The organism is Streptomyces sp. NPDC093071, from assembly GCF_044754545.1.
In the GTDB taxonomy this organism is placed as follows: Bacteria; Actinomycetota; Actinomycetes; order Streptomycetales; family Streptomycetaceae; genus Streptomyces.
The window spans coordinates 170,141-213,178 of record NZ_JBIVPH010000005.1; the positions used below are offsets into that span (position 1 = coordinate 170,141).

39 protein-coding genes and 1 riboswitch (1 of these 40 running past the window's edge) are annotated in these 43,038 nt (G+C 70.8%); of the genes, 19 read left to right on the forward strand and 20 right to left on the reverse strand.

Annotation, left to right across the window (positions count from 1 at the left end; all coding sequences use genetic code 11):
* The 4 genes from cydD to hisC form a co-directional block, all read right to left on the reverse strand.
* On the reverse strand, positions 1 to 2,077 hold the 5' portion of the coding sequence (cydD, locus tag ACIQD7_RS21570) for a thiol reductant ABC exporter subunit CydD (protein WP_402443494.1). It extends 1,715 nt beyond the left edge of the window; 2,077 of the gene's 3,792 nt are visible here — the first part of the coding sequence; its start codon is at positions 2,075 to 2,077; its stop codon lies off the left edge, out of view.
* 34 nt (positions 2,078 to 2,111) lie between these two features.
* A complete protein-coding gene (cydB, locus tag ACIQD7_RS21575; protein WP_161372282.1) occupies positions 2,112 to 3,116 on the reverse strand; it encodes a cytochrome d ubiquinol oxidase subunit II in 1,005 nt (334 codons plus the stop codon).
* An 18-nt stretch (positions 3,117 to 3,134) separates the two neighbouring features.
* Entirely contained in the window at positions 3,135 to 4,643 is a 1,509-nt protein-coding gene (locus tag ACIQD7_RS21580) for a cytochrome ubiquinol oxidase subunit I (RefSeq protein ID WP_161372283.1), read from the reverse strand.
* Between the two features lie 235 nt (positions 4,644 to 4,878).
* Positions 4,879 to 5,976 (reverse strand): histidinol-phosphate transaminase, encoded by a 1,098-nt coding sequence (gene hisC, locus ACIQD7_RS21585; RefSeq protein ID WP_402443497.1) that lies wholly within the window; start codon positions 5,974 to 5,976, stop codon positions 4,879 to 4,881.
* A gap of 438 nt (positions 5,977 to 6,414) precedes the next feature.
* On the opposite strand from hisC, the gene ACIQD7_RS21590 reads away from it, so the two are divergent.
* From ACIQD7_RS21590 to ACIQD7_RS21600, 3 genes are all read left to right on the forward strand, one after another.
* A complete protein-coding gene (locus ACIQD7_RS21590; RefSeq protein ID WP_121828919.1) occupies positions 6,415 to 7,521 on the forward strand; it encodes a LacI family DNA-binding transcriptional regulator in 1,107 nt (368 codons plus the stop codon).
* Between the two features lie 335 nt (positions 7,522 to 7,856).
* The gene (locus ACIQD7_RS21595) at positions 7,857 to 9,290 is read left to right on the forward strand and encodes a metallophosphoesterase (protein WP_402443500.1); all 1,434 of its coding nucleotides are present in this window, start codon (positions 7,857 to 7,859) and stop codon (positions 9,288 to 9,290) included.
* A gap of 161 nt (positions 9,291 to 9,451) precedes the next feature.
* Positions 9,452 to 10,096 (forward strand): hypothetical protein, encoded by a 645-nt coding sequence (locus ACIQD7_RS21600; RefSeq protein ID WP_383411202.1) that lies wholly within the window; start codon positions 9,452 to 9,454, stop codon positions 10,094 to 10,096.
* Positions 10,097 to 10,132: 36 nt separating this feature from the next.
* On the opposite strand, the gene ACIQD7_RS21605 is transcribed toward ACIQD7_RS21600, so the two are convergent.
* Positions 10,133 to 10,651 carry a ferredoxin gene (locus ACIQD7_RS21605; protein WP_402443502.1) on the reverse strand — a complete coding sequence of 173 codons (519 nt, stop codon included), beginning with the start codon at positions 10,649 to 10,651 and terminating at the stop codon, positions 10,133 to 10,135.
* Between the two features lie 112 nt (positions 10,652 to 10,763).
* Positions 10,764 to 12,533 carry a phosphomethylpyrimidine synthase ThiC gene (gene thiC / locus ACIQD7_RS21610; RefSeq protein WP_161372673.1) on the reverse strand — a complete coding sequence of 590 codons (1,770 nt, stop codon included), beginning with the start codon at positions 12,531 to 12,533 and terminating at the stop codon, positions 10,764 to 10,766.
* A riboswitch (TPP riboswitch) is annotated at positions 12,527 to 12,673 on the reverse strand. (Overlaps the previous gene by 7 nt.)
* A gap of 71 nt (positions 12,674 to 12,744) precedes the next feature.
* Here thiC and ACIQD7_RS21615 point away from each other — a divergent pair.
* A complete protein-coding gene (locus ACIQD7_RS21615) occupies positions 12,745 to 14,121 on the forward strand; it encodes a YibE/F family protein (RefSeq protein WP_402443504.1) in 1,377 nt (458 codons plus the stop codon).
* A gap of 105 nt (positions 14,122 to 14,226) precedes the next feature.
* Here ACIQD7_RS21615 and ACIQD7_RS21620 read toward each other — a convergent pair whose 3' ends face one another.
* The 4 genes from ACIQD7_RS21620 to ACIQD7_RS21635 all read right to left on the reverse strand — a co-directional run bounded on the left by ACIQD7_RS21620 (position 14,227) and on the right by ACIQD7_RS21635 (position 17,068).
* Complete coding sequence (locus tag ACIQD7_RS21620; protein WP_030206856.1) at positions 14,227 to 14,667, reverse strand: SsgA family sporulation/cell division regulator; 441 nt, start codon at positions 14,665 to 14,667, stop codon at positions 14,227 to 14,229.
* Between the two features lie 138 nt (positions 14,668 to 14,805).
* The gene (locus ACIQD7_RS21625) at positions 14,806 to 15,570 is read right to left on the reverse strand and encodes an IclR family transcriptional regulator (protein WP_161372675.1); all 765 of its coding nucleotides are present in this window, start codon (positions 15,568 to 15,570) and stop codon (positions 14,806 to 14,808) included.
* Between the two features lie 241 nt (positions 15,571 to 15,811).
* Entirely contained in the window at positions 15,812 to 16,030 is a 219-nt protein-coding gene (locus tag ACIQD7_RS21630; protein ID WP_351970601.1) for a DUF5326 family protein, read from the reverse strand.
* Between the two features lie 720 nt (positions 16,031 to 16,750).
* Positions 16,751 to 17,068, reverse strand: a complete 318-nt coding sequence (locus ACIQD7_RS21635; protein ID WP_121830674.1) for a cupin domain-containing protein — start codon at positions 17,066 to 17,068, stop codon at positions 16,751 to 16,753.
* Positions 17,069 to 17,119: 51 nt separating this feature from the next.
* Between ACIQD7_RS21635 and ACIQD7_RS21640 the strand changes: the two genes are divergently transcribed.
* The 4 genes from ACIQD7_RS21640 to ACIQD7_RS21655 all read left to right on the forward strand — a co-directional run bounded on the left by ACIQD7_RS21640 (position 17,120) and on the right by ACIQD7_RS21655 (position 20,346).
* A complete protein-coding gene (locus tag ACIQD7_RS21640) occupies positions 17,120 to 17,497 on the forward strand; it encodes a phage holin family protein (protein WP_121830675.1) in 378 nt (125 codons plus the stop codon).
* A gap of 9 nt (positions 17,498 to 17,506) precedes the next feature.
* A complete protein-coding gene (locus ACIQD7_RS21645) occupies positions 17,507 to 18,679 on the forward strand; it encodes a cystathionine gamma-lyase (RefSeq protein ID WP_402443509.1) in 1,173 nt (390 codons plus the stop codon).
* 235 nt (positions 18,680 to 18,914) lie between these two features.
* Positions 18,915 to 19,811, forward strand: coding sequence for a LysR family transcriptional regulator (locus ACIQD7_RS21650; protein WP_402443511.1), 897 nt, complete (start codon positions 18,915 to 18,917; stop codon positions 19,809 to 19,811).
* Between the two features lie 55 nt (positions 19,812 to 19,866).
* Positions 19,867 to 20,346: an NUDIX domain-containing protein gene (locus ACIQD7_RS21655; protein WP_030206841.1), complete on the forward strand. Its 480-nt coding sequence runs from the start codon at positions 19,867 to 19,869 to the stop codon at positions 20,344 to 20,346.
* 10 nt (positions 20,347 to 20,356) lie between these two features.
* On the opposite strand, the gene ACIQD7_RS21660 is transcribed toward ACIQD7_RS21655, so the two are convergent.
* A complete protein-coding gene (locus ACIQD7_RS21660; protein ID WP_402443793.1) occupies positions 20,357 to 21,937 on the reverse strand; it encodes a globin domain-containing protein in 1,581 nt (526 codons plus the stop codon).
* On the opposite strand from ACIQD7_RS21660, the gene ACIQD7_RS21665 reads away from it, so the two are divergent.
* The 3 genes from ACIQD7_RS21665 (at position 21,908) to ACIQD7_RS21675 (ending at position 23,946) form a co-directional block, all read left to right on the forward strand.
* On the forward strand, positions 21,908 to 22,771 hold the full coding sequence (locus ACIQD7_RS21665) for a GNAT family N-acetyltransferase (protein ID WP_402443513.1): 864 nt from the start codon (positions 21,908 to 21,910) through the stop codon (positions 22,769 to 22,771). The genes ACIQD7_RS21660 and ACIQD7_RS21665 overlap by 30 nt on opposite strands.
* A 226-nt stretch (positions 22,772 to 22,997) precedes the next feature.
* On the forward strand, positions 22,998 to 23,456 hold the full coding sequence (locus tag ACIQD7_RS21670) for a MarR family winged helix-turn-helix transcriptional regulator (protein WP_121830680.1): 459 nt from the start codon (positions 22,998 to 23,000) through the stop codon (positions 23,454 to 23,456).
* Between the two features lie 37 nt (positions 23,457 to 23,493).
* Positions 23,494 to 23,946: a GNAT family N-acetyltransferase gene (locus tag ACIQD7_RS21675; protein ID WP_402443516.1), complete on the forward strand. Its 453-nt coding sequence runs from the start codon at positions 23,494 to 23,496 to the stop codon at positions 23,944 to 23,946.
* Between the two features lie 65 nt (positions 23,947 to 24,011).
* Here ACIQD7_RS21675 and ACIQD7_RS21680 read toward each other — a convergent pair whose 3' ends face one another.
* Positions 24,012 to 25,394, reverse strand: coding sequence for a serine hydrolase domain-containing protein (locus ACIQD7_RS21680; RefSeq protein WP_402443518.1), 1,383 nt, complete (start codon positions 25,392 to 25,394; stop codon positions 24,012 to 24,014).
* 79 nt (positions 25,395 to 25,473) lie between these two features.
* Positions 25,474 to 25,788 carry a hypothetical protein gene (locus ACIQD7_RS21685; protein WP_402443520.1) on the reverse strand — a complete coding sequence of 105 codons (315 nt, stop codon included), beginning with the start codon at positions 25,786 to 25,788 and terminating at the stop codon, positions 25,474 to 25,476.
* Between the two features lie 173 nt (positions 25,789 to 25,961).
* Between ACIQD7_RS21685 and ACIQD7_RS21690 the strand changes: the two genes are divergently transcribed.
* A complete protein-coding gene (locus ACIQD7_RS21690; protein ID WP_402443522.1) occupies positions 25,962 to 26,684 on the forward strand; it encodes a DUF6193 family natural product biosynthesis protein in 723 nt (240 codons plus the stop codon).
* 105 nt (positions 26,685 to 26,789) lie between these two features.
* Here ACIQD7_RS21690 and dnaB read toward each other — a convergent pair whose 3' ends face one another.
* Entirely contained in the window at positions 26,790 to 28,250 is a 1,461-nt protein-coding gene (gene dnaB, locus ACIQD7_RS21695; RefSeq protein ID WP_063885203.1) for a replicative DNA helicase, read from the reverse strand.
* A gap of 439 nt (positions 28,251 to 28,689) precedes the next feature.
* Here dnaB and ACIQD7_RS21700 point away from each other — a divergent pair, with 439 nt between their 5' ends.
* Positions 28,690 to 30,027: an MATE family efflux transporter gene (locus ACIQD7_RS21700; RefSeq protein ID WP_402443524.1), complete on the forward strand. Its 1,338-nt coding sequence runs from the start codon at positions 28,690 to 28,692 to the stop codon at positions 30,025 to 30,027.
* A gap of 142 nt (positions 30,028 to 30,169) precedes the next feature.
* Here the strand turns inward: ACIQD7_RS21700 and rplI are convergent, their stop codons facing one another.
* The 4 genes from rplI to rpsF form a co-directional block, all read right to left on the reverse strand.
* Complete coding sequence (gene rplI / locus ACIQD7_RS21705; protein ID WP_121830685.1) at positions 30,170 to 30,616, reverse strand: 50S ribosomal protein L9; 447 nt, start codon at positions 30,614 to 30,616, stop codon at positions 30,170 to 30,172.
* A gap of 18 nt (positions 30,617 to 30,634) precedes the next feature.
* Complete coding sequence (rpsR, locus tag ACIQD7_RS21710) at positions 30,635 to 30,871, reverse strand: 30S ribosomal protein S18 (RefSeq protein ID WP_005315025.1); 237 nt, start codon at positions 30,869 to 30,871, stop codon at positions 30,635 to 30,637.
* 57 nt (positions 30,872 to 30,928) lie between these two features.
* A complete protein-coding gene (locus ACIQD7_RS21715; protein ID WP_402443526.1) occupies positions 30,929 to 31,516 on the reverse strand; it encodes a single-stranded DNA-binding protein in 588 nt (195 codons plus the stop codon).
* Positions 31,517 to 31,590: 74 nt separating this feature from the next.
* A complete protein-coding gene (gene rpsF / locus ACIQD7_RS21720; protein WP_015034882.1) occupies positions 31,591 to 31,881 on the reverse strand; it encodes a 30S ribosomal protein S6 in 291 nt (96 codons plus the stop codon).
* A gap of 295 nt (positions 31,882 to 32,176) precedes the next feature.
* On the opposite strand from rpsF, the gene ACIQD7_RS21725 reads away from it, so the two are divergent.
* The 3 genes from ACIQD7_RS21725 to ACIQD7_RS21735 all read left to right on the forward strand — a co-directional run bounded on the left by ACIQD7_RS21725 (position 32,177) and on the right by ACIQD7_RS21735 (position 34,942).
* Complete coding sequence (locus tag ACIQD7_RS21725) at positions 32,177 to 32,479, forward strand: hypothetical protein (RefSeq protein WP_121830687.1); 303 nt, start codon at positions 32,177 to 32,179, stop codon at positions 32,477 to 32,479.
* A gap of 210 nt (positions 32,480 to 32,689) precedes the next feature.
* Positions 32,690 to 33,808 (forward strand): peptidoglycan bridge formation glycyltransferase FemA/FemB family protein, encoded by a 1,119-nt coding sequence (locus ACIQD7_RS21730; RefSeq protein WP_351970613.1) that lies wholly within the window; start codon positions 32,690 to 32,692, stop codon positions 33,806 to 33,808.
* 102 nt (positions 33,809 to 33,910) lie between these two features.
* Positions 33,911 to 34,942, forward strand: coding sequence for an alanine racemase (locus ACIQD7_RS21735; RefSeq protein WP_121830689.1), 1,032 nt, complete (start codon positions 33,911 to 33,913; stop codon positions 34,940 to 34,942).
* Between the two features lie 44 nt (positions 34,943 to 34,986).
* Here the strand turns inward: ACIQD7_RS21735 and ACIQD7_RS21740 are convergent, their stop codons facing one another.
* Entirely contained in the window at positions 34,987 to 36,489 is a 1,503-nt protein-coding gene (locus ACIQD7_RS21740; protein ID WP_402443529.1) for a glycosyltransferase family 87 protein, read from the reverse strand.
* Between the two features lie 113 nt (positions 36,490 to 36,602).
* Positions 36,603 to 39,365: a transglycosylase domain-containing protein gene (locus tag ACIQD7_RS21745; RefSeq protein ID WP_402443531.1), complete on the reverse strand. Its 2,763-nt coding sequence runs from the start codon at positions 39,363 to 39,365 to the stop codon at positions 36,603 to 36,605.
* Between the two features lie 367 nt (positions 39,366 to 39,732).
* Here ACIQD7_RS21745 and ACIQD7_RS21750 point away from each other — a divergent pair, with 367 nt between their 5' ends.
* From ACIQD7_RS21750 to ACIQD7_RS21760, 3 genes are all read left to right on the forward strand, one after another.
* Entirely contained in the window at positions 39,733 to 40,413 is a 681-nt protein-coding gene (locus ACIQD7_RS21750; RefSeq protein WP_121830692.1) for a PadR family transcriptional regulator, read from the forward strand.
* Positions 40,414 to 40,462: 49 nt separating this feature from the next.
* On the forward strand, positions 40,463 to 41,545 hold the full coding sequence (locus ACIQD7_RS21755) for an inositol-3-phosphate synthase (protein ID WP_402443533.1): 1,083 nt from the start codon (positions 40,463 to 40,465) through the stop codon (positions 41,543 to 41,545).
* 73 nt (positions 41,546 to 41,618) lie between these two features.
* A complete protein-coding gene (locus ACIQD7_RS21760; RefSeq protein WP_402443535.1) occupies positions 41,619 to 42,878 on the forward strand; it encodes an MFS transporter in 1,260 nt (419 codons plus the stop codon).
* Positions 42,879 to 43,038 lie beyond the last annotated feature (160 nt).

Below are 43,038 nucleotides of genomic sequence, written 5' to 3' on the forward strand. Positions count from 1 at the left end.
CGAGCACCATCCGCCCCTTGAGCTCCCCGGCCATGTCCCGGACCCGCCGGAGCACGCCGCGCGGGGCCGCGAACGCCCCGGAACCCCCGGGGGCCGACGCCTCGCCGTCGGGCGCGGCGGCCACGGTCGCCACTCCGGACCAGACCGCCGCGTCGACGGCACCGGATCCGGCGTCCCGGGAGGCGTCCCGACCGGAGCCCTTGGAGGCGTCCCGACCGGCGTCCCGGGAGGCGCCGACCGGACCCGCCCCGGCGGTTTCCGTACGCCCGGCGGGCACCACCGGCCCGGCGACACCCGCGCCACCGACCGAAACGGGCGCCCGATCCGTACCGACGCCACCGACCGAAACCGGCGCCCCATCCGTACCGGCGCCGTCGACCGAAACCGACGCCCCACCCACACCGGCGCCACCGGCCGGGCCCGCCCCGCCGCCCGCTCCGGTATCCGTTCCCAGGCTCACCACCCGGTCCGCCACCGCGAGCAGCGCCGGGCGGTGGACCACGAGCAGGACCGTCCGGCCGGCCGCGAGGCGCCGGACCGCGTCGACCACGCCCGCCTCCGTCTCGCCGTCGAGCGCGGCCGTGGGCTCGTCGAGCAGCAGCAGGGGCCGGTCGGCCAGGAACGCGCGGGCGAGCGCGAGCCGTTGCCGCTGCCCCGCCGAGAGCCCGGCGCCGTCCTCGCCGAGCGGGGTGTCGAGCCCGCCGGGCAGCTCCGCGACGAACCCGTCGGCGCCCGCGTCCCGCAGGGCCTCCCGTACCGCCTCGTCGGAGGCGTCCGGGCGGGCGAGCCGTACGTTCTCGGCGATCGTCCCCGCGAAGAGGTACGGGCGCTGCGGCACCCAGGCGATCCGCGACCGCCAGGCCTCCAGGTCGAGCCCCGCGAGGTCCTCGCCGCCGACCCGGACGGTGCCGCCCGGCTCCGGGGCCGTGAACCCGAGGACCACGTCGAGCAGCGTCGACTTGCCCGAGCCGCTCGGCCCGACCAGGGCCACCGTCTCGCCCGGCTCGACCGTCAGCGTCGTCGCGTCGAGCGACGGTTCGGCACGCCCCGCGTGGCGGACCGTCACGGTGTCCAGTTCGAGGCGCACGGAGTCCGGGACCGCGCCCGTCCCCCCGTTCCGTACCGGCTGCTCCAGGACGTCGAAGATCTCCTCCGCCGCCGCGAGTCCCTCCGCCGCCGCGTGGTACTGCGCCCCCACCTGCCGCAGCGGGAGGTACGCCTCGGGCGCCAGGATCAGGATGACGAGCCCGGTGTAGAGGTCGAGGTCGCCGTGGACGAGCCTCATGCCGATGGTCACGGCGACGAGGGCGACGGACAGGGTGGCGAGCAGTTCGAGCGCGAAGGAGGAGAGGAAGGCGATCCGCAGCGTGCGCATGGTCGCCTGCCGGTACGCGGAGGTGATCGCACGGATCGACTCGGCCTGGGCCTTCGCCCGGCCGAAGACCTTGAGGGTGGGAAGGCCGGCCACCACGTCCAGGAAGTGACCGGAGAGCCGCGAGAGCAGCTTCCACTGCCGGTCCATCCGGGCCTGGGTGTACCAGCCGATGAGGATCATGAAGAGCGGGATGAGCGGCAGCGTGACGACGATGATCGCCGCCGAGACCCAGTCCTCGGTGACGATCCGGGCCAGGACCGCCACCGGTACGACCACCGCGAGGCCCAACTGGGGCAGGTAGCGGGCGAAGTAGTCGTCGAGCGCGTCCACGCCCCGCGTCGCGAGGGCGATCAGCGAGCCGGTCCGCTGCCCGCCGAGCCATCCCGGTCCGAGCGCGGCGGCGCGGACGAGGAGCCGCCCCCGCAGTTCGGACTTGACCGCCGCGCTCGCCCGGTGGGCGGCGAGTTCGGTCAGCCAGGAGACCAGCCCCCGCGCCACCGCCACTCCGGCAAGCAGCAGCAGGGGCGTGGTCAGGGCGGAAACCGACCGGCCCTCCTTGAAGGACCCCACCACGATCTCGGCGAGGAGCATCGCCTGGGCGACGACCAGCGCCGCCCCGGCGAGGCCGAGCACGACCACCGCGATCAGGAAGACACGGGTGGCCCGGGCGTACCGGAGCAGACGCGGGTCGATCGGTTTCACGTGAAACATGCCCCTCTCTGAGCGCCGACCGGCCCTAGTGGGCGCTGTCGGCGATGTGCTGCGTACCGATCCGCTTGCGGAACACCCAGTAGGTCCAGCTCTGGTAGAGCAGCACCAGCGGGGTCGCGATCCCGGCGCACCACGTCATGATCTTGAGTGTGTACGGGCTCGACGACGCGTTCGTCACGGTGAGGCTCCACTCGGGGTTGAGCGAAGACGGCATGACGTCCGGGAAGAGCGCCAGGAAGAGCATCGCCACCGAGGCGGCGATCGTGACGCCCGAGAGCGCGAACGACCAGCCCTCGCGTCCCGCCTTGATGGCGACGATCGCGCCGACCAGCGCCACCGCCGCGACCACCATCGCCACGAAGCTGGCGGCGTCGCCCGTGTGGGCCTGGGTCCAGATCAGGAAGACGAGCGCGAGCACCGCCGTGACCAGGCCCAGCTTGAGCGCGAGCGCCCGGGCCCGTACCCGGATGTCACCGTCCGTCTTGAGCGAGGCGAAGACCGCGCCGTGGAAGGTGAAGAGGGTGAGCGTGACCAGTCCGCCGAGGAGCGCGTACGGGTTGAGCAGGTCGAAGAAGGTGCCCACGTACTCCATGTCCGCGTCGATCTTCACGCCCCGGACGATGTTGCCGAAGGCCACGCCCCAGAGGAACGCGGGGAGCAGCGAGGTCCAGAAGATGGCCTGCTCCCAGTTGCGCTGCCAGTTCTCCTCGGGCCGCTTCGCCCGGTACTCGAAGGCCACGCCCCGGATGATCAGGCAGACCAGGATGAGCAGCAGCGGCAGGTAGAAGCCGGAGAACAGCGTCGCGTACCACTCGGGGAAGGCGGCGAAGGTGGCGCCGCCGGCGGTGAGCAGCCACACCTCGTTGCCGTCCCAGACGGGTCCGATGGTGTTGATGAGGACCCGCTTCTCGGGCCGGTCCCGGGCGAGCAGCTTGGTCAGGATGCCGATCCCGAAGTCGAAGCCCTCCAGGAAGAAGTAGCCGATCCAGAGGACGGCGATGAGTACGAACCAGACGTCGTGAAGTTCCATGCCTCGGTCTCCTGAGCCTCAGTACGAGAAGGCCATGGGCCGGTCGGGGTCACGGGTGTCCCCGCCGATCTTGGTGGGCGGGTTGAGGTCGTCGTCGGTCAGCTCGGGCGGGCCCGCCTTGACGTACTTGACGAGGAGCTTGACCTCGATGACCGCGAGGACGGCGTAGAGCAGGGTGAAGCCGATCATCGAGGTGAGGACCTCGGCCTGGGAGACACCGGGGGAGACCGCGTCCCGGGTGCGCAGCACGCCGTAGACGACCCAGGGCTGACGGCCCATCTCGGTGAAGATCCAGCCCCAGGAGTTGGCGATCAGCGGGAAGAGCATCGTCCAGAGCGCGACGATCCAGTACCACCTGCCGATGTGGGGGCTGAGGGCCTTGTTCTTGAAGAGGACCAGGTTCGGCACCTCGTCCTCGCCGGTCCGCAGCCCCGGGGCCAGCATGAACTTCTTCCGGGTCAGCCAGAGGCCGATGATCCCCAGCGTCAGGGAGGCCATGCCGAAGCCGATCATCCAGCGGAAGCCCCAGTAGGCGACGGGGATGTTGGGCCGGTAGTCGCCGGGGCCGTACTTCTCCTGCTCGGCCTTGTTGATGTCGTTGATGCCGGGGACGTACGAGGTGAAGTCGTCGTTCGCGAGGAAGGAGAGCAGGCCGGGGATCTCGATGGCGACCTTGTTGTGGCCCTCGTCGACGTCGCCGTAGGCGAAGATCGAGAAGGGGGCGGGCGCCTCGCCGTCCCAGAGCGCCTCGGCGGCGGCCATCTTCATCGGCTGCTGCTTGAACATGACCTTGCCGAGCAGGTCGCCGCTGATGGCGGTGCCGAGGCCGGCGATGATCAGGGTGACCAGGCCGAGCCGCAGCGAGGTCCGCATCACGGGGATGTGCTTCTTGCGGGCCAGGTGGAAGGCGGAGATGCCGACCATGAACGCGCCGCCGACCAGGAAGGCCGCCGTGATGGTGTGGAAGAACTGGGTGAGGGCCGTGTTCTGGGTGAGCACGAGCCAGAAGTCGGTGAGCTCCGCCCGGCCGCGCTCCTCGTTGATGCGGTAGCCCACCGGGTGCTGCATCCAGGAGTTGGCCGCCAGGATGAAGTACGCGGAGAGGACGGTGCCGATCGAGACCATCCACATGCAGGCGAGGTGGATCTTCTTCGGCAGCTTGTCCCAGCCGAAGATCCACAGGCCGATGAAGGTCGACTCGAAGAAGAAGGCGATGAGCGCCTCGAACGCGAGCGGGGCGCCGAAGATGTCCCCGACGAAGCGCGAGTAGTCGGACCAGTTCATGCCGAACTGGAACTCCTGCACGATGCCGGTGACGACGCCCATGGCGATGTTGATCAGGAAGAGCTTGCCCCAGAACTTCGTCGCCCTGAGGTACTTCTCGTTCTCCGTCCGCACCCAGGCGGTCTGGAGGCCTGCCGTGAGCGCCGCGAGGGAGATCGTCAGCGGGACGAAGAGGAAGTGGTAGACGGTGGTGATGCCGAACTGCCAGCGCGCGAGGGTCTCTGGCGCAAGAGCGAGGTCCACGTCGTTTTCTCCTTACATCGCCGTGGTCACATCGGCAGGTTGCCCTGACCATCCCCCCGATAGCGGGACGAACCGGGGCACGCTTGTGAACGCGTTCACATTCACAAGCATTATGGCTCATATGAAATCCGTACTTGTCTTCGGGGGCCCTTTCCGGGACGTCTCTTTCCTCACACGCCGACGGCCCCCGCGAGCGGCTGCTCGCGGGGGCCGTCGGAACACGCCTCGGTGGGGCTCAGAGCTCCTTGCGGAAGCCCTCCGCCGCCTGGAGGAACAGGTCGTTCGCCTCGCCCTCGCCGATCGTGACGCGCACGCCCTCGCCGGCGAACGGGCGCACCACGACGCCGTGCCGCTCGCACGCCGCCGCGAAGTCCGCCGTCCGCTCGCCGAGCCGCAGCCAGACGAAGTTCGCCTGGGTGTCCGGCACGGTCCAGCCCTGGTCCACCAGGGCCGTGCGGACCCGCTCGCGCTCGGACACCAGCGCGCCGACCCGGCCGAGCAGCTCGTCCTCGGCCCGCAGCGAGGCCACCGCCGCGTCCTGCGCCAGCTGGCTCACGCCGAACGGCACCGCCGTCTTGCGCAGCGCCGCCGCCACCGGCTCGTGGGCGACCGCGAAGCCGACCCGCAGCCCGGCCAGTCCGTACGCCTTGGAGAAGGTGCGCAGCACGGCGACGTTGGGCCGGTCGCGGTACAGCTCGATGCCGTCCGGGATCTCGAGGTCGCGCACGAACTCCTTGTACGCCTCGTCGAGCACGACCAGGACGTCGGAGGGCACCCGGTCGAGGAAGCGCTCCAGCTCGGCCCGGCGCACCGCGGTGCCCGTGGGGTTGTTGGGGTTGCAGACGAAGATCAGCCGGGTCCGGTCGGTGATCGCCCCGGCCATCGCGTCGAGGTCGTGCACCTCGCCGTCGGTCAGCGGCACCTGCACCGAGGTGGCCCCGCTGATCTGCGTGATGATCGGGTACGCCTCGAAGGAGCGCCAGGCGTAGATCACCTCGTCGCCCGGGCCCGAGGTCGCCTGGAGCAGCGACTGCGCGACCCCGACCGAGCCGGTGCCCGTGGCCAGGTGCGAGACGGGCACGCCGAAGCGCTCCGCCAGCTCCTGCGTCAGGGCGGTGCAGGCCATGTCCGGGTACCGGTTGAAGGTGTCGGCGCCGGCCACCACGCTCTCCAGGACGCCCGGGAGCGGCGGGTAGGGGTTCTCGTTGGAGGACAGCTTGAAGGCCACGGGTCCGCCCGCGGCGGCCGGCTTGCCCGGCTTGTAGGTGGGGACGCCGTCCAGCTCGGCGCGCAGCCTGGGGCTGCCGGTCCTCGTCCCGCTGGTCTCGCTCACAGTGTGGCCTCCTCGACCGTCCGTACCGCCAATACTGCTCACCTTAAGAGGATTCGCTCCCGCTGCGAATGGGCCGCGGACAACAGGAGGGACACGGCGCTCCGCCGGCTCCTCCGCCAACTCCTCCACCGGCTCCTCGGTCGGCTCCTCCGCCGGTCCCTCGGTCGGTCCGGAGGGTGGGGGCGCGCGGACGGGTGGCGCGCGCCGGTGGCGAGCGCCGTGGCGCGCATCCCCCGTAGAGGTGAGTTGAGACCTCTTCGAGACTTCGCCCCTTCGCCAGGCCCACACCGCCTGTCAACACCAAGTCATAGGCGCGGACCTGCAACTACCTTTGGTCCAAGCCCATTTCACGCTTTTCGATCATGCAGAAACGTGCCTGTCAACGTCTGCATATGCGTCCGTACCGACCGCCCCTCATCGCCCTACTATCGGCTCGCCATGACAGCAGCAGGGAAGCACCAGGTGAGCCGGGCACAGACCCGGGGAAGCCGGCAGGGCCGGGCGGGCATCCGGGACGTGGCCGCCGCCGCCGGGGTCTCCATCACGACTGTCTCCGACGCGCTCAACGGGAAGGGCCGGCTCCCCGACGCCACCCGCCGCCACGTCCGCGAGGTCGCCGACCGGTTGGGCTACCGCCCGTCCGCGGCGGCCCGCACGCTCCGCACCGGCAAGTCGGGACTCATCGGCCTGACCGTGACCACGTACGGGGATGAACCTTTCACCTTCACCGAATTCGCGTACTTCGCGGAGATGGCCAGGGCGGCCACATCGGCCGCGCTCGCCCGGGGCTATGCCCTGGTCATCCTCCCCGCCACCTCCCGCCATGACGTCTGGTCGAACGTCGCCCTCGACGGCACCGTCGTCATCGACCCCTCCGACCACGACCCCGTCGTCACCGAACTGGTCCGTCAGGGCCTGCCCGTCGTCTCCGACGGACGCCCCGCCGGCACCCTCCCGGTCACCGCCTGGGTCGACAACGACCACGAAGCCGCCGTCCTCGACCTGCTCGACCACCTCGCCGACGCCGGCGCCCGCCGCATCGGCCTCCTCACCGGCACCAGCACGGACACCTACACCCGCCTGTCCACCACCGCCTACCTCAACTGGTGCGCGCGGGTGGGCCAGGACCCCGTCTACGAGGCCTATCCGGCGCACGATCCGTGCGCGGGCGCCGTCGCGGCCGACCGGCTGCTCGCCCGCCCGGACCGGCCCGACGCCGTGTACGGCCTCTTCGACCCCAACGGAACCGACCTCCTCGCGGCCGCGCGCCGCTACGGACTGCGCGTCCCGGACGACCTCCTGCTGGTCTGCTGCAGCGAGTCGGCCGGGTACGCCACCACCGAACCGCCCCTCACGACGCTCTCGCTCAAACCGCGCCGGATCGGCACGGCCGTCGTCCAGCTCCTCATCGACGCCATCGAGGGGGTCGAGACCGACGGACCGGTCGAGCAGGTGATACCGACCGAACTCATCGTCCGCACCTCCTCGCAGCGCCGCCCGCCCCGCACGACGGTCAGCCCGCCGCGCTCACCCGCGAAGGACTGACACGAAGGGCTGGCACGGAGAACCGCGGCGACCGGGCACGGAGGACCGCGGCGAAGGGCCGGCTCTCCAAAAAGGAACGCCTTCGAACACGCCGTTCTCGTCCCTGCCCACGGGCGAGAACGGCGAAACCGATCACCGCACCGGCCCCAACCCTGGACTGGACCTTCCCAATTCGGGCGAAACGACCGGTGAACCCGGAGTGGACCCGGATTCACCACCCCTGGTGCGTCACACAGGAGGACGCTCATTCCTATGATGGGCGGACGACACCGCGGGCCACCCCGACCAGGCCGGTCCGCGATGTGCAGGGCATCGCGACGGTGGTGGAGGGGTCGATGACTCAGGGGGCCGGTCAGGAGCCCGTGGTACGCACGGCGACATTGCGTGACTTCCGCGTACCGCCGTACGCGCGCGTGCCCGTACAGAGCCATGCCGTCGAACAGTCGGACCCGGAGCGGACGCCCGCGCCGGCGGAGCACGTACGCTCCGAACACCCGGCCCCGACGCCGCAGACCGGTCCGGAACAGCACACCGCCCCGGCTCCCGCCGTCCGGCCGGTCGTCGGCGAGTCGCTGCCCCCCGTGCCCCCCGTCGCGCCCTCCCCGGTCGAGGCCGTGCCGGTGCAGGCCCCGGTGCCGGTGCGCCCCCCGGCGGCCGAGGCCGTACCGCAGGCGTCCGTATCGCAGACGCCTCCGCCCCCGCCGCAGGCGCCCGCGCCCATGCCCGCCGAGCCGACGCTCCACCTCGGGCACCGCGCCGCCGCGCCCGCGTACCCCGCCGCCTCCGGCCACCCCGGGAACGCGTTCCCCGAGGGCGAGGTGCCCGAGGGGTACACGCCGACCGAGCGCGACCTGCCCGTCATCAACCGCGGCGACACCGTCCAGGTGAAGGTCTCCCCCGTGCCCGCCCCCGCGGGCGAGGTCCCGTCCGGCGACGGCCCCGGCCCCCTCTACGTCGTCGGGGACGTCCACGGCTACCTCGACGAACTCCTCGCGGCCCTCCGCGCCCAGGGCCTCGTCGACGAGAACGGCGGCTGGTCCGCGGGCAACGCCCGCCTCTGGTTCCTCGGCGACTTCACCGACCGCGGGCCCGACGGCATCGGCGTGATCGACCTGGTCATGCGGCTCTCCGCCGAGGCCGCCGCCGCCGGCGGCTACTGCAAGGCCCTCATGGGCAACCACGAGCTGCTGCTCATCGGCGCCAAGCGCTTCGGCGACACCCCGGTCAACTCCGGCGCGGGCACCGCCACCTTCCAGGCCGCCTGGCTGCTCAACGGCGGCCAGAAGCAGGACATGGACCGGCTCCAGGACGTCCACCTCCAGTGGATGTCCCGGCTCGACGCCGTGGTGCGGGAGGACGACCACCTCCTCGTCCACTCGGACACCACCGCGTACCTCGAATACGGCGAGACCATCGAGGACGTCAACGACACGGTCCACGAGATCCTCACCCGGAACGACGCGGACGAGGTCTGGGACGTGTTCCGGAAGTTCACCAAGCGCTTCGCGTTCCGTGACGACGGGGGGCCGCAGGCCGTCCAGGAGCTGCTCTCCACCTACGGCGGCAGCCGGATCGTGCACGGCCACAGCCCGATCCCGTACCTCCTCGGCCAGGTCGGCACGGAGGACGGCGAGGACGGCGGCGGCCCGGTCGTCGACGGGCCGCACGTGTACGCCGACGGGCTCGCGATCGCCATGGACGGCGGAGTGACCATGGCCGGAAAGCTGCTGGTCGTCCAACTCCCGCTGAACGACAGGGCGAACGCCTGACGCATCACCCTGCGCATCCGTGGAGGGCGATTTCCGGAAACACCCTGTCAGCCCGTGGCGTCGCCGCAATACCATCGGGTGCATCCGTAGCAGGCTCTCCTCCGTTTCCGCCCGCCCGGCCGCCTTTCCGCGGCCGTCACGGGCCTACGGAGCATCGGGGGATGCACATGAACGTGGCTCCGCACCTGCTGACCGAGGACCGCGCCGAGTACGAGCGGGTCCTCGACGACGCACTGGACACCGCCCACGCACGTCCGGAACTCGCCGGGGTGGGCACCCGGCTCACGGTCGCGCAACTCCGCGCGATGACCCTGAACGCGACGGCGCTCGTCACCTCCGCGGCCGCGAGCGAGTACGACCACTTCGTGAAGGTCCGCGAGCAGAACCGCACGGCCGTCGGGACCCGCGCCCCGGTCCCGTACGACCTCCCCGGCCCCGGCGCGGGCGTCGTCGCGATCGTCACCGTCATGGTCCCCGTCCTCGCGGGCGCCGCCTCCGTCATCTTCCTGCTGGTCGGCGCGGTGGTGCACGCCCTCGCCCCCACCGTGGCGTTCGGCGCGACCCTGCTCACGGCCGGCCTGGTCTTCGGCTCCCTCGCCGCCGCCGGGCTGCTCTGCGCGGCCGCCGGGCTCCTCGTCACGGCCCTGCGCAACAGCCCGGCCGAGGTGAGCACGGGCGGCCCGCCCGCCGCCCCGGACGACGAACTCTCCCGCGCCCGCGAGGCCTGGCGCCTCGCCCTCCTCGAACGCGGCATCCTCCCCTTCCTCCGCGACGCCCTCGCCGCCACGAACCCTTCCGATCCCTGACGGAAGGCCCCCGGAACGACGGAGCCGGCCTGTCGGCTACAGGTCGGGCAGCCGTTCGCCGGCCGCGGGAGACCGTCCCTCCTCCAGCCAGTGGAGGTAGATCCGCACATCCGTCGCCAGGCGTCCCGCGAGGTAGGACGCGTAGTCCCGGACGGCGGCGGCCACACCCTGCCGGGCCCAGTCGACCTCGTCCCAGTCGTGGGCGGACAGGTACTCCGTGATCCGGCCGCGGTCGCGCCACCACTCCCGCACCGCGTCCGGCGTCCACCGCGCGTCGCCGTCGCAGCCGTACCCGAGAAGGGGATCGCGGTCGGCGGCTTCGACCAGCCGTGCCGTCTCCGCCGGCGTCCCGGGCTGACGGTAGACGTACTCGGTCAGGTACGCGCCGCCGTAGAGGACGTGCCGGGGCGCGGAGTCCCGGCCCGTCCGGCACGTGTCGGTCCCGCCGCCGTAGAAGGGCCCCGGCACGTTGAGCCAGAGCCAGTCCTCCCAGTCGCCCCGGAATGCCTCGCGGTCCTCGCCGAGGCCGGCGACGGGGTCGTAGTAGAGCGCCATCGGCCGAGCATAGAAGCCCCGCTTGATCGCGCCGACGGGATCCGGATGTCCGGAACGCCGTTCCGGGAAGCCCCTCGCCCTTCCCGGAACGACGCGCCCGAAGGACCCGGCGTCAGTCCGCCAGCGGCAGGTAGACCCGGTTGCCGCTCGCCGCGAACTCCTTCGACTTCTCCGCCATGCCGGCCTCGATCTCCTGCTCCGTGCCGCCGTGTTCGCGGCGGATGTCCTGGGAGATCTTCATCGAGCAGAACTTCGGACCGCACATCGAGCAGAAGTGCGCGGTCTTCGCGGGCTCCGCCGGGAGCGTCTCGTCGTGGAACTCGCGGGCGGTGTCCGGGTCGAGGGCCAGGTTGAACTGGTCCTCCCAGCGGAACTCGAAGCGCGCGTCCGAGAGCGCGTCGTCCCACTCCTGGGCACCCGGGTGGCCCTTGGCGAGGTCCGCCGCGTGGGCCGCGATCTTGTAGGTGATGACGCCGGTCTTCACGTCGTCGCGGTTGGGCAGGCCCAGGTGCTCCTTGGGCGTCACGTAGCAGAGCATCGCCGTGCCCCACCAGGCGATCATCGCCGCGCCGATGCCCGAGGTGATGTGGTCGTACGCGGGCGCGACGTCCGTGGTCAGCGGGCCGAGCGTGTAGAACGGCGCCTCCTCGCAGATCTCCTGCTGGAGGTCGATGTTCTCCTTGATCTTGTGCATCGGGACGTGCCCGGGGCCCTCGATCATCGTCTGGACGTGGTGCCGCTTGGCGATCGTGTTGAGCTCGCCGAGCGTCTTCAACTCCGCGAACTGCGCCGCGTCGTTGGCGTCCGCGATCGAGCCGGGCCGCAGGCCGTCGCCGAGCGAGTACGTGACGTCGTACGCCGCCAGGATCTCGCAGAGCTCCTCGAAGTGCGTGTAGAGGAAGTTCTCCTTGTGGTGCGCGAGGCACCAGGCGGCCATGATCGAGCCGCCGCGCGAGACGATGCCGGTCTTGCGGCGCGCGGTGAGCGGCACGTACGGCAGGAGCACGCCGGCGTGCACCGTCATGTAGTCGACGCCCTGCTCGGCCTGTTCGATCACCGTGTCCTTGTAGATCTCCCAGCTCAGCTCCTCGGCCCTGCCGTCGACCTTCTCCAGGGCCTGGTAGAGCGGGACGGTGCCGATCGGCACGGGGGAGTTGCGCAGCACCCACTCGCGGGTGGTGTGGATGTTGCGGCCGGTGGACAGGTCCATGACCGTGTCGGCGCCCCACTTGGTCGCCCAGGTCATCTTCTCCACCTCCTCCTCGATGGAGGAGGTGACGGCGGAGTTGCCGATGTTGGCGTTGACCTTCACCAGGAACCGCTTGCCGATGATCATCGGCTCGATCTCCGGGTGGTTGACGTTCGCCGGGAGCACGGCCCGGCCCGCCGCGATCTCCTCGCGCACGACCTCGGGGGAGACGTTCTCGCGGATCGCGACGTACTCCATCTCCGGCGTGATCTCGCCACGGCGGGCGTACGCGAGCTGCGTCACCGCCTGGCCGGAGCGGCCCCGGCGCGGCAGCCGGGGGCGGCCGGGGAAGACGGCGTCGAGGTTCTTGAGGCCGCCGCCGCGCGGCGAGGTGTGCTTGATGCCGTCGTCCTCGGGGCGGACCGGGCGGCCCGCGTACTCCTCGGTGTCGCCGCGCGCGATGATCCAGTTCTCGCGCAGCGGCGGCAGGCCCCGCCGCACGTCGGTGTCGACGGTGGGGTCGGTGTACGGGCCGGACGTGTCGTACAGCGTGACGTCCTTGCCGTTGGTGAGGTGCACCTGACGGACCGGCACCCGCAGGTCGGGGCGCGATCCCTGGACGTATCCCTTGTGCCAGCCCGGCGTGCGGCCTTCCTGGCTGGTGGCAGGCGTGCGTGCATCCTGAATGGTCATGAGACCGATCTCCCTACGCCGGCATTACCCGGTAACAGGTTCGGCGGTCGGCGCAGCCTCCTCCCGTACGTACATCGGTACGCGCGTACGGTGATCAGCGCCCTCTCAGCCCGGTGCTCCGAGCTCCCGCGTGTGCAAAGGTGTCACCACGCTAGCGTCATCCCGGGCGTGCTGAACAGTGGGCCCCCGCCGTTCTTGCGATGATCGGTCGGTGACTTCCCCCCAGCAGCCCCCCGAGCCCCACGACCACTCCCACGGTCCGGGCCCCTCCCACGGCCATGGATCCGGGCATGGACACAGCCACGCGCACGGGCCCGCCGCGCCCGTGTCCCGACACCTCCGCAAGGTCATCGCCGCCGTCCTGGTCCCCTTCGCCACCGCCGTCCTGGTCGGTCTCGCGGTCCTGTGGCCCGGCGGCGCCCCGCCGCACGAGCGCACCGGCGTCGGCTTCGACCGGCAGACCGAGCAGGGCAGGGTCGTCTCCGTCGAGCAGGTCGACTGCAAGGCCGTGAACGCGGGTCAGGTCCCGCCGACCGGCGACACCTCCACCCCGGAGGGGCGCGAGGCGGTCGAGGCCCAGCAGGGGGAGTGCAAGCGGGCGAAGGTCGAGGTCACCACCGGTCCGAACAAGGGGCGCGAGTTCACCGAGATCGTGCAGCCGGGCGCCCCGCGCCAACTGGAGGAGGGTCAGGGCGTGGTGGTGGCGTACGCCCCCGACGCCCCGTACGACCTGCAGTATTCGGTGACGGACGTGAACCGCAAGGTGCCGTTGGCGGTGCTCGCCGGCATCTTCGCCCTCGCGGTCGTGGCGGTCGGGCGGATGCGGGGGCTGATGGCCCTGGTCGCGCTCGCCGTGAGTTTCCTGGTGCTGATGTTCTTCATCCTGCCCGCGATCCTGCAGGGGTCGAATCCGCTGGTGGTGGCGGTGGTCGGATCGAGCGCGATCATGCTGATCGCGCTCTATATGTGCCACGGCCTCTCGGCCCGCACCTCGGTCGCGGTGCTGGGCACGCTGATCTCGCTGCTGCTCATCGGACTGCTCGGCTCGCTCTTCATCGGCTGGGCCTCGCTCAGCGGCAACACCGACGACAACACCGGCCTGATCAAGGGGCTCTATCCGGACATCGACATGTCCGGCCTCCTGCTGGCCAGTGTGATCATCGGTTCGCTCGGTGTGCTCGACGACGTGACGGTCACCCAGACCTCGGCCGTCTGGGAGCTGCACCAGGCCGATCCGGGCATGGGACCGCGCGGCCTGTATCGGGCGGGGATCCGGATCGGCCGCGACCACATCGCCTCGGTCGTGAACACGCTGGTGCTCGCCTACGCGGGCGCCGCCCTGCCGCTGCTGCTGCTCTTCTCCATCGCGCAGAGCAGCATGGGGACGGTGGCCAACAGCGAGCTGGTGGCCGAGGAGATCGTCCGGACGCTGGTCGGGTCGATCGGTCTGGTGGCGTCCGTCCCGGTCACCACGGCGCTCGCGGCGCTCGTGGTCTCCGCCGACCGCGCGGAGGGCACCGACCGCCCGGGGACCGGCGGCCGGAAGCCCTCACCGGCGCGGGGCGGACGCCGCCGACGCGCCAAGTGACGCGCACGCACCGGGTGGTACGTCCGGTCCGTCGGCGCGCCGGCTCGGGGGGTCGGCCACGCGGAAGGGTCCGGATCGGTACGGGTCGGTGACGGTGTGCTCGTCTCAGGCCGGGCCGGCGTTCTCCTCGGCGAGGATCCGGCCCAGCGCCGCCTCCAGGTTGTCCTCGAAGTCGCCGAGTGTCCGTTCCTGACCGAGCGGAACCAGCTTGTCCGTACGGTCGAGGAAGGCGACGAGCGGCGGCGCGCTGGCCCGGAACAGGGCGCGGTCACCGCCGACCTGGAGCCGGATGGAGACGTCCGAGAGCCGCTCGGGCTCGGTCGGGGCGATGTGCACATCGCCGTCCCCGCTCGGCCGGTTGATCCCGTCGAGCAGCAGTTCACGGCCGAAGGCCCAGGTCACGGGTGCGTCCCCGGGGAGGTGGAACGTCATCCGCACCGCATAGGGATCCCGGGTCTCATACCGCAGTTCGACCGGGATCTTGAAGGAGAGCTCCTCGGAGACGAGGAAGCTCATCAGGACCTCGGCCTGAACCGACTCTCGCATCATGTACCCCGCAGTAGATGAAGCAGTTGTGTAAACACAGCTGCTGAAAGCTGTGACCGAAACGGCCAGGAATGATCCCCCGTGGCCCTCTTGACGCAATCGTGCTGTAAGCACTAGCAGATCACAAGGAGTGATTTTTCAGATACTGATAGAGAACGCGAGCGACCCGAAGAGCCTTCCGATCTCGGTGCGTAGTCGCTCGACTGCTGGGAGCAACCGTTCTTGCTGGTGGAGGGGGAGGGAAATCGCCATTGCGGCCGCCGCGGAGCCCACGGTGAGGGGGATTGCGGCGCAGACCGTGCCGAGCGCATATTCCTGACGCTCCACCAGGGGTTCCATTCTCCCCAAACCGCCCAAACGATCCAAAAGCGCACTTCGGTTACTCACCGTGTACGGGGTGATGGATTCCACCGGGTGGCGGTCAAGGTGGTCTTGACGAGTTCCCGGATCAAGTTGGCTCAAGATGCACTGCCCGATCGCATGAGCGTGCGCCGTCTCGCGGAAATCGGCCCATTCCTCCACTGCGGGGGCGGAGGGGGTGTCGGCGACGGCGACGAGCTCGACCTCTCCCTCGCGGTAGACGGCGAAGTAGATCGGGACGCCGATCTCGTCCCGCCAGCGGGCGAGAGAGTTTTCGATCTTGATGCGACGATTCTGCACAGCCGCGCCGCCGGCCAGCCTGACGGCGGCGTCCCCCAGGACGAACACGCCCTTCTCGCGGAGCAGATAGCCCTCGTGCGTCAGGGTGCGGAGCAGGTGGTACGTGGTGGGCAGCGGAAGGCCGGTCTCACGGGCGAGCTGTTTCGCCGGGGCGCCGTCCGGGTGGGAGGCGACCGCCTCCAGGAGTCTCAGCGCGCGTTGCACCGAGCCGATCAGGGTAGGAGCGGTCGTCTGCGAAGCCATGGCCAAAGGTCACCCCCAGGCGTGACGACGGATGCGTCGCACCCGCCCGCGGGGGCCGCCCCCGCGCCCGCCGGGCCTGGGAAACCGCTGGTCAGTAAGGAGGTCTACGCCTGTAGTCCCCATCGCGGCGGAGAGATTCCACTGTAGTGGCAGCCCTTGGGCCCCCACCCCGTTTAGCCCGGCCCGTTCCCCCGCCCGGGCTAACACTCCCCCGTGCCGCCATACCGATGAGTAGCTTGTGCTACCAGTCCTCGCGCGACCGGCCGGAGGAGCTGAACTTCCGTACGACGTAGATCAGTCCGGCGACGAGGGCCACGAAGAGCAGCACCTTGAAGAGGAGACCGATCACGAAGGTCAGGACGCTGGTGATCAGTCCGCCGAAGACGAGCAGGGCGAGGGCGGGTATGGCGACCCACTTCACCCACCAGGGCATTCCCGCGAGCATCTCCTGTACGGCCATCGTCCTACCTCGCTTCCGAAGGTCCGTCCCGCGCACTCCGCGCCGAACACCCTCAAGGCTAGGCGTCCGAAGGGACCGCGGGGGGCCGCGGGGCCCCCGCTCTCCCCTGATCCGACCCCTAGGGGGATGGGGGCCGCCGCCCGGATGCGGGGCGGGGTTCTGGGGGGTGGCCGGGCCTTCCGGGGTGAGAGGCCGAGGGCCTGGAAGTGCGGGGCCCGGGTACTCCGGGGGCCCGGGTGCTGAGGTCGACCCGGACCTTCGGGGGCTTGAGGGCCGGGGCCCCGGGGTCAGCTCGGTCCTGCGGGGTCCTGGGGTCGGCCGGTCCTCCGGGGGCTGGGTTCCAGGGGTTTGAGGTCGGCCTGGCCCTCCAGGGGCTCGGGGCCGGAGTACTGAGGTCGCCCCGATCCTCCAGGGGCTTGGGGCCGGAGTACTGAGGTCGCCCCGATCCTCCAGGGGCTTGGGGCCGGAGTACTGAGGTCGCCCCGATCCTCTGGGGACTTGAGGGCCGGGCCCCCGAGGCCAGCTCGGCCCTGCGGGGTTCCTGGGCGGCTGGCCCTCCACAGCATGGGCCCTGGGGGTCTGGGGTCAGCTCGATCCCTCGGAGCCCTGGGGACGGCCCGGAACTCCCGAGCCCGGGCCCAAAACCTTGCGGTCGGTCCGGCACCCCAGGGTGCTGGAGCCCCGGGGCCCGCTCGACCTTCCGTGCCCCCCGCCTCCCGCTCAGCCCTCCGGAGGCGAGAAGACCACCATGACCCGCAGGTCCTCGCTGATGTGGTGGAACTTGTGCTCCACCCCGGCCGGCACGTAGACCACGCTGCCGCGCGCCACCTGGGTCGTCTCCGTCCCGACCGTGATCGCCGCCCGGCCGCTCACCACGAAGTACACCTCGTCCTGCCCGTGCGGCCGCTGCGGGTCGAGCTCCCCCGCGTCGAGCGCGTACAGGCCGACCGACATGTTCCGCTCCCGCAGGAACTGGAGGTACGCGCCCTTGTTCGCGGCACGCTCCGCCTCCAGCTCGTCCAGCCGGAATGCCTTCATCGCCCGTCAGCCCCTGCCCTCGGCCCGATCACGTCTGCCACGATCAGACACATGATGAATTTCGTAGTCAAGACGCTCGCGAACGCGGGCGCCCTGGGAGTCGCCATCTGGCTGCTCCAGGACATCACCCTCACCGGCGAGAGCACCGGCAAGAAGGTCCTGACCCTCATTCTCGTCGCACTGGTCTTCGGGCTGGTGAACTTCTTGGTGAAGCCGGTCGTCCAGCTGTTCACACTTCCGCTCTTCGTCCTGACGCTCGGCCTGTTCACCCTCGTGGTGAACGCCCTGATGCTGCTCCTCACCTCCTGGCTGGCCGACAAGCTCGACCTCAGCTTCCACGTGGAGGGCTTCTGGACCGCGGTCCTGGGCGGCCTGATCATCTCCGTCGTCTCGTGGGCACTGAACGTCGTGCTCCCCGACCAGGACTGAGCGGGCACCGTGACGCACCAGGAACACACCTCAGGACCCGGCCCCAAGGCCGCCGCGCTCGGCGACGGGACCCGCGCGGTGCGGGCCGGACTGCCCGAACCGGTGAAGTACGAGCCAACCCTCCCGGGCCCGGTCTTCGCCGCGCACTTCCACCTGCCGGGCGAGCCGACCGGCCCGTACACCTACGGCCGTGACGAGAACCCCACCTGGACCCATCTGGAGCGGGCGATCGGCGAGCTGGAGGCGCCGGGGGAGGAGGGCGTCGAGACGCTGGTCTTCGCCTCCGGCATGGCCGCGATCTCCGCCGTCCTGCTCTCCCAGCTGAAGTCCGGCGACGCCGTGGTGCTCCCGGCCGACGGCTACCAGGCGCTCCCCCTGCTCCACGAGCAGCTGCGGGCGTACGGGATCGAGGTCCGCACCGCCCCGACCGGGGGCGACGGCCAGCTCGCCGTCCTCGAAGGGGCCCGGCTGCTGTGGATCGAAACCCCGTCCAACCCCGGACTCGACGTCTGCGACATCCGCCGCCTGGTCCACGAGGCCCACGCCGCGGGCGCGCTCGTCGCCGTCGACAACACCCTGGCCACCCCCCTCGGCCAGCGGCCCCTGGAGCTGGGCGCGGACTTCTCCGTCGCCAGCGACACCAAGGGCATGACCGGGCACGGCGACGTCCTGCTCGGCCACGTGAGCTGCCGCGATCCCGAGCGGGCGGCGGAGGTCCGGCGCTGGCGCAAGATCGTCGGCGCCATTCCCGGCCCCATGGAGGCCTGGCTCGCGCACCGCTCGCTCGCCACGCTCCACCTGAGGATCGACCGCCAGTGCTCGACCGCGCTGGAACTGGCGCGGACGCTCGCCGGGCGGGCGGACGTCACCGGGCTGCGCTACCCGGGCCTTCCCGACGACCCCTCGCACGCGGTGGCCGCCCGGCAGATGCGGCGCTTCGGACCGGTGGTCTCCTTCGAGCTGGCGGACCGGAAGCGGGCCGAGCGGTTCCTGGAGGAGCTGCGGCTCGTGGACGACGCCACCAGCTTCGGCGGGGTGCGCTCCACGGCGGAGCGGCGCAGGCGCTGGGGCGGGGACGCGGTCGCGGAGGGCTTCATCCGCTTCTCCGTCGGCGCCGAGGACCCCGAGGACCTGATCGCCGACGTGCTGCGCGCCCTCGACGAGGCCGGTTCGGCCGGCTGAGCAGCGGGTACGGTTCTCCCGCGTGGAGCGGGGCGCTCCGAGCCTCCCCCCTCGTGGCTCGGAACGCCCTCGGTTCCACGTGCGGAAACCGTCTGCACAAGGCTAGTTGACCGAGCGTCAGTGTCCAATCACGGTAGCGACAGAGACCTATCGACTTATTTATAGTTGGACGGTCCTGAGGCGCTGTCAGCCGACCGCCTGAGTCGAACGGCCGCACGGCCGGGAGGGGGCGGACGTGGATCTTGCCCTGCTGCGGACGTTCGTCACGGTGCACCGGGCCGGCTCCTTCACCCGGGCCGCGGCCCTCCTGGGCCTCTCCCAGCCCGCGGTCACCAGCCAGATCCGGACGCTCGAACGGCAGTTGGGCCGACCCCTCTTCCTGCGACGGGCGCGCGGCGTCACCCCGACCACCATCGGCGACGAGCTGGCGCACCGCGCCGCCCCGCACCTGGACGCCCTCGTCGAGATCACCGAGACCGGGCTCGACGAGGAGAGCGGCGTCCGGACCCTCCACGTCGCCGGTCCCCCGGAGTTCACCGCGCTCCGTGTCCTGCCCGCTCTCACCCCGCTGGTCGGCCGGGGCCTCGCCGTGCGGACCTCCTTCCCCGTCACCACGGAGGAGACCCTCGACGGGCTCGCCGCCGGTCACCACGACCTCGCCATCACCACCGCCCGCCCGCGCGGCGGCCTGCTCGTCTCCACCCCGCTCTGCGACGAGGAGCACGTCCTGGTCGCGGCGCCGCGCTGGGCGGCCCGGCTCTCCCCCGAGGTGCTCCTGAGCAAGGGCGCCGTGGTCCTGGAGCAGCTTCCGGTGGTCGAGGTGCACGAGTCGCTGCCCTTCGTGTCCCGCTACTGGGCGAGCGTCTTCGAGACCAGGCCGGCCGCCGCCGCCACCGTGATCGCCCCCGACCTGCGGGCCGTGCGGGACTCCGCCGCCTCCGGATCCGGGCTCGCCGTCCTGCCGCGCTACCTGTGCGAGGAGGCCCTGGAGCAGGGACGGCTCGTGGCGCTCCTCGATCCCCCGGTGCCCCCGCTGCGAACCTACTTCCTGGTCGTACGGACGGGAACGCTCGCGCTCGCGCACCTCGCCCGCGCGCACGAGGCGCTGCTGAACGCCGCCGGGGACTGGTGAGCCCCCACCGGGACCGGCGCGTTTCAGCCCCCTCCGAACGGGCCATTTTCTTCACATGACCGAACGGCCCGTGATCAAGCGCACCGCACGCGCCATCCTGCTCGACGGGGACGACCTCATCCTCATCAAGCGGACCAAGCCGGGGATGGATCCCTACTGGCTCACGCCCGGCGGCGGCGTGGAGCCCACCGACTCCACCGTCGTCGAGGCCCTGCACCGCGAGGTGCTCGAAGAGCTGGGCGCCAAGATCACCGACGTGGTGCCCTGTTTCGTCGACACCGTCGAACACATCGTCGACGGCGGGATCTCCGGAGTGAAGGTCCAGCACTTCTTCGTGTGCCGGCTCGGCTCCATGGACACCTCCCTGCGGCACGGACCCGAGATCGAGGAGCCCGTCGGCGAGTACGAGATCGTCCGGGTGCCCTTCACCCGGGTCGGCATCGCGGCCGTGCACCTCGTCCCGCTCTCCCTGCGCCACTACCTCGACGGCAACATCGAGGGAGTCCGCGCGATGCACGCCCCGGACCTGGGCTGACGGGTCCGGTCTAGCCGGACGTCGCGGGGGCCAGCTCGGCGAGGAAGTCGTGGCGGATGCGCTCCGAGGGGACTCCCGCGCCCCGCAGCGCGTCCACCCCGCGCCGGACCATGCCCAGCGGACCCGAGAGGTAGGCGTCGCGCTCGCCCCAGGGCCCGTAGCGGCAGACCGCGTCCGGGAGGTGCCCCTGCGCCCCGGTGACCGGGTGGACGGAGAGCCACGGGAAGGTCTTCTGGAGCCTCAGCATCGTGTCGATGTCGTAGAGGTCGTGACCGCTGCGCGCCCCGTAGAAGACGTCGACCGGCCGCCGGTCCCCGTGCTCGGCGACGTCCTCGACCAAGGCCTTGATCGGCGCTATCCCCGTACCGCCGCCCAGGCAGAGCAGACCGGTGTCCGTGGAGTGGTCGACCGTCATGGAGCCGCTCGGCGGCCCGAGCCGCAGCACGTCCCCGGGGCGCGCCCGGTGGACCAGCGCGTTGGACACCCAGCCGGCCGGGACGGCCTTCACGTGGAGGGAGAGCAGCCCGTCCGGCCGCGGCGCCGAGGCGAAGGAGTAGTGGCGCCAGATCCGCGGCCACCACGGGGTCTCCAGCGTCGTGTACTGCCCGGCGAGGAAGGGGTAGGGCTGGTCGGGCCGGAGCGTGACGACGGCGACGTCCGGGGTGCGCAGGTCGTGGGAGACCACCTCGGCGTGCCACTGGGCGGGGGCGGTCCGCTCGTCCTCCGCCGCCGCGTCGATCATGATCTGGGAGATCGTCGTGTACGTGCGCACCCAGGCCGCCTGGGTCGCGTCGTCCCAGGTCGTCGCGTACCGGGCGAGGGCGCCGACGAGGGCCTCGCCGACGGCCGGGTAGTGGGTGGAGTGGGTGCCGTACTTCCGGTGCCCCCTGCCGAGGTTCTGCAGGTACGCGGTGAGGACCGGGGCGTCGTCCATGTGCTCGGCCGCCGTCAGCAGGGCCTTGAGCAGCCGGTCCCTCTGGGTGTCCATGGCGACGGGGAACATGTCGCGCAGCCCGGGGTGCCGTACGAAGAGCAGGGCGTAGAAGTACGAGGTCACCCGGTCGGCGATCGGTGCGATCTCCGCCAGGGTGCGGCGGACGAGGACCGCGTCGGCGGAGGGTCCTCGGGAGATCGGGGGTTCCTTCCCGTCCACCGGCGGGGGTTCGTGCTCGTCCGCGTCCTTCGCGTCCGTCGTGGTGGTCGGAGCATCCATCATGTGCCTCGCCTCATGCCGGCCGGGCTTCCGTGAACGCAGCATGAGGGGTCCGACCGCCTTCGGGGACGGAAAGTGGTGTTCTCGGTCCATAGGGCCGGTTTTCTGGCTAGGCTGCGCTGTTTTGGGCCGGGGTTCTTCCGGTGGACGGTCAGGGCTCCTCCGGGGGGTCGGAGTCGGGCCGGGATCGGTTCCGGGCGGGCTGGAGTCAGGGTCGGGTCGTCCGCTCCGGGTTTCACGTGAAACATCGTCCGTATGCCACGGGACGGGACGAACACACCTCTCGGGGCCGACCGGATCCGGTAAAGCAGTGGACGGAGGATCACGGCGTCGGAGAGCCTGAAAGACATGCCGATTTCTCCCCCCGCCCTCGCACAGCTCCCCGTCCGGCGCCTCACCCACGACGACCTCCTCGCCTGCGCCGACCTCTCCGAGAACCGGGGATGGCCTCGTGAGGAGCACAAGTGGGGCTTCCTGCTCACCGCCGGCACCGGGTACGGCATCGACGACCCCGCGGGGAAGGGGCTGCTCGCCTGCTGCGTGGTCACCTCGTACGGACCGGGGCTGGCCGCGATCGGCATGGTGCTCGTCGCCGAGCGGTACGCGCGCCAAGGGGTGGGACGCCGGCTCATGCGGTACATCCTGGAGGAGGCCGGGGACACCCCGCTCACCCTGCACGCCACGCCGAACGGGCAGCCCCTCTACGAACAGCTGGGCTTCACGCAGACGAGCCGTGCGGAGATGGTGCGCGGGCGCTTCACCTTCACCACGCCCGCCCCGGCCGTCCCGGTCCGCCCGGCGACGGCGGAGGACCTCCAGGCGATCCTCCGCCTGGACCTGGAGGTCTTCGGCCTCGACCGCACCCCGGTGATCACCCGGCTCCCCGCCTTCGCGGACCACCTCCGGGTCGCGGAGGAGGACGGCGAGATCACGGGCTTCGCGGCGGCCTGGCCCAACATGGACACCCATGTCGTCGGACCGCTGATCGCCCGGGACCCGGCCACGGCCAAGGCCCTGATCGCCTCCCTGGCCGCCGCCACCGACCGGCCCCTGCGCACGGACATCGACGTGCGCCACACGTCCCTGCTGAGCTGGGCGAAGGAGAACGGCATCGACGCGATCGCCACGAACGCGGTGATGGTCCGCTCCCTGCCGGACCTCCCCGGCGACTGGCGCCGCCGTTTCGCCCCTCTCACGGTCGCGGCGGGCTAGGCCTCGGTACGGACCCGGCCCGGGACGGACTGGACCGGCCCGGAGCCGGGCGGCACGGCCCTCGCGCCCGGCTCCGGGCCTCCGGGCCTCCGGGCCTCCGGGCCTCCGGGCCTCCGGGCCTCCGGGCCTCCGGGGCAGATTTACTTGCAGACGCGCATTATTGCGTTTCATCCTTTACCCTGGGATCCGAGCCACTCCGGTGCCGAGGAGAGACCGAGGAGAAAGCATGACCGCGACGGACCCCGCCCTCACCGCGCTCTCCCAGCGCTGGTGCGCCCTCTCCCTGCTGCACGGCAGGATCGAGTCCCACATCGAGCGCGCCCTGGAATCCCGTCACGGTCTGAGCGTGCGGGAGTACTCGCTGCTCGACGTCCTCAGCCGCCAGCACAGCGGCCCCGGCGGCCACCTCCAGATGAAGCAGGTCGCCGACGCGGTCGTGCTCAGCCAGAGCGCCACCACCCGGCTCGTCACCCGGCTCGAAGACCGCGGTCTGCTCACCCGGTACCTCTGCGCCACCGACCGGCGCGGCATCTACACCGACGTGACCGAGGAGGGCCTGAAGCTCCTCGAAGAGGCCCGCCCCACCAACGACAGCGCCCTGCGTGAGGCCCTCGACGAAGCGGCCGAGAACCCCGAGCTGGCCCCGCTGGTCCAGGTCGTGGAGGGCGTGGGCACCCCCGCCTGACCCCGGCGCGGAAACGGTCGGACGTACCCTGCATCGCATGAGCGATCTTGAGATACGTCCGACCACCGTCGAAGACCTCCCGGCCGTCGTCGCCCTGCTCGCCGACGACCCCCTGGGCACGCAGCGCGAATCTCCCGACGACCTCGCCCCGTACCTCGCCGCCTTCGAGCGTCTGGCGAACGACCCCCACCAGCTTCCCGTGGTGGCCGTCCGCGAGGACAAGGTCGTCGGCACCCTTCAGCTGACGATCGTCCCGGGGCTCTCCCGTCGGGGGACCACCCGTTCGATCATCGAGGCCGTCCGCGTCCACGCCGACGAGCGCGGCAGCGGCCTCGGGACACGGCTCGTCGAGTGGGCCGTCGAGGAGTCCGGCCGACAGGGGTGCAGCCTCGTCCAGCTGACCTCCGACGCCACCCGTACCGATGCCCACCGCTTCTACGAGCGGCTCGGTTTCGAGGCGTCCCACGTGGGCTTCAAGAAGTCCCTCTGACTCTCCCGCCCGGTGCGCCGTTTCACGTGAAACCGGGTGTTTCACGTGAAACGGCCGCCCGGGGTTCAGAGGCCGCGCCAGCCCGCCTCGTCCACGCCTCCCGGCACCGCGTCACCCGGCGCGTACGGCTCGCGGGTGAAGACGAAGGAGCCGAGGTCGAGATGGCTCACGCTTCCGTCGGGGCGGCGCACCACCCGAAGCGTCTCCCCCTCGTAGTAGCCGTTCAGGCCGACCCAGCCGCCGTCGGGCAGTGCCCGGAACCGGGCCCGCCGTCCGGCGCCCCGCAGGGGTTCGAGCACCACACCGCGCTCGGGACCGAGCCGCAGTCCGTAGGCGTACGTGCCCCAGTACCAGGGCCCGGTCAGGGACAGCAGCTCCTCGTCGACCTCCGCCTCGGGTAGGGGGCGCCACGGCTCCGGGAGCCTCGGCTCGGCCTCCGCCACGATCCGTACGAGATCGGCGGCCACGGCCCCCACCAGCGGCCCCGAGGTGGCGTTGGAGAGGGCGATCCCCGCGAGGCCGTCCTCCACGCTCACCCACAGGCAGGCGACGAAGCCCGGCAGGGAGCCGGTGTGGCCGATCAGGGTCCGACCGTCCCTGCGCAGGAGCTGGAGTCCGAGCCCGTAGCCGCCCTCCCATTCCCCCTCGCCGGCCGGGGAGGCCGGAGCGCGCATCTCCGCCACGGAGGCCGCGCCGAGCACCCGGTCGTCCCCCTCCGCGAGAAAGGCGGCGAACCGGGCGAGGTCGGCCGCCGTCGACCAGAGCTGTCCCGCCGGTGCCATCAGACCGAGGTCCTCGGACGGTTCGGGCAGCATCACGTCGGCCCAGGGGTGCACCGCCCAGCCACCGGCGTGCGGAGCCACCGGATCGACCGTCGTACGGTCCATCCCCAGCGGCTCCAGGATCTCGTGCCGCAGCACCTCCTCCCAGGGCCGTCCGCGCAGCTCCTCGACCAGTGAACCGAGCAGGGTGTAGCCGGGGTTGGAGTAGTGGTGGCGGTGCCCCGGCGACCGGAGGAAGGGGCGCTCGCCCAGGACGTCGGAGAGCTCCGGCCGCAACGCCGCGGACGAACGCTCCCACCACGCGCCGGGCGTCTCGGCCGCGAGACCACCGCTGTGGGTGAGGAGTTGAGCGATCGTCACCTCACCGACGCCCGTCCCCTTGAGGTGCCGCTCCAGCGGATCGTCCAGTCGGAGGATCCCCTCGTTCCGCAGCCGCATCACCAGAACGGCGGTGAACACCTTGGTGATCGAGCCGATCCTGAACTGCGTGTCGGCGTCGGGCGCGTGACCGTCCACGCAGCTGCGCGATCCGCTCCACACCAGTGCCCCGTCACGGACCACCGCCCCCACGAAGGAGGGCGTCCGCCCTTCGGTCTGGGCCACCGCGACCCGGTGCAGCAGGGCCCGTTCGGTCCCGGGCAGCAGAGCTTCGAAAGATGTCGTCATGGCCCCCATCCAACGCGATCCCGCACCCCGGCGGCCCCGGGACAGGACGGGCGGCATTCCCCCACGGCCGCTCCAGGGGTCAGGACGGCCGAGCCGCGATCTCCCGGCGGGCCGCGTCCCAGACCTCCTCGAACCGGTCGGAGGTCAGCTCCTCGGGGTCGTGGCCCTCCCACTCCGAGACGGACAGCTCAGCCGTGATCCCGAACCTGCCCTCGTACTCGGCGAGGCGGCCCGCCTCTTGGGCCCGCTGCCATTCTTCGAGGGAAGCGGCCGCGATCGGAGTCGCCGCCGGGCCCTGGAGCTCGACCTGCCGGGTCACCCAGCCTTCGGCGTCGACCTCGAAGTAGAACCAGATGTCTTCCTCGTCCCAGTAACAGCGCATCCATGTCGTCACCGGCCCATGATGACGAAGTCCACCGACCTCACGGACATGGCCCCACGGACAGGCCTCACGGTCATGGCGGATTCCCCGTCACGGGGGGGCAGACTGCCCCGGTGACCTCGAACGCGACGCCTTCCGCCCGGCATGAGCCACGCACGGCCGATGCTTCCCTGTACCCGGACCTGGTGTCCGCCGGCAGCTTCGCCGGAGCACTGGAGGCCGTGGCCGCCGACCTCGGCCTCTCCCTGGGCGGGGTTCTCGTGGACGCTTCGGACCCGCTCCGGTCGGCAGGCGTCGAGAGCACGGTGGCCGACCGGAAGGCATGCTGGATCGGCCTGGGGTCCGAGGAGCGGTGGTTCTTCTTCAGCGGCTGGTGCAGGGGAGTGCAGCTGGTCTCGGGGGCGACGCGGGACCTGGGCGAGATGGCACGGGCCCTGGAGGCGTGGCGGAAGGGCCTGAGCCTCGCGGAGATCCGCGAGGTGAGCCCGTTCGTCGAGGTCGGCGAGCTGGCCGAAGCCCATGAGAAGGGCCCGGCCGAGGCGGTCGCGCTGACCTGGCGCCGACTCGTGGAAGGGCTGCGCCAGGAGTCGGACCGCCTGGGATTCGCCGCTCGGATGCTGCAGGTCGCCGAGCTCGCGCACGCCGAACCACGCCTGCGCCGACTGCTTCCGTTCAGCAGCCACTGGTCGCTTCATTTCAGCACCCGCACCGGGTATCCGTACCCGCGTGACGTGCCGTTCGTCGTTCCGCTGAGCGACGGAGGATTCCGGGTCCACGGCCCCTCGCGGGGAACGGTGCTCGGCGAGGCGGACACCGCCGAGCAGGCGGTCGCTCTGGTGGTGAGCGGACTTCCGGCGAACTGCGGACCGGCGGTCGCCGGCACCGCCGACGACCAACGGCCTTCGTAGCGCTCGCCCCCCGCCCGGCCTCCGTGACGGCCGGACCGCGATCCGACGAGCCCGGACGGGACTCGTGGCCCCCGAGGCCGGACACGAGACCCCGCGCCGGGCCCGTCAGGTCTGGGCCATGTCCACGAAGCGGGAGTAGTGGCCCTGGAAGGCGACGGTGATCGTGGCCGTCGGGCCGTTTCGGTGCTTGCCGACGATGATGTCCGCCTCGCCCGCGCGCGGGGACTCCTTCTCGTAGGCGTCCTCGCGGTGCAGCAGGATCACCATGTCGGCGTCCTGCTCGATCGAGCCGGACTCACGCAGGTCGGAGACCATCGGCTTCTTGTCGGTGCGCTGCTCGGGGCCACGGTTCAGCTGGGAGAGCGCGATCACCGGCAGTTCCAGCTCCTTGGCGAGGAGCTTGAGGTTTCGCGACATGTCGGAGACCTCTTGCTGACGGCTCTCCTGGCGCTTCGAACCGCCCGACTGCATGAGCTGGAGGTAGTCGATGATGACGAGTTTGAGGCCGTTGCGCTGCTTGAGCCGCCGGCACTTCGCCCGGATCTCCATCATCGACAGGTTGGGCGAGTCGTCGATGTAGAGGGGGGCCTGGGAGACGTCCGGCATCCGGCGGGCCAGGCGCGTCCAGTCCTCGTCGGTCATCGTGCCGGAGCGCATGTGGTGAAGCGCGACCCGGGCCTCGGCCGAGAGCAGGCGCATCGCGATCTCGTTGCGGCCCATTTCGAGGGAGAAGATGACGCTGGGCAGGTTGTGCTTGATGGAGGCCGCGCGGGCGAAGTCCAGGGCGAGCGTCGACTTACCCATGGCGGGACGGGCCGCGATGATGATCATCTGACCGGGGTGCAGTCCGTTGGTCAGCGAGTCGAGGTCGGTGAAGCCGGTCGGCACACCGGTCATCTCGCCGCTGCGGGAGCCGATCGCCTCGATCTCGTCGAGCGCCCCCTCCATGATGTCGCCGAGCGGCAGGTAGTCCTCGGTGGTGCGCTGCTCGGTGACCGCGTAGATCTCGGCCTGGGCCGAGTTCACGATCTCGTCGACGTCCCCGTCGGCCGCGTACCCCATCTGCGTGATCTTGGTGCCCGCCTCCACGAGCCGGCGCAGGACGGCGCGCTCGTGGACGATCTCGGCGTAGTACGAGGCGTTGGCCGCGGTCGGCACCGACTGGACCAGGGTGTGGAGGTAGGAGGCTCCGCCGACCCGGGTGATCTCGCCGCGCTTGGTGAGCTCGGCGCCGACCGTGATCGGGTCGGCCGGCTCGCCCTTGGCGTAGAGGTCGAGGATCGCCGCGTACACGGTCTCGTGCGCGGGCTTGTAGAAGTCGTTGCCCTTGATGATCTCCACGACGTCCGCGATGGCGTCCTTGGAGAGCAACATGCCGCCGAGGACGGACTGCTCGGCGTCGAGGTCCTGCGGGGGGACACGCTCGAACCCGGAGAGTCCGCCGTCCCAGGGGCCTTCGCCGCCCCGCTCGTGCTGGTCGTCGCGCCCGCGGCCGCGACCGCGTTCGCCCCGGGTACGGGTGGGCAGCCGGTCGCTCGGTCCGCTGTCGGCCCAGGGGTCGTCCAGGGCCTCGGGAACGCTCACCAAGCCACCTCCTCCGTCCGCTCCGCGGACCTAGCCGTGCCACTCTTTCACGCCACGGACCTGATCAGAGAGTGGCTTCGCGACCGCTTCCGGGACGTCGGGCGACGGACCAGGGTAGGCCTGTGGAGAGCTCCAGCCAATCCGGTTATCCACAGGCCCTGTGGGTGAACGCCCCAATGCTGTGGAGAACTTGCCGGATCCTGTGCACAGAGCGGGGGACAGCCTTGTGGACAAACTCATACCGCTCTCCACACCACCCATGTGACCTGGCCTTTTGCCATCCACCGGCTGTGGGGGAGAAAAACTTTTCCTCCCGGGCCAAGATCAGAACAAACGGCCCACATCCGGAGCCCCCCGCTCTCCACAGGTAAGGGTCATAGACACCTTGTATCTGTTACCTGTGGAAGATTAGATTGCTCCCATGAGTCAGGCTCCCCCGACCCCCAAGGCCGTCCGTCGTCAGCACGACCGCGAGATCGTCTCCCTCGCCCTGCCGGCCTTCGGCGCCCTCGTCGCCGAGCCGCTCTTCCTCATGGTCGACAGCGCCATCGTCGGCCACCTCGGCACCCCCCAGCTCGCGGGCCTCGCGATCGCCGCGGCCCTCCTCTCCACCGCCGTCAGCGTCTTCGTCTTCCTCGCCTACGCCACCACGGCGGCCGTCGCCCGGCGCGTGGGCGCGGGCGACCTCCCGGCCGCCATCCGGCAGGGCATGGACGGCATCTGGCTCGCGCTCCTCCTCGGCACCGCCGTCGTCGCCCTGACCCTGCCGGCCGCGCCCTGGCTCGTCGACGTCTTCGGCGCCTCCGACACCGCCGCCCCCCACGCCGTCACCTACCTCCGGATCTCCAGCCTCGGCATCCCCGCCATGCTGGTCGTCCTGGCCGCCACCGGCGTCCTGCGCGGCCTCCAGGACACCCGTACCCCGCTCTACGTGGCGATCGGCGGCTTCGCGGCCAACGGCGTGCTCAACGTCGTCCTGGTCTACGGAGCCGGGCTCGGCGTCGCCGGCTCCGCCTGGGGCATGGTCATCGCCCAGTGCGGCATGGCCGTCGCGTACCTCACCGTGGTCGTGCGGGGCGCCCGCCGCCACGGCGCCTCCCTGCGCCCCGACGCGTCCGGCATCCGGGCGTCCGCCCGGGCCGGCGTCCCGCTCCTCGTCCGTACGCTCTCGCTCCGGGCGGTCCTGATGATCGCCACGGCCGTCGCCGCCCGGCTGGGGGACACCGAGGTCGCCGCCCACCAGATCATCCTGTCCCTGTGGAGCCTGATGGCCTTCGCCCTCGACGCGATCGCCATCGCGGGCCAGGCCATCATCGGCCGCTACCTCGGCGCGGACGACCCGGACGGGGCCCGGCAGGTCTGCCGCCGCATGGTTCAGTGGGGCGTGGTCTCCGGAGTGGTGCTCGGCGCGCTCCTGGTCCTCGCCCGGCCCCTGTTCATCCCGCTCTTCACCGGCGACACCGCGGTCCAGGACGCCCTGCTCCCGGCCCTGCTCGTGGTCGCGGTCTCCCAGCCGATCGCCGGGGTGGTCTTCGTCCTCGACGGCGTCCTCATGGGCGCGGGAGACGGCCCCTACCTGGCCTGGGCCATGCTGCTGACCCTCGCCGTCTTCGCCCCGGTCGCCCTGCTGATCCCGGCCCTCGGCGGCGGGCTCACCGCGGTGTGGTGGGCGATGACGCTGATGATGACGGTCCGGATGCTGACGCTCTGGCTCCGCTCCCGCTCGGGCCGCTGGATCGTCACGGGCGCCACCCGCTGACCCCCTGCGCTTCCCGTTTCACGTGAAACGGGGGAAGGCCGCCGCCGACACCGGAGAAGGCGCCCGACACGGCGGAAGGGCCGCACCCCAAGGGGTACGGCCCTTCCTTCATGCGCGAGCACATGCACTGCCAGGGGCAGCGTTACGCGGCGACGACCTCGACGCCGAGCTTCGCGGCGACCTCGGGGTGCAGACGCACGGACACCTGGTGCGAGCCCAGGGTCTTGATCGGCGAACCGAGCTCGACGCGACGCTTGTCGACGTCCGGGCCACCCGCGGTCTTGATCGCCGATGCGATGTCGGCCGGGGTCACGGAGCCGAAGAGACGGCCGGCGTCGCCGGAGCGAACGGCCAGACGGACCTTCGTGCCCTCGAGGCGGGCCTTGATCTCGTTGGCCTGCTCGATGGTCGCGATCTCGTGGATCTTGCGGGCGCGGCGGATCTGCGCCACGTCCTTCTCGCCACCCTTGGTCCAGCGGATCGCGAAACCGCGCGGGACCAGGTAGTTGCGAGCGTAGCCGTCCTTGACGTCGACGACGTCGCCAGCGGCGCCGAGGCCGGAAACCTCGTGGGTCAGGATGATCTTCATTGGTCGGTCACCCTTTCCTTATCGCGCGGTGGACGTGTAGGGCAGCAGCGCCATCTCACGGCTGTTCTTGACGGCCGTGGCGACGTCACGCTGGTGCTGCGTGCAGTTGCCGGTCACGCGGCGGGCACGGATCTTGCCGCGGTCGGAAATGAACTTCCGCAGCATGTTCGTGTCCTTGTAGTCCACGTACGCGGTCTTGTCCTTGCAGAACGCGCAGACCTTCTTCTTAGGCTTGCGCACAGGCGGCTTCGCCATGGTGTTTCTCCTGTGTGATCAAGAAGTTTTGGGTACGAGCTGCTTCGAGGGCGTGCCCTAGAAGGGGGGCTCGTCCGAGTAGCCGCCGCCGGAGTTCCCACCCCAGCCGCCACCGCCGCCACCGGCCTGCTGGCCGCCGCCGGAGGGAGCGCCGGTCGCCCACGGGTCGTCGGCGGGAGCACCGCCGCCACCCTGCTGGCCACCGCCGGAGTTTCCACCCCAGCCGCCACCGCCGCCGGCCTGCTGGCCGCCGCCGCCGTATCCACCCTGGCCGCCGCGACCGGTGGTCTTGGTGACCTTGGCCGTGGCGTTCTTGAGGCTGGGGCCGACTTCCTCGACGTCCAGCTCGTAGACCGTGCGCTTGACGCCCTCACGGTCCTCGTAGGACCGCTGCTTCAGCCGGCCCTGCACGACGACGCGCATGCCTCGCTGGAGCGACTCGGCGACGTTCTCCGCCGCCTGACGCCAGACCGAGCAGGTGAGGAAGAGGCTCTCGCCGTCCTTCCACTCGTTGGTCTGGCGGTCGAAGGTGCGGGGGGTGGACGCGATACGGAACTTCGCGACCGCCGCACCGGACGGGGTGAAGCGCAGCTCGGGGTCGTCGACAAGATTGCCGACGACCGTGATGACGGTCTCGCCTGCCATGGGGGAACCTCTCGGCGGGATTGCTTCTGGCTGCTGTGTTGCTACTCGGACCCGATGACCTCTGAGCTAGAAGCTCAGTGGGTCTCGGGACGGAGGACCTTGGTCCGGAGGACCGACTCGTTCAGGTTGAGCTGTCGGTCGAGCTCCTTGACGACCGCAGGCTCGGCCTGCAGGTCGATGACCGAGTAGATGCCCTCGGGCTTCTTCTTGATCTCGTAGGCGAGACGACGACGGCCCCAGGTGTCGACCTTCTCGACCTTTCCGTTGCCCTCACGGACGACGGAGAGGAAGTTCTCGATCAGCGGGGAGACAGCGCGCTCCTCGAGATCGGGGTCGAGGATGACCATCACCTCGTAGTGACGCATGTGGAACCCACCTCCTTTGGACTCAGCGGCCACGGTCGTTCCGTGGCAGGAGGGTCGTGATGCGTGAACAACGGTATCCGCCACCACTGACAGTCCCCCTCGCCGAACGGGTCGGACGAGGAGCACCGCCGGGATCCCGGGAGGGACCTGGGCAGACACCGGTGCAGACCGTACAGCGTACCCGTACAACCGCTTCCGGTTGAAATTCCCAGGTGAAGGGACGCAATCTGTACACAACGGATGTCGGCGGCGCTACGATGCGCCGCCTTCCGGCAAGCACGCCAGGAGGTGCCCCATGGCACAGGCAATGCGACGCGACCCCGGCCACTCCCTCTTCGCCACCGACGGCAAACCCCACCCGCTCCAGGACACCCTGGTCGGCGTGACGCTGGTGCTCGGCGTCCTCGCCTTCGTCACCGCGCAGTTCCACAGCCTCCACCTGCTCAGCTCCTGGGCGGGCCTGATCGGGATCCTGACCGGCGGATACGGCCAGTTCATCTCCGCGACGACCCGCGAGCGCTTCCTCCTGATCGTCGGCCTCGGCGCGGCGGCGGTCGGCTTCTACCTCGGCATGGCCCACGGCGGCCTCTTCGGCTGACCCCGGACGCCGGAAGACCGCCGGACGGTCCCGGGAGGACCGCCCGGCGGAACCGGACCCGTCCGGCGGACCCCTGGGGCCGATCGGACGAGCCCCCCGGCACGTCAGGGCCCGTACGGACATCCGGGGCGCTCCCCGGTCACAGTAGGCTTCGGCGCGAGAGCCGGAGCCCCTGACCGATGGGGACACACCTGCCGAGGAGCGCCCCGCATGAGCCTGACCCTGAGGACCATCAGCCGTGAGCAGCATCTGGCGTACATCCAGAGCCAGCCCGCCGCGAGCCACTGTCAGGTCCCGGCCTGGGCCGATGTGAAGACCGAGTGGCGCTCGGAGAACCTCGGCTGGTTCGACAGGAGCGGCGAGCTCGTCGGCGTCGGCCTGGTGCTCTACCGCCAGCTCCCGAAGATCAAGCGCTACCTGGCCTACCTGCCCGAGGGCCCGGTCATCAACTGGCACGCGCCCAACCTCGACGACTGGCTGCAGCCGATGCTGGCGCACCTCAAGCAGCAGGGCGCCTTCTCCGTGAAGATGGGCCCGCCGGTCGTCATCCGCCGCTGGGACTCGGCCGCCATCAAGTCCGGCATCCAGAACCCGGACGTCAAGCGCCTCAAGGACGTCGAGGCCAGCCACATCGAGCCGCGCGCCTTCGAGGTCGCGGACCGGCTGCGGAAGATGGGCTGGCAGCAGGCCGAGGACGGCGGCGCCGGCTTCGGCGACGTGCAGCCCCGCTACGTCTTCCAGGTGCCGCTCGCGAACCGCTCGCTCGACGACGTCCTCAAGGGCTTCAACCAGCTGTGGCGCCGCAACATCAAGAAGGCCGAGAAGGCTGGCGTCGAGGTCGTCCAGGGCGGCTACGAGGACCTGGCCGAGTGGCAGCGGTTGTACGAGATCACGGCCGTCCGCGACCACTTCCGGCCGCGCCCGCTCTCGTACTTCCAGCGCATGTGGACCGTCCTCAACAGCGAGGACCCCAACCGCATGAGGCTGTACTTCGCCCGGCACAACGGGGTGAACCTCTCCGCCGCGACCATGCTCGTCGTCGGCGGGCACGTCTGGTACTCCTACGGCGCCTCCGACAACATCGGGCGCGAGGTCCGGCCCTCGAACGCGATGCAGTGGCGGATGCTGCGCGACGCCTACGCGATGGGCGCGACCGTCTACGACCTGCGGGGCATCTCGGACTCCCTCGACGAGACCGACCACCTCTTCGGCCTCATCCAGTTCAAGGTGGGCACGGGCGGCGAGGCCGTCGAGTACGTCGGCGAGTGGGACTTCCCGCTGAACAAGCTGCTGCACAAGGCGCTCGACATGTACATGTCCCGGCGCTGACCGGCCGGGCGCGCGGCACGGCACGGCGCCGTGGCGCGCGGTTCCGTACCCTCGTACACACCTGTGACTCATCGCTGCCATCAGAAAGGTTCCGGGCCGGCCATGGCGCTCTCCCTGTACGTCGACACCGCTCGCTGGCGGGCGCACCAGAAGTCGGTCATCGACCGGTTCCCCGGCCTCATCCCCGTCTGCAAGGGCAACGGCTACGGCTTCGGGCACGAGCGGCTCGCGGACGAGGCGGCCCGGTTCGGCGCCGACATGCTCGCCGTGGGCACCACGTACGAGGCCGCGCGGATCAAGGACTGGTTCAGCGGCGACCTGCTGGTCCTCACCCCCTTCCGCCGGGGCGAGGAACCGGTTCCGCTGCCCGACCGGGTGGTGCGCTCGGTGTCCTCCGTGGACGGCGTCCACGCCCTGGTGGGCGCCCGGGTCGTGATCGAGTGCATGAGTTCGATGAAGCGGCACGGCGTGCGCGAGGAGGAGCTCCACCAGCTCCACGCCGCCATCGAGGACGTGCGCCTGGAGGGCTTCGCCCTCCACCTCCCGCTGGACCGCCCGGACGGCACCGACGCCGTCGAGGAGGTCATCGCCTGGATGGACCGGCTGCGGAACGCCCGGCTGCCGCTGCACACCATGTTCGTCAGCCACCTGCGGGCCGAGGAGCAGGCCCGGCTCCAGCAGCAGTTCCCGCAGACGCGTTTCCGCGCCCGCATCGGCACCCGGCTCTGGCTGGGCGACCACGAGGCCACGGAGTACCGGGGCGCGGTCCTCGACGTGACCCGGGTCTCCAAGGGCGACCGGTTCGGCTACCGCCAGCAGAAGGCCGCGTCGGACGGCTGGCTGGTCGTCGTCGCCGGCGGCACCTCGCACGGCGTGGGCCTGGAGGCGCCCAAGGCGATGCACGGCGTCATGCCGCGCGCCAAGGGCGTGGCGCGGGCCGGTCTCGCCACCGTCAACCGGAACCTGTCGCCGTTCGTGTGGGCCGGGAAGCAGCGCTGGTTCGCCGAGCCGCCGCACATGCAGGTGTCGATCCTGTTCGTGCCCGCCGACGCCCAGGAGCCCCGGGTCGGCGACGAGCTCGTGGCGCACCTGCGCCACACCACGACGCAGTTCGACCGGCTCGTCGAGCGCTGACCGTCCGGTCCGGGGCCCTCGGGCCCCGGACCGGTGACGGCCGTTCAGTCCCGGGGGCCCCGCTCCTCGGGAGCGCCCCACCGCACCCGTTGCGCCTCCTCGGAGGCCGGGACCGCGTGCCGGGCCGGGTGCCCCGCGCCGCCCGCCGCGAAGACGTCCTCCGCGCCGTCCAGGACGCCGCCCGAGGGGTCGTCCGAACCGTCCTGCCGGACCGGGTCCTTCTCGGGCGCCAGGATGTCGCGCACGACCATCGCGCACAGGTACAGGGTGCCGAGCAGGTGCAGGACGATCGCGAACTGGTAGCCCTCCACCGGCAGGCCCTGCTTGTTGCCGCTGGTCGTGAACGCCAGGTACATCCAGACGCCCAGGAAGTACATGACCTCGCACGCCTGCCAGATCAGGAAGTCGCGCCAGCGCGGCCGGGCGAGGACCGCCAGCGGGACGAGCCACAGCACGTACTGCGGCGAGTAGACCTTGTTGACGAGGACGAACGCGGCGACGACCAGGAAGGCCAGCTGGACGAAGCGGGGCCTGCGGGGCGCCGTGAACGCCAGGTAGGCGAGGGCGATGACGGCCATGCCCATCAGGAGCAGCGCGTACAGGTTGGCCCGGTCGGGCGGGATCGAGGTGCCCGTGCGCTGGCCGACCAGCAGCCAGACCGAGCCGAAGTCGACGTTCCGCTGCCTGCTGAAGACGTAGAACTGCTTCCACCCCTCCGGCGCGAGCAGCATCACCGGCAGGTTCACGACCAGCCAGGCCCCCGCGAAGCCGAGCACCGCGGCCCCGTACTCCCGCCACTTCCCGGCCCGGCAGCAGACCAGCAGCAGCGGCAGGAGGATCAGGACCGGATAGAGCTTGGCGGCCGTGGCCAGGCCCAGCAGGATCCCGAAGGCCACCGGACGGCTTCGCGCCCACATGAGGACGGCGGCGGCGGTCAGCGCGACGGCCAGCAGGTCCCAGTTGATCGTGGCCGTGAGCGCCACCGCGGGCGCCAGGGCGACCAGGAGCCCGTCCCAGGGGCGCAGGCGGTGCGTCCTGGCCACGCAGACCGCCAGGACGGCCGCGCAGACCATCAGCAGGCCGGCGTTGGCCAGCCAGTACGCCTGCTCGCGCTCCGCCGTCTCGCCGCCGCCCGGCGTCAGCCAGGCCGCGACCTCCATGAAGAGCCCGGTCAGGACGGGGTACTCCAGGAACGGTATGTCGCCGGCCAGCCGGTCGAAGTAGGGGACAAGGCCGTCCGCGAAGCCCCGCCCGGAGAACAGGTGCGGGATGTCCGAGTAGCAGGCGTGCGTGTACTGGGAGGTCGTCCCCCGGAACCAGGCCCAGTTGTAGCAGGGCAGCTTCTGCACCATGCCCAGCGCGAACATGCCGATGGCCACGAGGGCGATCACCCGTACCGGGGACAACTTTCCGGTGCCGGGCAGCGCCCGGCGGCCGTAGGGGCCGCCGATCAGTTCGCTGCCCGCGGCGGCCACCTCGTCCCGGTGGGTGGGGATGACCGTCTGCGAGCGCTCCCGAGGCGCGCTCGTCTTCTGGAGGCTCGGCATGGGGGACATCCTGCCGTACGTCCCCGGGAAAACGGCGGGGGCCGCCGCGGCCGGCCCCGTACGGAAGGTACGGAGCGGCCGCGACGGCCCCCGAGGAGTGCTGCCGGCGGAGGTTAGGGGGCCCAGGCCCCGTCGCCGGGCCTGTTCCCGCCGGGCCTGCCGCCGCCGTCGTCCGTCGGCGTGTCGGTCGGCTCCGGCTCGCCGGTGTTCGTCGGCGTGCCCGTGGGCTCCCCGGTGTTGCCGCCCGGGTCACCCGGGTTGTAGCAGTCCGGGTCCCAGATGCTGCACGTCGTCTTGGTCGGCTTCGGCGACTTGGTCGGCGTCGGGGGAGTCGTCGACGGGGTGGTCGGGGGAGTCGTCGACGGGGTGACGGTCTCGGTCGGCGTCGGGGAGGCCGTCTCCGTCTCGGTCGGCGTCGGCGTGGGCGTCGGGCTCGTCGCACCGCCGCCGTAGACCGACTCGGCGCCCTCCAGCTTCTCCGGCTCGGGGAACTTCACCTTCGGGTCGTTCTTGACGGCCTCGGACATGTAGTCCTGCCAGATCTCCGAGGGGAACGACGAACCGTGGATCGTGTCACGGCCACCGGTGCCGTACATCTTCTCGAACTTGCGGTCCTTCTTGGTGTCGTCGTCGTCGTAGCGGTACATGTCGATCGCCGTCGCCAGCTGCGCGGTGTAGCCCACGAACCAGGCCGAGCGGTTGTCATCGGTCGTACCGGTCTTGCCGGCCACGGCGCGCCCGGGGAGCCGCGCCTTCCTGCCGGTGCCCTCGTCGTCGTCCACGACGTCCCGGAGGACGTCGGTGACGTTGTTGGCGATGGCCGGGGAGAAGGCCTGGTCGGTCTTCGCCTCGTGCTCGTGGATGGTCTCGCCGTTCTTGACCACCTTCCGCACGGAGTAGGGGTCGTTCTGCTTGCCCTGGTTGGCGAAGGTCGCGTAGGCGCCGGCCATGCGGATGGCGCTCGGACTGGAGATACCGAGGGAGAACGAGGGGACCTCGCCCTTGACGAGCGAGCTCTCCAGCAGGCCGGCGCGGACGGCGGCGTCCCGGACCTTGTCGATGCCGACGTCCATGCCGAGCTGCACGTAGGGCGAGTTGGCGGACTTGATCATGGCCCGGCGCAGGGAGATGTTGCCGTAGTTCTCCTGGCCGTCATTGGTCTGGCGCCACTCCTTGCCCTCTTCGTTGTGCCAGATCTCGCCGTTGTACTTCCGGACCGTCAGACCGTTCTTGCCGGAGTAGCGGCTCTTGTCCGGGTCCACGATCGTGCGGGTGGAGGCGTCCTGCTCCGGGTCCAGCTTCGGGTCCCGTACGCCGTCCTTCATCGCGGCGGCGAGCACGAAGGGCTTGAAGGTCGATCCGACCATGGCGCCGGTGGCGTCGGCGTTGTTGGTGAAGTGCTTGGTCGCGTCGACGCCGCCGTAGATGGCGGCGATCTCTCCCGTGTCCGTGTCGACGGAGGCGCCGCCGAACTGAACGTGCGTGTCCGTCTTGGGACGCTTCTCGGGGTCGATGTTCTCCTTCAGGACCTTCTGGACCGACTTCTCGAGCGCGGCCACCTTGCGCTTGTCGAAGGTCGTGTAGATCTGGTAGCCGCCTCGCTCCAGTTCCTTCTCGTCGAGGCCGAACTGGGTCTTGATGTTCGCCTTGGCGGTCCTGACGAGGTAGCCGATCTGACCGGTCAGGTTGGCGCTCTGACCGGGCTTCTGGATCTTGGGGAAGGTCGTGTACTTCGCCCGCTCCTCGGACGAGATCTTCCCGTCCTTCTGCATCTCGTCGAGGATCCAGCTCCACCGCTTGGTGGCCCGCTCGGTGTTCTTCTCGGCCGTGGCGTTCGGGTCGATCTCGGGGTAGCCGGCAGGGTCGTAGTACGTCGCGCCCTTCAGGACCGAGGCGAGCAGGGCCGCCTGGCTGGGGTTGAGGCTGTCGGCGTCCGTGTTGAAGTAGGCGCGGGAGGCCGCCTGGATGCCGTAGGCACCGCGCCCGTAGTACGCGGTGTTCAGGTAGCCGGCCATGACGTCCTTCTTGTCGACCTCGTTGCCGACCTTCATGGCGATGAAGAACTCCTTCGCCTTGCGGGTCAGGGTCTGCGACTGGTCGTCGAGGAGGTTGTTCTTCACGTACTGCTGGGTGATCGTCGAACCGCCCTGGGTCTGGCCGCCCTTGGCCATGTTCCACACGGCACGTCCCATACCCTTCGGATCGATGCCGGAGTCGTCCCAGAAGGTCTTGTTCTCCGCGGATACCACCGCGTTCTGCATGTGCTTCGAGATCTTCGGGAGGGTGACGATCTGCCGGTTGGCGCCGTCACCCGTCGCGACCATGCGGGTGCCGTCGGCCCAGTAGTAGATGTTGTTCTGCGACTTCGCGGTGTCGGCCTCCTTGGGGATCTCCACCTTCGAGTACGCGAAGGCCGACACGCCCATCAGGCTCGCCACGAAGAAGAGGAACGTGCCCGTCACGAGCCGCCACGAGGGCAGCCAGCGGCGCCAGCCGTACTTGTCGTGACGCGGGTAGTCGATGAACCGCTTCTTGCCCGGTCCGCGGCCCTCGGGGCCGCCCCCGGGCCCGCGCCCCCCACCGCCGCCACCGCGTCGGCCGCCACCGGATCCGCCGGGGCCGCCGGGACCGGAGCCGGCTCCCTTCCGGCGGCTGCCGCGCTGGGCGGCACGGCGGGCCTCCGCACGCCCCCCGTAGGGACGCTGCTCACCCCCGTGGGAGGAAGGAGGCCCGTAGGAGGCCGAAGGAGCCCCCGTACCCACGTCTTGAACCGGGGCCGACCTGCGGCCCACCGGCTGCTGGGCAGCGCGCCGTGCCGCCGCGCGTCCACCCGTCGGTGGCTGCTGCTGCGGCGCTTTGCGACGATGCTCGCTCATCGAACGACTACTCCTCGGGCAGGCGAGTACGCCTGGAAGCGGCAGTTGAGTTCCGGTCCCCCCGAAATGCGCACGGCCGGGACCCATCGGAGGTCCCCCCGTACCGCAGCCGGTCACCCGCAGCACTGACGCCCCACGGCGTCGCTCGGTTCCCGGTGATCTGCATCCGCACAGACTACGCACGGCCATAAACCGCCTAGGGCCGGACTTCACCCCAAATCAGGCAAGTCGACTGCTGTGAATTGAGGATGTGACGCCGGTCACGACGGGTCCACTTGTCGCCACAGGACGGCCGTTCTATCGTGCTGATGTATCGAGTCGATACATCAGCACGGCATAAGGGCACCGGCAGCGGAGGAGGCGACAGATGAGCAGACGCTCCGGCATCCTCGAATTCGCCGTCCTCGGCCTCCTGCGGGAGGCCCCGATGCACGGATACGAGCTGCGGAAGCGGCTCAACACCTCGCTGGGCGTCTTCCGGGCCTTCAGCTACGGAACGCTGTACCCCTGCCTCAAGACGCTGGTCGCAAACGGCTGGTTGATCGAGGAACCGGGCAGCGCCCCCGAGGACACCCTCGCCGCGTCGCTCGCGGGACGCCGGACCAAGATCGTCTACCGGCTGACCCCGGAAGGTAAGGAGCACTTCGAGGAGCTCCTCTCCCACACCGGGCCGGACTCCTGGGAGGACGAGCACTTCGCCGCTCGCTTCGCCTTCTTCGGGCAGACCGAGCGCGAAGTGCGGATGCGCGTCCTCGAAGGACGCCGCAGCCGGCTGGAGGAGCGCCTGGAGAAGATGCGCGCCTCCCTGGCCAGGACCCGCGAGCGCCTCGACGACTACACGCTTGAGCTGCAGCGCCACGGCATGGAGTCCGTGGAGCGCGAAGTGCGCTGGCTGAACGAGCTCATCGAGAGCGAGCGGGCGGGGCGGGACCGGCGGTCCGGCCCCGGAGCCGCCGCTCTGCACGACAACGATTCTGGAGAAACGGGCGGCCTGCCCCGGCACGGGGGCAGTACCCGGCCGGATCCGTCCGACGACACCACCACGTGAATCCCCGCACACAGCAGGGCTTCACACGATCACACAGGGAGCAACCGGAATGGGTTCGGTTCGCGTAGCCATCGTCGGCGTGGGCAACTGCGCCGCCTCGCTGGTCCAGGGCGTCGAGTACTACAAGGACGCCGACCCGGCGACCAAGGTGCCCGGCCTGATGCACGTCCAGTTCGGCGAGTACCACGTCGGTGACGTCGAGTTCGTCGCCGCCTTCGACGTCGACGCGAAGAAGGTCGGCCTCGACCTCTCCGACGCCATCGGCGCCAGCGAGAACAACACCATCAAGATCTGCGACGTCCCGAGCAAGGGCGTCACGGTCCAGCGCGGCCACACCCTCGACGGTCTCGGCAAGTACTACCGCCAGACCATCGAGGAGTCCGCCGAGGAGCCGGTCGACGTCGTCCAGATCCTCAAGGACCGCCAGGTCGACGTTCTCGTCTGCTACCTTCCGGTGGGCTCCGAGGAGGCCGCGAAGTTCTACGCGCAGGCCGCCATCGACGCCAAGGTCGCCTTCGTCAACGCCCTCCCGGTCTTCATCGCCGGCACCAAGGAGTGGGCGGACAAGTTCACCAAGGCCGGTGTCCCGATCGTCGGCGACGACATCAAGTCGCAGGTCGGCGCGACCATCACGCACCGCGTGATGGCGAAGCTGTTCGAGGACCGCGGTGTCCGTCTCGAGCGCACCATGCAGCTCAACGTCGGCGGCAACATGGACTTCAAGAACATGCTCGAGCGCGAGCGCCTGGAGTCCAAGAAGATCTCCAAGACGCAGGCCGTCACCTCGCAGATCCCCGACCGCGAGCTGGGCGAGAAGAACGTCCACATCGGCCCGTCGGACTACGTGGCCTGGCTGGACGACCGCAAGTGGGCGTACGTGCGCCTCGAGGGCCGCGCCTTCGGCGACGTTCCGCTGAACCTGGAGTACAAGCTCGAGGTGTGGGACTCCCCGAACTCGGCCGGTGTCATCATCGACGCCCTGCGCGCCGCGAAGATCGCCAAGGACCGGGGCATCGGCGGCCCCATCCTCTCGGCGAGCTCGTACTTCATGAAGTCCCCGCCGGTGCAGTACTTCGACGACGAGGCCCTGGCCAACGTCGAGAAGTTCATCAAGGGCGAGGTCGAGCGCTGAGCGCGCAGCACGCCTGACGATCGAGGGCCCCGGGCACTGCCCGGGGCCCTCCTCGTATGTGAGTCTTGCTGCCATGTCCGTCGTACGTGATCTGCGCGTACTCCTGCGCCTGACGAACTTCCGCCGCCTGCTCGCCGTCCGGCTGCTCTCCCAGTGCGCCGACGGCGTCTACCAGGTGGCCCTGGCCACGTACGTCGTCTTCTCCCCCGAGAAACAGACCTCCCCCACCGCGATCGCCTCCGCCATGGCGGTGCTCCTGCTCCCGTACTCGCTCGTGGGGCCCTTCGCCGGGGTGCTCCTCGACCGCTGGCAGCGGCGCCAGGTCTTCCTGTACGGGAACCTCCTGCGCGCCCTGCTCGCGTGCGGGACCGCGGTGCTCGTCCTCGCCTCCGTGCCCGACTGGCTCTTCTACGCCTCCGCGCTCTCCGTCACGGCCGTCAACCGCTTCGTCCTCGCGGGGCTCTCGGCCTCGCTTCCCCGTGTCGTCGACGACGAACGGCTGGTCGTGGCGAACTCGCTCTCCCCCACCGCCGGCACGCTCGCCGCGACCGTCGGGGGCGGTCTCGCCTTCGGCGTCCGCCTGCTCGCCGACGACTCCGACGCGGCCGTGGTGGCCTTCGGCGCCGTCCTCTACCTCTGCGCCGCCCTCGCCTCCCTGCGGATGTCCCGGGAGCTCCTCGGTCCCGACCCGGAGCTGGTGCCGCAGCGCCTCGGCACGGCCCTGCGGTCGACGGCCCGGGGGCTGGGCGAAGGGCTGCGGCACCTCGCCGAGCGGCGGCCCGCGCTCCGGGCGCTCACCGCGGTGGGCCTCATACGGTTCTGCTACGGCGCCCTGCTCGTCACCGTACTGATGCTCTGCCGCTACACCTGGAGCTCCAGCGAGTCCGAGGGACTCGGCCTCCTCGGCCTCGCCGTCGCCCTGTCGGGGGCGGGTTTCTTCGCCGCCGCGGTCCTCTCCCCGTGGGCGGTCCGCCGCTTCGGGCCCTTCGGCTGGATGACCGTGTGCACGGCGACGGCGGCCGTGCTCGAACCGGCCCTCGGCCTGACCTTCGCCCCCGTGCCCTTCCTCGTCGCCGCCTTCCTCCTCGGACTCATCACCCAGGGAGCCAAGATCGCCACGGACACGGTGGTGCAGACGTCCGTGGACGACGCCTACCGGGGCCGGGTCTTCTCGCTCTACGACGTGCTGTTCAACGTCGCCTTCGTCGGCGCGGCCGGGGTCGCGGCGCTGATGCTGCCGCCCGACGGCCGCTCCGCCCCGCTGATCGTCCTGGTGGCCGTGGTCTACGGATCGATCGCCGTGGCGCTGCGTGGGGAACGCGGGAAGGGGTGATGTTTCACGTGAAACACCGCCCCTCGTCGAGCGCCCGGCGGGGGGGGGGGGGGGGGGGGGGGGGTTGGGGGGCCCCCCCGCCCCGGGGGGGGGGGGGGGGGGGGGGGGGGGGGGGGGGGGCCCGGCCGGGCGGGGGGAAACCCCCCCCGCGTTGCGTACC

Bases quoted from the DNA above. Each gene is read 5' to 3' on its own strand.
- ACIQD7_RS21745 (WP_402443531.1), bottom strand. From the start codon at position 39,365: ATGAGCGAGCATCGTCGCAAAGCGCCGCAGCAGCAGCCACCGACGGGT.
- ACIQD7_RS21670 (WP_121830680.1), top strand. From the start codon at position 22,998: ATGACCGCGACGGACCCCGCCCTCACCGCGCTCTCCCAGCGCTGGTGC.
- ACIQD7_RS21700 (WP_402443524.1), top strand. From the start codon at position 28,690: ATGAGTCAGGCTCCCCCGACCCCCAAGGCCGTCCGTCGTCAGCACGAC.
- ACIQD7_RS21590 (WP_121828919.1), top strand. From the start codon at position 6,415: ATGACAGCAGCAGGGAAGCACCAGGTGAGCCGGGCACAGACCCGGGGA.
- ACIQD7_RS21605 (WP_402443502.1), bottom strand. From the start codon at position 10,651: ATGGCGCTCTACTACGACCCCGTCGCCGGCCTCGGCGAGGACCGCGAG.
- ACIQD7_RS21730 (WP_351970613.1), top strand. From the start codon at position 32,690: ATGAGCCTGACCCTGAGGACCATCAGCCGTGAGCAGCATCTGGCGTAC.
- ACIQD7_RS21600 (WP_383411202.1), top strand. From the start codon at position 9,452: ATGCACATGAACGTGGCTCCGCACCTGCTGACCGAGGACCGCGCCGAG.
- ACIQD7_RS21725 (WP_121830687.1), top strand. From the start codon at position 32,177: ATGGCACAGGCAATGCGACGCGACCCCGGCCACTCCCTCTTCGCCACC.
- ACIQD7_RS21635 (WP_121830674.1), bottom strand. From the start codon at position 17,068: ATGAAGGCATTCCGGCTGGACGAGCTGGAGGCGGAGCGTGCCGCGAAC.
- ACIQD7_RS21760 (WP_402443535.1), top strand. From the start codon at position 41,619: ATGTCCGTCGTACGTGATCTGCGCGTACTCCTGCGCCTGACGAACTTC.
- cydB (WP_161372282.1), bottom strand. From the start codon at position 3,116: ATGGAACTTCACGACGTCTGGTTCGTACTCATCGCCGTCCTCTGGATC.
- ACIQD7_RS21680 (WP_402443518.1), bottom strand. From the start codon at position 25,394: ATGACGACATCTTTCGAAGCTCTGCTGCCCGGGACCGAACGGGCCCTG.
- ACIQD7_RS21625 (WP_161372675.1), bottom strand. From the start codon at position 15,570: ATGGCTTCGCAGACGACCGCTCCTACCCTGATCGGCTCGGTGCAACGC.
- ACIQD7_RS21640 (WP_121830675.1), top strand. From the start codon at position 17,120: ATGATGAATTTCGTAGTCAAGACGCTCGCGAACGCGGGCGCCCTGGGA.
- ACIQD7_RS21655 (WP_030206841.1), top strand. From the start codon at position 19,867: ATGACCGAACGGCCCGTGATCAAGCGCACCGCACGCGCCATCCTGCTC.
- ACIQD7_RS21675 (WP_402443516.1), top strand. From the start codon at position 23,494: ATGAGCGATCTTGAGATACGTCCGACCACCGTCGAAGACCTCCCGGCC.
- ACIQD7_RS21715 (WP_402443526.1), bottom strand. From the start codon at position 31,516: ATGGCAGGCGAGACCGTCATCACGGTCGTCGGCAATCTTGTCGACGAC.
- ACIQD7_RS21735 (WP_121830689.1), top strand. From the start codon at position 33,911: ATGGCGCTCTCCCTGTACGTCGACACCGCTCGCTGGCGGGCGCACCAG.
- ACIQD7_RS21620 (WP_030206856.1), bottom strand. From the start codon at position 14,667: ATGCGAGAGTCGGTTCAGGCCGAGGTCCTGATGAGCTTCCTCGTCTCC.
- rplI (WP_121830685.1), bottom strand. From the start codon at position 30,616: ATGAAGATCATCCTGACCCACGAGGTTTCCGGCCTCGGCGCCGCTGGC.
- ACIQD7_RS21595 (WP_402443500.1), top strand. From the start codon at position 7,857: ATGACTCAGGGGGCCGGTCAGGAGCCCGTGGTACGCACGGCGACATTG.
- thiC (WP_161372673.1), bottom strand. From the start codon at position 12,533: ATGACCATTCAGGATGCACGCACGCCTGCCACCAGCCAGGAAGGCCGC.
- rpsF (WP_015034882.1), bottom strand. From the start codon at position 31,881: ATGCGTCACTACGAGGTGATGGTCATCCTCGACCCCGATCTCGAGGAG.
- ACIQD7_RS21755 (WP_402443533.1), top strand. From the start codon at position 40,463: ATGGGTTCGGTTCGCGTAGCCATCGTCGGCGTGGGCAACTGCGCCGCC.
- ACIQD7_RS21665 (WP_402443513.1), top strand. From the start codon at position 21,908: ATGCCGATTTCTCCCCCCGCCCTCGCACAGCTCCCCGTCCGGCGCCTC.
- rpsR (WP_005315025.1), bottom strand. From the start codon at position 30,871: ATGGCGAAGCCGCCTGTGCGCAAGCCTAAGAAGAAGGTCTGCGCGTTC.
- ACIQD7_RS21750 (WP_121830692.1), top strand. From the start codon at position 39,733: ATGAGCAGACGCTCCGGCATCCTCGAATTCGCCGTCCTCGGCCTCCTG.
- ACIQD7_RS21740 (WP_402443529.1), bottom strand. From the start codon at position 36,489: ATGCCGAGCCTCCAGAAGACGAGCGCGCCTCGGGAGCGCTCGCAGACG.
- ACIQD7_RS21630 (WP_351970601.1), bottom strand. From the start codon at position 16,030: ATGGCCGTACAGGAGATGCTCGCGGGAATGCCCTGGTGGGTGAAGTGG.